The organism is Amycolatopsis sp. NPDC043887, from assembly GCF_056435665.1.
On the sequence record NZ_JBWKEB010000014.1, the window covers coordinates 1 to 56,691 of the forward strand.

At 68.5% G+C, this 56,691-nt stretch carries 54 protein-coding genes (1 of these 54 only partly in view); 26 read left to right on the forward strand and 28 right to left on the reverse strand.

Annotated elements, in window-relative coordinates:
- Positions 1-282: 282 nt before the first annotated feature.
- From AC069H_RS31520 to AC069H_RS31530, 3 genes are read right to left on the reverse strand one after another with little or no spacing between them, the layout of a single operon-like run.
- A complete protein-coding gene (locus AC069H_RS31520) occupies positions 283-705 on the reverse strand; it encodes a hypothetical protein (RefSeq protein ID WP_340687094.1) in 423 nt (140 codons plus the stop codon).
- A gap of 47 nt (positions 706-752) precedes the next feature.
- The gene (locus AC069H_RS31525; protein WP_478226239.1) at positions 753-1,139 is read right to left on the reverse strand and encodes a roadblock/LC7 domain-containing protein; all 387 of its coding nucleotides are present in this window, start codon (positions 1,137-1,139) and stop codon (positions 753-755) included.
- A complete protein-coding gene (locus tag AC069H_RS31530) occupies positions 1,129-2,082 on the reverse strand; it encodes a hypothetical protein (RefSeq protein WP_478234740.1) in 954 nt (317 codons plus the stop codon). Before AC069H_RS31530 ends, AC069H_RS31525 begins: the two co-directional genes overlap by 11 nt.
- Before the next feature lie 507 nt (positions 2,083-2,589).
- Here AC069H_RS31530 and AC069H_RS31535 point away from each other — a divergent pair.
- The gene (locus tag AC069H_RS31535) at positions 2,590-3,039 is read left to right on the forward strand and encodes a pyridoxamine 5'-phosphate oxidase family protein (protein WP_340687091.1); all 450 of its coding nucleotides are present in this window, start codon (positions 2,590-2,592) and stop codon (positions 3,037-3,039) included.
- 38 nt (positions 3,040-3,077) lie between these two features.
- A complete protein-coding gene (locus AC069H_RS31540; protein WP_478226237.1) occupies positions 3,078-3,824 on the forward strand; it encodes a potassium channel family protein in 747 nt (248 codons plus the stop codon).
- Here AC069H_RS31540 and AC069H_RS31545 read toward each other — a convergent pair.
- The 4 genes from AC069H_RS31545 to AC069H_RS31560 form a co-directional block, all read right to left on the reverse strand.
- Complete coding sequence (locus AC069H_RS31545) at positions 3,781-5,667, reverse strand: acyl-CoA dehydrogenase family protein (RefSeq protein WP_478234741.1); 1,887 nt, start codon at positions 5,665-5,667, stop codon at positions 3,781-3,783. The genes AC069H_RS31540 and AC069H_RS31545 overlap by 44 nt on opposite strands.
- A gap of 65 nt (positions 5,668-5,732) precedes the next feature.
- Positions 5,733-7,088 carry a glycoside hydrolase family 28 protein gene (locus AC069H_RS31550; RefSeq protein WP_478226235.1) on the reverse strand — a complete coding sequence of 452 codons (1,356 nt, stop codon included), beginning with the start codon at positions 7,086-7,088 and terminating at the stop codon, positions 5,733-5,735.
- A 69-nt stretch (positions 7,089-7,157) separates the two neighbouring features.
- Entirely contained in the window at positions 7,158-7,718 is a 561-nt protein-coding gene (locus AC069H_RS31555; RefSeq protein ID WP_192744116.1) for a hypothetical protein, read from the reverse strand.
- Positions 7,719-7,839: 121 nt separating this feature from the next.
- A complete protein-coding gene (locus AC069H_RS31560; RefSeq protein WP_478234742.1) occupies positions 7,840-9,846 on the reverse strand; it encodes a thioredoxin domain-containing protein in 2,007 nt (668 codons plus the stop codon).
- 63 nt (positions 9,847-9,909) lie between these two features.
- On the opposite strand from AC069H_RS31560, the gene AC069H_RS31565 reads away from it, so the two are divergent.
- The gene (locus AC069H_RS31565) at positions 9,910-11,277 is read left to right on the forward strand and encodes a 3' terminal RNA ribose 2'-O-methyltransferase Hen1 (RefSeq protein ID WP_478234743.1); all 1,368 of its coding nucleotides are present in this window, start codon (positions 9,910-9,912) and stop codon (positions 11,275-11,277) included.
- A complete protein-coding gene (locus tag AC069H_RS31570; RefSeq protein WP_478234744.1) occupies positions 11,274-13,766 on the forward strand; it encodes a polynucleotide kinase-phosphatase in 2,493 nt (830 codons plus the stop codon). Before AC069H_RS31565 ends, AC069H_RS31570 begins: the two co-directional genes overlap by 4 nt.
- A 58-nt stretch (positions 13,767-13,824) precedes the next feature.
- Here the strand turns inward: AC069H_RS31570 and AC069H_RS31575 are convergent, their stop codons facing one another.
- Positions 13,825-14,100, reverse strand: coding sequence for a hypothetical protein (locus tag AC069H_RS31575; protein ID WP_478234745.1), 276 nt, complete (start codon positions 14,098-14,100; stop codon positions 13,825-13,827).
- Positions 14,101-14,994: a mycothiol conjugate amidase Mca gene (gene mca / locus AC069H_RS31580; RefSeq protein WP_478226231.1), complete on the reverse strand. Its 894-nt coding sequence runs from the start codon at positions 14,992-14,994 to the stop codon at positions 14,101-14,103.
- 145 nt (positions 14,995-15,139) lie between these two features.
- Here mca and AC069H_RS31585 point away from each other — a divergent pair, with 145 nt between their 5' ends.
- From AC069H_RS31585 to AC069H_RS31595, 3 genes are all read left to right on the forward strand, one after another.
- Positions 15,140-15,595: a DUF4307 domain-containing protein gene (locus AC069H_RS31585; protein WP_478226230.1), complete on the forward strand. Its 456-nt coding sequence runs from the start codon at positions 15,140-15,142 to the stop codon at positions 15,593-15,595.
- A gap of 199 nt (positions 15,596-15,794) precedes the next feature.
- Complete coding sequence (gene greA, locus AC069H_RS31590) at positions 15,795-16,295, forward strand: transcription elongation factor GreA (RefSeq protein ID WP_016337198.1); 501 nt, start codon at positions 15,795-15,797, stop codon at positions 16,293-16,295.
- A gap of 172 nt (positions 16,296-16,467) precedes the next feature.
- Positions 16,468-17,271 (forward strand): MBL fold metallo-hydrolase, encoded by an 804-nt coding sequence (locus AC069H_RS31595; RefSeq protein WP_478226229.1) that lies wholly within the window; start codon positions 16,468-16,470, stop codon positions 17,269-17,271.
- On the opposite strand, the gene AC069H_RS31600 is transcribed toward AC069H_RS31595, so the two are convergent.
- Entirely contained in the window at positions 17,268-17,741 is a 474-nt protein-coding gene (locus AC069H_RS31600) for an Lrp/AsnC family transcriptional regulator (RefSeq protein ID WP_478234746.1), read from the reverse strand. The two genes, AC069H_RS31595 and AC069H_RS31600, sit on opposite strands and share 4 nt — an antisense overlap.
- 122 nt (positions 17,742-17,863) lie before the next feature.
- On the opposite strand from AC069H_RS31600, the gene hppD reads away from it, so the two are divergent.
- From hppD to AC069H_RS31635, 7 genes are all read left to right on the forward strand, one after another.
- The gene (hppD, locus tag AC069H_RS31605; protein ID WP_478226227.1) at positions 17,864-19,063 is read left to right on the forward strand and encodes a 4-hydroxyphenylpyruvate dioxygenase; all 1,200 of its coding nucleotides are present in this window, start codon (positions 17,864-17,866) and stop codon (positions 19,061-19,063) included.
- Positions 19,064-19,275: 212 nt separating this feature from the next.
- Entirely contained in the window at positions 19,276-19,839 is a 564-nt protein-coding gene (locus tag AC069H_RS31610) for a YbaB/EbfC family nucleoid-associated protein (RefSeq protein WP_478226226.1), read from the forward strand.
- Positions 19,840-19,871: 32 nt separating this feature from the next.
- On the forward strand, positions 19,872-20,186 hold the full coding sequence (locus AC069H_RS31615) for a type VII secretion target (RefSeq protein ID WP_378435661.1): 315 nt from the start codon (positions 19,872-19,874) through the stop codon (positions 20,184-20,186).
- Positions 20,186-24,055 carry a hypothetical protein gene (locus AC069H_RS31620; protein ID WP_478234747.1) on the forward strand — a complete coding sequence of 1,290 codons (3,870 nt, stop codon included), beginning with the start codon at positions 20,186-20,188 and terminating at the stop codon, positions 24,053-24,055. Before AC069H_RS31615 ends, AC069H_RS31620 begins: the two co-directional genes overlap by 1 nt.
- Positions 24,056-24,061: 6 nt before the next feature.
- Positions 24,062-24,919, forward strand: coding sequence for an immunity 49 family protein (locus AC069H_RS31625; RefSeq protein WP_478234748.1), 858 nt, complete (start codon positions 24,062-24,064; stop codon positions 24,917-24,919).
- Positions 24,920-24,953: 34 nt separating this feature from the next.
- Complete coding sequence (locus AC069H_RS31630; protein WP_478234749.1) at positions 24,954-25,820, forward strand: ferredoxin; 867 nt, start codon at positions 24,954-24,956, stop codon at positions 25,818-25,820.
- 119 nt (positions 25,821-25,939) lie between these two features.
- The gene (locus tag AC069H_RS31635) at positions 25,940-26,218 is read left to right on the forward strand and encodes a hypothetical protein (RefSeq protein ID WP_478226222.1); all 279 of its coding nucleotides are present in this window, start codon (positions 25,940-25,942) and stop codon (positions 26,216-26,218) included.
- A 325-nt stretch (positions 26,219-26,543) separates the two neighbouring features.
- On the opposite strand, the gene AC069H_RS31640 is transcribed toward AC069H_RS31635, so the two are convergent.
- The 5 genes from AC069H_RS31640 to AC069H_RS31660 all read right to left on the reverse strand — a co-directional run bounded on the left by AC069H_RS31640 (position 26,544) and on the right by AC069H_RS31660 (position 32,086).
- Positions 26,544-27,701 carry a cystathionine gamma-synthase gene (locus tag AC069H_RS31640; protein ID WP_340687078.1) on the reverse strand — a complete coding sequence of 386 codons (1,158 nt, stop codon included), beginning with the start codon at positions 27,699-27,701 and terminating at the stop codon, positions 26,544-26,546.
- Positions 27,702-27,752: 51 nt separating this feature from the next.
- A complete protein-coding gene (locus AC069H_RS31645) occupies positions 27,753-28,325 on the reverse strand; it encodes a hypothetical protein (protein ID WP_478234750.1) in 573 nt (190 codons plus the stop codon).
- A 43-nt stretch (positions 28,326-28,368) separates the two neighbouring features.
- Positions 28,369-28,929 (reverse strand): hypothetical protein, encoded by a 561-nt coding sequence (locus tag AC069H_RS31650; RefSeq protein WP_478226220.1) that lies wholly within the window; start codon positions 28,927-28,929, stop codon positions 28,369-28,371.
- Between the two features lie 152 nt (positions 28,930-29,081).
- Positions 29,082-30,482, reverse strand: coding sequence for a hypothetical protein (locus AC069H_RS31655; protein ID WP_478234751.1), 1,401 nt, complete (start codon positions 30,480-30,482; stop codon positions 29,082-29,084).
- Positions 30,483-30,715: 233 nt separating this feature from the next.
- Positions 30,716-32,086, reverse strand: coding sequence for a cystathionine beta-synthase (locus AC069H_RS31660; RefSeq protein ID WP_478234752.1), 1,371 nt, complete (start codon positions 32,084-32,086; stop codon positions 30,716-30,718).
- 179 nt (positions 32,087-32,265) lie between these two features.
- On the opposite strand from AC069H_RS31660, the gene AC069H_RS31665 reads away from it, so the two are divergent.
- Complete coding sequence (locus tag AC069H_RS31665; protein ID WP_478234753.1) at positions 32,266-33,486, forward strand: acetyl-CoA C-acetyltransferase; 1,221 nt, start codon at positions 32,266-32,268, stop codon at positions 33,484-33,486.
- A gap of 95 nt (positions 33,487-33,581) precedes the next feature.
- Here the strand turns inward: AC069H_RS31665 and AC069H_RS31670 are convergent, their stop codons facing one another.
- The 4 genes from AC069H_RS31670 to AC069H_RS31685 form a co-directional block, all read right to left on the reverse strand.
- A complete protein-coding gene (locus tag AC069H_RS31670; protein ID WP_478234754.1) occupies positions 33,582-35,114 on the reverse strand; it encodes a DHA2 family efflux MFS transporter permease subunit in 1,533 nt (510 codons plus the stop codon).
- 230 nt (positions 35,115-35,344) lie between these two features.
- On the reverse strand, positions 35,345-36,613 hold the full coding sequence (locus tag AC069H_RS31675; protein ID WP_478234755.1) for a YeeE/YedE family protein: 1,269 nt from the start codon (positions 36,611-36,613) through the stop codon (positions 35,345-35,347).
- A gap of 138 nt (positions 36,614-36,751) precedes the next feature.
- Positions 36,752-37,285: an LppU/SCO3897 family protein gene (locus AC069H_RS31680; protein WP_478234756.1), complete on the reverse strand. Its 534-nt coding sequence runs from the start codon at positions 37,283-37,285 to the stop codon at positions 36,752-36,754.
- Between the two features lie 72 nt (positions 37,286-37,357).
- A complete protein-coding gene (locus AC069H_RS31685) occupies positions 37,358-38,194 on the reverse strand; it encodes a Bax inhibitor-1/YccA family protein (RefSeq protein WP_340687070.1) in 837 nt (278 codons plus the stop codon).
- A 314-nt stretch (positions 38,195-38,508) separates the two neighbouring features.
- On the opposite strand from AC069H_RS31685, the gene AC069H_RS31690 reads away from it, so the two are divergent.
- From AC069H_RS31690 to AC069H_RS31705, 4 genes are all read left to right on the forward strand, one after another.
- Positions 38,509-39,978, forward strand: coding sequence for a SpaA isopeptide-forming pilin-related protein (locus AC069H_RS31690; protein ID WP_478234757.1), 1,470 nt, complete (start codon positions 38,509-38,511; stop codon positions 39,976-39,978).
- Positions 39,979-39,989: 11 nt separating this feature from the next.
- Complete coding sequence (locus AC069H_RS31695) at positions 39,990-40,673, forward strand: class F sortase (protein WP_478234758.1); 684 nt, start codon at positions 39,990-39,992, stop codon at positions 40,671-40,673.
- A gap of 99 nt (positions 40,674-40,772) precedes the next feature.
- A complete protein-coding gene (locus tag AC069H_RS31700; protein WP_478234759.1) occupies positions 40,773-42,764 on the forward strand; it encodes an SDR family oxidoreductase in 1,992 nt (663 codons plus the stop codon).
- 118 nt (positions 42,765-42,882) lie between these two features.
- Positions 42,883-44,001, forward strand: a complete 1,119-nt coding sequence (locus tag AC069H_RS31705) for a cell division protein DivIVA (RefSeq protein WP_478234760.1) — start codon at positions 42,883-42,885, stop codon at positions 43,999-44,001.
- 84 nt (positions 44,002-44,085) lie between these two features.
- Here AC069H_RS31705 and AC069H_RS31710 read toward each other — a convergent pair whose 3' ends face one another.
- Together AC069H_RS31710 and AC069H_RS31715 are read right to left on the reverse strand one after the other, a co-directional pair.
- Positions 44,086-45,411 (reverse strand): amidase, encoded by a 1,326-nt coding sequence (locus AC069H_RS31710; RefSeq protein WP_478234761.1) that lies wholly within the window; start codon positions 45,409-45,411, stop codon positions 44,086-44,088.
- A 28-nt stretch (positions 45,412-45,439) separates the two neighbouring features.
- The gene (locus tag AC069H_RS31715) at positions 45,440-46,534 is read right to left on the reverse strand and encodes an alkene reductase (RefSeq protein ID WP_478234762.1); all 1,095 of its coding nucleotides are present in this window, start codon (positions 46,532-46,534) and stop codon (positions 45,440-45,442) included.
- Here AC069H_RS31715 and AC069H_RS31720 point away from each other — a divergent pair.
- Positions 46,533-47,015 carry a MerR family transcriptional regulator gene (locus AC069H_RS31720; protein ID WP_478234763.1) on the forward strand — a complete coding sequence of 161 codons (483 nt, stop codon included), beginning with the start codon at positions 46,533-46,535 and terminating at the stop codon, positions 47,013-47,015. The genes AC069H_RS31715 and AC069H_RS31720 overlap by 2 nt on opposite strands.
- 6 nt (positions 47,016-47,021) lie before the next feature.
- On the opposite strand, the gene AC069H_RS31725 is transcribed toward AC069H_RS31720, so the two are convergent.
- Genes AC069H_RS31725 through AC069H_RS31735 form a run of 3 tightly spaced genes read right to left on the reverse strand, consistent with a single transcriptional unit; the run spans position 47,022 to position 48,465 of the window.
- The gene (locus AC069H_RS31725; protein WP_478226404.1) at positions 47,022-47,597 is read right to left on the reverse strand and encodes a TIGR03086 family metal-binding protein; all 576 of its coding nucleotides are present in this window, start codon (positions 47,595-47,597) and stop codon (positions 47,022-47,024) included.
- Positions 47,598-47,602: 5 nt separating this feature from the next.
- The gene (locus AC069H_RS31730) at positions 47,603-48,085 is read right to left on the reverse strand and encodes an SRPBCC family protein (protein WP_478234764.1); all 483 of its coding nucleotides are present in this window, start codon (positions 48,083-48,085) and stop codon (positions 47,603-47,605) included.
- 29 nt (positions 48,086-48,114) lie between these two features.
- Positions 48,115-48,465, reverse strand: a complete 351-nt coding sequence (locus AC069H_RS31735) for an ArsR/SmtB family transcription factor (RefSeq protein ID WP_340687061.1) — start codon at positions 48,463-48,465, stop codon at positions 48,115-48,117.
- A gap of 289 nt (positions 48,466-48,754) precedes the next feature.
- Between AC069H_RS31735 and AC069H_RS31740 the strand changes: the two genes are divergently transcribed.
- The 4 genes from AC069H_RS31740 to AC069H_RS31755 all read left to right on the forward strand — a co-directional run bounded on the left by AC069H_RS31740 (position 48,755) and on the right by AC069H_RS31755 (position 53,150).
- Complete coding sequence (locus AC069H_RS31740; protein ID WP_478234765.1) at positions 48,755-49,996, forward strand: glycoside hydrolase family 3 N-terminal domain-containing protein; 1,242 nt, start codon at positions 48,755-48,757, stop codon at positions 49,994-49,996.
- 161 nt (positions 49,997-50,157) lie between these two features.
- Positions 50,158-51,096, forward strand: coding sequence for a CE1 family esterase (locus AC069H_RS31745; RefSeq protein ID WP_478234766.1), 939 nt, complete (start codon positions 50,158-50,160; stop codon positions 51,094-51,096).
- Between the two features lie 108 nt (positions 51,097-51,204).
- Positions 51,205-51,909 (forward strand): TetR/AcrR family transcriptional regulator, encoded by a 705-nt coding sequence (locus tag AC069H_RS31750; protein WP_478226204.1) that lies wholly within the window; start codon positions 51,205-51,207, stop codon positions 51,907-51,909.
- A gap of 35 nt (positions 51,910-51,944) precedes the next feature.
- On the forward strand, positions 51,945-53,150 hold the full coding sequence (locus AC069H_RS31755; RefSeq protein ID WP_478234767.1) for a cytochrome P450: 1,206 nt from the start codon (positions 51,945-51,947) through the stop codon (positions 53,148-53,150).
- Here AC069H_RS31755 and AC069H_RS31760 read toward each other — a convergent pair.
- Complete coding sequence (locus AC069H_RS31760) at positions 53,147-53,788, reverse strand: histidine phosphatase family protein (RefSeq protein ID WP_478226202.1); 642 nt, start codon at positions 53,786-53,788, stop codon at positions 53,147-53,149. The genes AC069H_RS31755 and AC069H_RS31760 overlap by 4 nt on opposite strands.
- Before the next feature lie 97 nt (positions 53,789-53,885).
- Positions 53,886-54,683 carry a TIGR03084 family metal-binding protein gene (locus AC069H_RS31765; protein WP_126736495.1) on the reverse strand — a complete coding sequence of 266 codons (798 nt, stop codon included), beginning with the start codon at positions 54,681-54,683 and terminating at the stop codon, positions 53,886-53,888.
- A 129-nt stretch (positions 54,684-54,812) separates the two neighbouring features.
- Here AC069H_RS31765 and AC069H_RS31770 point away from each other — a divergent pair, with 129 nt between their 5' ends.
- Positions 54,813-55,259, forward strand: coding sequence for a heavy metal-responsive transcriptional regulator (locus tag AC069H_RS31770; protein WP_034305512.1), 447 nt, complete (start codon positions 54,813-54,815; stop codon positions 55,257-55,259).
- A 174-nt stretch (positions 55,260-55,433) separates the two neighbouring features.
- Here AC069H_RS31770 and AC069H_RS31775 read toward each other — a convergent pair whose 3' ends face one another.
- On the reverse strand, positions 55,434-55,904 hold the full coding sequence (locus AC069H_RS31775) for an acyl-CoA dehydrogenase family protein (protein ID WP_478234768.1): 471 nt from the start codon (positions 55,902-55,904) through the stop codon (positions 55,434-55,436).
- 9 nt (positions 55,905-55,913) lie between these two features.
- Here AC069H_RS31775 and AC069H_RS31780 point away from each other — a divergent pair, with 9 nt between their 5' ends.
- The gene (locus AC069H_RS31780) at positions 55,914-56,159 is read left to right on the forward strand and encodes a hypothetical protein (RefSeq protein WP_478234769.1); all 246 of its coding nucleotides are present in this window, start codon (positions 55,914-55,916) and stop codon (positions 56,157-56,159) included.
- Positions 56,160-56,524: 365 nt separating this feature from the next.
- Here AC069H_RS31780 and AC069H_RS31785 read toward each other — a convergent pair whose 3' ends face one another.
- On the reverse strand, positions 56,525-56,691 hold the 3' end of the coding sequence (locus tag AC069H_RS31785) for a DUF4190 domain-containing protein (protein ID WP_125674380.1). It continues 385 nt past the right edge of the window; only the last 167 of its 552 coding nucleotides appear in the window; its start codon lies beyond the right edge, outside the window — the gene reads right to left on this strand; it ends in the stop codon at positions 56,525-56,527.

Genomic DNA, 56,691 nt, shown 5'->3' on the forward strand with positions numbered 1-56,691 from the left:
AACTTCAACGGCCCCTGAGGCGACCGATCCCCGCGGATCTCGAACATCACAACCCCTGAACAAGTCAGGTGTTGCAACCACCGCTAGAACCCAAGAGGAAGGGGGGCTTCACGTACCGGACAACTCGGTCAAGCGAGCATTAATCGGATAATTCGGCTTTCCAGGTATCCTTTGTGGACGGCTGGGAAACCTCGTTGCGGCGCTCAAGTTCCTGGCATGGACCCTCACGGGCGAGGGAAGGCATCCTTGCCGACACCAGCGCGGGCCCCGGCAGGCGGCCGGTCACAACGCCTGGTTTTTGATCACCCGCCGGGTACCCGCGAAGAGCATCCCGATGTTCACCGACTTCGGGCAGACCACGACGGCCACGACGTCGGCGTTGTGGTTGTTCCTGATGAACAGGTGCGTCAGGTTGGCGCTGTTGACGAGGATCTCCTGGAAGTAGTGCTCGGCGCTGCTGACGCCTCGGCGCTCCTTGAAGATGTTCTCGATCATCACGACCGTGCGGCCTTGGAACAGATCCAAGGTCGCGCCGGCGAGGAGGTCGAGGACCTCCGACGGATGGCTGTCGGTGGTTTCGACGGCCAACAACATGCCGGTCGCCAGATCCACCACTCCGGAGGCGAGGCAGTCGGGCACCTCCTGGCGCAACTGCTTGACCATCAAGGTCATCTGGTCCGACATATTCTGGCCGTTACCCAGCATGTCCGTTCTCCTTTTCGGTGTTCGTCCGTGACTTCGGGTGGAGGAGTTCAGCAGGCGTTCGCGATGACGGCCGCGAGAATCGAGCGGACGCGCTCGATCGTGAGCAGGGAAGCCCGGTGCAACCGGGTGATGTCGAGGCCCTCGTCGCCGAGGACGACCATCAACGACGTGCTGTCGATGGAGTAGACGGCCAGGTAACCGCCGCTGCTACGGACCACCGCGTGCCGGAACGCGCCTTGGGCGACCGCGGAGGTGATGGTCAGCGAGAGGCCCAGCTGAGCGGCGCCGAGTGCGGACACCGCGCCGGGATCGATCCGGTCCTCGGCGTCGGCCGCGATGGGCAGGCCGTCCACACCGGCGATCAGGGCTCCGGTCACCCCGCTCACTTGCCTTCTCAAGTCGTTCAGCTCGTCGACCAGCGTTTCACGATCCACCTGGTGTTCCCTTCTGCTGCGAGGTCTCGTCCGAGTTCGTGCGGTTCGTGGAAGGCCCGGCCCGGACGCGGTTGAGCAGCCTGGGCAGTACCTGCCAGCCGGCCGCCCGTGACGGCTTGAGCAGTTCCGACACACCGCTCGCCCCCGGGCTGCGCAGGGGAAGGCCTTTCATGTCACCGCCGGGAACCGACTGGGCTCCGGCTGCGGGCATCCGGGGACGCAGCGGCTTCCGCGAGCCCCCGCCGGGATCCTCGGGAGACTCGACGGCGATCTCGACCAGACCGTCACCGATCATCCGGGAGATCTCGATCGTCACGGGAAAGACGTTGCGCCCCAACACGAACGCGATGTCGCGGGCGGAGCGGCGGCCGTTGGCGCCGGCGAGGATGTCGCGCCGGGCCGCGGTCGACGCGACTCCCGACGAGGCCACCCCGGCCACTGGCACGATCCGGTCGCGATGCGGCGAGACCGCCACCGGCAATGACGCGAGAGCGTCAAGGCGACGCCTGGTCTCGTCGAGCAGCCAGTCGAGCTCGATCGCCGGAGTGACCGGGAGCAGCACGTCGAACCGGTTGTAGTCGATGACGTATTCCTCGATGTCACCCGTCACGATGACGAAAGCGCCGTCCTGCGCGGCCATGGTGGCGACCAGCTGCAGTTCCGTGTTCCCGATCCCGGCGCGAGCGAGAAGCTCGTCCCGCGGCGTCGGACCGCCTGGCCCCGCCCGCAACGCGGCGGACCAGTCCTCCTCGCTGATCCGCCCGGACCGCAGCAGCACGGAGTCCACCCCTGGAGCACCAGGGGTGTCGACGGCGATCACCGCGCCCTCGCGCAGGTGGATCACCCCGCCGGGCCTGCCGGTCAGAGACAACGCGCCGGACACCCCGTCGTCGCAACATACGGTCAGCGCCCGCGCGAGCAGTTCGAAGGAAGACCGGGGCATAAGCGCCACTCACTACTTTCTCTTCAGGCGTGCGGAATGGAAACGCGATACGACAGGTGATCGTCGCGCCGCCCTCGCGGAAGTGGCCGACTCTATGACATCGGAACAAGGATTCCCAGGACGTTCCCCCATTTCTCGCAACGTTCGAAAATTCTCGACACCCCTTGGGGCGCAATCGAAATCGGAAGGATTATCACAGACAACGGTGAGTTGGGGACAAAATCACCGGCATGCCGTTCACGCGCAGGTCACGAAGGGTAAGGGCGATTGGAAATGTCCATACCACCGGGGGCTTTTATATCTTTCGCACGGCACGCGCATCCGCTGTGGAATATCCATGGCGGATTCTGGCCAAATTCATTTCTCGCCAGATCACGCCCGGCGCGGGCCGCGGGCCGCTTCTCGCCCCACGCCGACGGTCTGACCAGGACGGACACACGCGTGTTCCCTCTGGCACAAGAAAGTGCCTTCTTCCGCGCCCCCGCCGCGTAAGCCATGATCACCACCATGGCCAAGAACGCACCGCCCCGCCGCCTCGATGACGCGGCCCTCAGCGACTTCCTCGCCGAACACACCTTCGGCGCCCTCGCGACCGTCAAACGTGACGGCCGCCCGCATCTCTCCACCGTCGTCTACACGTGGGACCCCGAGACGCGCGAGATCCGGATCAGCACGACCGAGGACCGCCTCAAGGTCAAGCAGCTCCGCAACAACCCCACCGCCTCCCTCTACGTCTCCAGCGCCGACCACTGGAAATTCGCTGTCGTGGAAGGAAAAGCGGAACTCTCCGAAGTCACCCGGACACCCGGCGACACCGCCGGTCTCGAATACCTGGCGGCGCAACGGCAAAAGCCCGACGACGAGGCTGAGTTCCTCGAGACCATCGCGGCCGAACGAAGGCTCTACATCACCCTCAAAACCGACAAACTCTATGGAACGGCCCTCGACATCGCTTAACGTACGCACCTGGGAAAGGCCAGGTGAGGAGACGTTCGATGTGGGAAAAACGGATGGAGTGGCCGCTCAACACCGCCGCCGTACTGTTCCTGGCCGCGTACGCCTGGCCGATCCTCCAGCCCTCGCTCGGGCACACCGGGCGGGTCTGGTGCGAGGTCGTCACCTGGCTCGCGTGGGCGGTCTTCGCCCTGGACTACGGCGTCCGCCTCAAGCACGCCGAGGACAAGCGCGCCTTCCTGAAGCACAATCTCTTCGACCTGCTGATCATCGTGCTCCCGCTGATCCGGCAGCTGCGTCTGCTCCGGCTGGTCACGGTGCTCAACGTCCTCAACCGCAACGCCGGCCTGTCGTTACGCGGCCGCGTCGTGGTCTACACGGTGGGCGCGACGGCGCTCATCGTGTTCTGTTCGGCGGTCGCCGTGCTCGACGCCGAACGTGCCGCGCCGGACGCGCCGATCACCGATTTCCCGGACGCGGTGTGGTGGTCGATCACGACGATCACCACGGTCGGCTACGGCGACCGCTATCCCGTCAGCGGCACCGGCCGGCTCGTCGCGGTCGGGCTGATGGTGGCCGGGATCGCCCTGCTCGGTGTGGTCACCGCGACGCTCGCGTCGTGGCTGATCCGCCGGGTGACCGAGGCCGACGAGAACGCGCAGGCCGTGACCCGCGAGCATCTCGACGAGCTGACCCGTGAGGTCAAGGCGTTGCGGGCCGAGCTCGCCGAACAGCGTGCGGTGGTCAGTCCCGCAGCATCGGAGCCGCTAGGTACTGCTCGGGGATAGCGAAGGCGTCCACGAGGGTCCGCGCGTGCGGGCGCAGGTCGGCGCACAGCGCGTTCACCGCGGCGGTGACGGCCTTCGAACGCCCGGAGGTCAGGCGCCCGTGTTCGAGGAACCAGCCACGGTCCGCCTCGATGTTCGCGAGCGCGTAGAGATCGCAGACCCGCTCCAGCAGCTCACGGGCTTCCGCGTCGGCGCAGCGCTCGATGGCGTCGACGAACGCTTCCAGCACCACCCGGTCGACGTGCGCGCGCCCGGCGCGCAGCACGTGATCCTGCCCGTCATTGAAGACACCGAAGGGGTCCGAACCCGCCTTACGCAGGCGCTGCGCGACGCCGCCGAGTACGTGCTCTTCGCGGTCTTCGAACAGCTTCAGGTGCCATTCGCGCGAGTAGAGGACGTCGCCGTCATCCGCTTCGGTGAGCCGCTCGACCACCTTGCGCGCGGACGTCCGTTCGATCACGGCCTCGACGAGCTGCTCCGCCACGAACCGCGCGGTCGCGAGCGGGCTGAGGTCCTCGAAATGATCCTTGTAGCTGGTCAACAACCCTTTCGCGACCAGTTGCAGCAGCACGGTGTTGTCACCTTCGAAGGTGGTGAAGACGTCCGTGTCCGCTTTCAGCCCGGCGAGCAGGTTCTCCGAGAGATAGCCGGAGCCGCCGCATGCCTCACGGGCGGCCTGGATGGTCGCGGTCGCGTGCCAGGTCGAGACGGCCTTGATGCCGGCGGCGCGTGATTCCAGCTCTCGCTGCTCTTCCTCCGGCGAGTCCTCGGCGAGGTCGTTCAGCTTCGAGACGAGTGCTTCCTGCGCGAAGTGCAGTGCGTACGACGTCGCCAGCGCGGGCAGCAGTTTCCGCTGGTGGGCGCGGTAGTCGAGGATGACGACCTCCTCGCCGCCTGGCCGCGCGAACTGCCGCCGCTGCTCGCCGTACCGGATGGCCAGTGCGAGCGCGCGCTTCGTCGCGCTGCCGGCGCTGCCCGCGACACTGACCCGGCCGCGGATGAGGGTTCCGAGCATCGTGAAGAACCGGCGGCCGTCGCTTTCGATCGGACTGCTGTACGTGCCGTCTTCGGCGACGTCACCGAACCGGTTGAGCAACGCCTCGCGGGGAACCCTCACCTGGGTGAAGGTGAGCCGCCCGTTGTCGACGCCGTTGAGACCCGCCTTGCGGCCGCAGTCCTCGATCTCGACACCGCTCACGTTCTCGCCCCGGATCGGCACCACGAACGCGTGCACGCCGCGTGACTCGCCACCGGTGATCAGCTGCGCGAACACCACCGCGAGTTCGCCGTCGCGGGCGGCGTTGCCGATGTACTCCTTCATCGCGCCCCGGTCCGGCGTGTGCACGACGAACTCGCGCGTCGCCGGATCGTAGGTCGCGGTGGTGCGCAGGTGCTGGACGTCCGAGCCATGACCGTGCTCGGTCATCGCGAAACAGCCCAGCAGCTCCAGATCCTTGATCTTCCGCAGGTAGCGCTCGTGGTGGCGTTCGGTGCCGAGCAGCTGCACCGCGCCACCGAACAGGCCCCATTGCACACCGGCCTTCACCATCAGTGAGAGGTCGCCGAAGCCCAGCATCTCGAACGACGTCAACGCGCCGCCGACGTCGCCGCCACCGCCGTACGCCGGGTCGAAACCGAGCCCCGGGCGGTCGGTTTCGGCGAGCTTGCGCAGCCATTCGAGCACCTGGGCGCGATGGGCTTCGGTGTCGATGTCGACCGGGTCTTTGAAGTCCTCCGCCGCCATCTGCGCGCGCACCGCGCGGCGGAGCCCGGCCCACCGTCCATCGAGGACGGTGGTCAGCGCGTCCGAGTCGATCTTCGCGGGAAGTCCTGGTGTGTCCACGGTTCCTCCGATGCGGTGCGGTCTTCACCAAGCCTGCCGCACCGCATCGGGAAGCGCAGCACGAATCAGACCGGTTTCCCGTTGATCGTCGTGTTCTCGAACCGCAGGTCATCGACGTGTTTCAGGACGTTTTCCGTGTTCGCGACACCGTCGAAGCGGCACTCGCTCACCCGCAATCCCCGAACGTGTGAGTTGGGCAACCCCCGGACGTTGAACGCCGCTTGCCCGCATCTCGTGCTCGCGGAGTGGCTGATGGTGAACGGCCCGAACCGAGGGACGTACGCGCCGGTCTGTCCGTTGTAGTCCGGCAGGACGTACACGACCGAGCGGACGAACGTGCCGGAGACGCTGTCGAGGTTGACGTTCTCGGTGAACCCGCCGCGCAAGGTGTTCGACTTGACGTACAGCCCGTATTTCGTCTCGCCGGTGACGGAAAGCTTGTACGCGTAGACGTTCCGGATGCCGCCGGTCTGTTCGCTGCCGCAGGTGATCGCGCCCCAGTTGCCGTCCATCACGCAGTTCGCGACGACGATGTTCTGGCACGGCACGCCGATCCTGCGGCCGTCGGCGTCCCGACCCGACTTCAGCGCGACGTTGTCGTCGTGCGCGCCGAGGTGGGAGTTCACGATCACGACGTGGTCGCAGGACTCCGGATCGCAGGCGTCGGTGTTGGAATGCGCGGTGCTCGCGTCCGTGCGGACACCGTCGATCGTGACGTTCCGGCAGAGCGTGGGGTGCAGCTGCCAGAACATCGGGTTCTTCAGCGTGACGCCTTCGATGAGCACGGTGTCGCACGAGTACGGCTCGACGAACGTGGAGCGCATCGCGTGCCCGGAACCGGGAACGATCCGCCGCTCCGGCGGGATTCCCTTGGCCACCAGCGATTCCAGGTATTCGCGGTCCTTGCCCTTGTTCCAGGACGCCGTGCCCGCCGCGTCGAGGGTGCCCTTCCCGGTCACCGCGATGTTGGCTTCCTTGTACGCGTAGATCATCGGCGACCGGTTCACGCACTCGATGCCCTCGTAGCGGGTGAGCACGTTCGGGAACTTCGAGGCGTCGGAACCGAAAGCGAGCACCGCGCCCGCCGCGAGATGCAGGTCCACGTTGCTCTTGAGATACACCGCACCGGTGACGAAGGTGCCCTTCGGCACGACGACGTGTCCGCCACCGCGCGCGTTGGCCGTCTCGATCGCCTTCCTGATCGCGGCGGTGTTGTCGGTCTTCCCATCGCCCTTGGCGCCGAAATCGAGCACCGAGAACGTCCGGTCCGGGAAGACCGGCCGTTTCGTCCGCGCGACGATGTCGTCGGCCGCGGGCCAGGGAAGGGCCGGGGCCGCCGAGGCGGTGGGCGCGAGCAGTGGGCTCGCGGCCACCACGAGACCGCCCTTGATCAGCCAACGCCGGGAGAATCTGCCGTCCATGACGCCTTCTTTCACAAGAGGACTTCGGTGAAGACGGCGGAATCCCGACTCTACGGGCGGACCCCGGCCTCAGGAAAGATCCGGTCCCTGTGAGCGGAGATCGTCGACCTTGGTCATCGCCTCTCGAAGCTCGGCCAGCCAGGCGTCCGCGTGTTCCCCGACCAGCCGGACCGCCCAGGCGAGCGCCTCCGACCGCGACCGGGCGACGCCTGCGTCGACGAGGGTGTCGAGCACCAGTCGTTCCGGCTGCCGCAGCCTGGTCATGACCGGCGCCGAATGCGTGGTGAACAGGTGCCGTGTGCCGCCGAGGCTCGCGCCCCAGGCGACCTTGCGCTGATAGCGGTGCTCGGCCTGGCGCGCGATCTCGATCCGCTCGTCGCGGGTCTCCTCGCGGAACCGGCTGATCCGGCCGTCCTCGGCCGCCGCGCGGGCGGCGTCGTCGGCGTACTCGCCGGTGAGCGGCTGGAGTTCGCCGACGATGACGATCTCTTCGCGATCCACCGTGACCTCGGGGTCGCCGGTGAACCAGCCCTCCGGGAGCCTGCCGCCGAACCACGCGGCCGCGTCGTCCGCCGACGGGATGTCCGCCTGCTGCCAGCCGCCCCGGCCTTTCCAGCCTCCACGTCCCATTTGCCTCGCCGTCCTGAAGTAGGTGTGCATGCTCGCCTCCGCGATTACATGATTACAACGCTACCGACGCTACGCGCGTATCAGGGGAGAGTCAGGTGTGTTCTCCCCCGGCGAAAAGGGTTCAGCCGAGCTGAGAGCGCAGTTCCTCGGCGGTCGTGACGGGCCGTTCGCACACGTACCCACGGCATACGTACGCGGCGGCGGCACCGTCGACCAGCGGCCGATCGGCCAGCAGCGGTACTCCGTCCGCGTCCGGCGTGCCGCTCACGACGACGGCGCCGTCCGGCGACGAAGCGAGGGCGGCGGCCAGCAGATCCGCGCGTGAAGCGGCATCGGGACCGACGATCGCCACCTGCACCGGGCCGGCAGCGGCGGCTTCGGCGACCGTGAGCCAGTGCCCGGCGAACCGCGGCGCGTGGGCGGCGAGCCGTCCCGCCCGGGCCAGCGCCTGCTCGGCCGCCTCGCGGTAGCGGCCCACCCGGTCGTGCCCGGCCAGCACGGACGCGGTCAGCAACGCGTTCGCCAGCGCCGAAGCCCCCGACGGGCTCGCGTTGTCGGTCGGGTCGGAAGGCCGCTGCACCAGGACTTCCGCGTCGTCGGCCGTGTCGTAGTAGGCCCCCGTCGCGTCCGGCACGCCGAAGTGGGCCAAGGCGAGGTCCAGCAAGGTGATGGCGTCGGCGAGCCACCGCGGTTCCCCGGTCGCCTGGTGAAGTTCGAGCAGCCCCTCGGCGAGGCACGCGTAGTCTTCCAGCACCCCGGCCGTCGTGCCGACGACGCCGTCGCGGGAAGTCCGGCGCAGGCGTCCGGCCACGAAATGGGTGTCCATCAGGAAAGCCGCCGCGCGAGCCGCCGCTTCGATCCACTGTGGACGATCGAGCCGCGCGCCCGCTTTGGCGAGCGCGCCGATCGCGAGCCCGTTCCACGCGGCGATCACCTTGTCGTCGCGGGCGGGCTGGGGTCGCTCGTTTCGCGCGGTCAGCAGCACGCGGCGAACTCGCTCATAACGCATTTCGTCCTCTGGATGCGGCTCGCGCAGCCGCAGTGTCGAAGCGCCATGCTCGAAATTGCCCCGCTCGGTCACCTGGAACAGCTCGGCCGCCCAGGCGCCGTCCTCCTCGCCGAGCACTTCGGCCAGTTGCGCGGGAGTCCAGACGTAGGTCAGCCCCTCGACGCCATCGGTGTCCGCGTCGAGCGACGCGGCGAAACCGCCTTCGGCCGTCCCGAGGTCGCGCAGCAGGAACTCCGCGGTCTCCTCGACCGTCCGCCGCGCGTACTCATGCCCGGTCACCCCATGGAACTGCGCGTAGAATCGCAGCAGCAAACCGTTGTCGTACAACATCTTCTCGAAGTGCGGCACTTCCCAGCGCGCGTCGACCGAGTAGCGCGCGAACCCTCCGGCGAGCTGATCGCCAAGGCCGCCCGTCGTCATCATTTCGGCCGTGTGCTCGACCATGTCGAGGCCGGAACCGGTGCGCTCGTGGTGACGCAGCAGGAAGTTCAAGGCCATTGTCGGCGGGAACTTCGGCGCTCCCCCGAATCCGCCGTTCCCGGTGTCGTACTCCTTGCGCAGCGTGGCGACCGCGGAATCCAGCGCAGCACCGTCCACAACGGACCCAGGCAGTGGCCCGCTCTTCTCCGTGAGGTGGGCGATGATCTGCCGGGCACCGGAACGCAACTCGTCCGGCCGCTCGCCCCAGGCCTCGGCGACCGCGACGAGCAGCTGCGAGAACGACGGCATCCCCGGCCGCGGTGACGGCGGATAGTAAGTGCCGCAATGGAACGGTTCACCCTCCGGCGTCAGGAAACACGTCATCGGCCAGCCGCCCTGGCCGGTCATCGCCTGCGTGGCCGCCATGTACACCGAGTCGATGTCCGGGCGCTCCTCGCGGTCCACCTTGATGTTGACGAAGTTCGCGTTCATCAGCGTGGCGGTGGCCTCGTCCTCGAAGGACTCGTGCGCCATGACGTGACACCAGTGGCAAGCCGCGTAGCCGACCGAAAGCAGGATCGGCACGTTCCGCCGTTTCGCCTCGGCCAGCGCTTCCTCACCCCACGGCCACCAGTCCACCGGGTTGCCGGCATGCTGCAGCAGGTACGGACTGGTCGCGGCCTTCAGGCGGTTCGACATGTCACCAGGGTCGCACGCGGAAAAGCGGGCGCGCAGAACGGCCTTCTGCGCGACACTCATCCGGTGCTCTTGACCATGACGACCACTCGGAACCCCGCCACCGACCTGGGCTTTCTCCTGCACAAGCATCCGGAGAAGGCGCAGTCCTTCACGCTCTCGGCCGGAACGGCGCATGTCTTCTACCCCGAGGCGTCCGACGAGCGCTGCACCGTCGCGCTGCTGGTCGAGATCGACCCGGTCGAGCTCGTGCGCGGGGGCGGCACGTCGCTGACCCAGTACGTCAACGACCGGCCGTACGCGGGCGGCTCGTATCTGGCGGTGGCGCTGCGGGCGGTCTTCACGACGGCGCTGGCGGGCCGGTGCGCGAACCGGCCGGAGCTGGCCGACGAGCGGCTCCCGCTCGAGATCCGCGTGCCGTCGCTGACCGCGCGCGGCGGCGCCGAGGTCGTCCACAAGCTGTTCGAACCCCTCGGCTGGCAGGTCGAAACGAAGGCCATCCCGCTCGATCCCGAATTCCCGCAGTGGGGCGATTCCCGCTACGTCGATCTCCAGCTGACCGGCACCCAGCGCGTCGTCGACGCGTTGCGGCACCTGTACGTCCTGCTGCCCGCGCTCGACGGCGACAAGCACTACTGGATCGGCCAGGACGAAGCGGACAAGCTGCTGCGAGTCGGCGAAGGCTGGCTCGCCGGGCATCCGGAACGCGACCTGATCACCAACAGGTACCTCGAACGACGTCGCCCGATCGTCTCGTACGCGCTCGCCCGACTCGCCGAGGCGGACGACGTGCCGGCCGAAGCCGAGGCCCTGGTCACCGAGCTGCCGGACCGGCCAGAGCCGCTGGCCGTCCAGCGCCAGGGCAGTGTGCTCGCGGCACTCCGGGCGGCGGGCGCGCGGCGTGTGCTCGACCTCGGCTGCGGTGGTGGCGCGCTGCTGCGGGTGCTGCAGAAGGAGCCGTCGTTCACCGAGATCGTCGGCGTCGATGTGTCCGCGAGCGCGCTCGACATCGCCGAAAAGCGGCTGAAGGACAAGACGCGGATCACCCTGAAGCAGTCCGCGCTGACGTACGCGGATCCGTCGCTGGCCGGATACGACGCGGCCGTGTTGATGGAGGTGATCGAGCACGTCGACGAGGAGCGCCTGCCCGCGCTGGAGCACGCCGTGTTCGGTGTCGCCGCGCCGCGGACCGTGCTCGTCACGACGCCGAACGCCGAGTACAACCGGCACTTCGAATTCCTCGGAGAAGGCCGGTTCCGGCACGCCGACCACCGTTTCGAATGGACACGCGAGCAGTTCCGCTCATGGGCCGAAGGCGTCGCGGCACGACACGGCTACGACGTCCGCCACCTGCCGGTGGGACAGGAGTCCCAGGAATCAGGACCGCCGACCCAAATGGCGGTCTTCACGTCTCGAAAGGAGGCCGTGGCATGAAACTGACCATCCCCGACATGTCCCTCGTCGTGCTCGTCGGCGCCTCCGGCTCCGGCAAGTCGACCTTCGCGCGGACGCATTTCGCGCCGACGCAGGTGTTGTCCAGCGACTACTTCCGAGGTCTGGTGGCCGACGACGAGAACGACCAGAGCGCGTCGGCCGCCGCCTTCGACGTGCTCCACTACGTCGCGGCGAAGCGGCTCGAAGCGGGCCGGATCACCGTCATCGACGCGACGAACGTCCAGCGCGCGTCCCGGGCGAGCCTGCTGAAGCTGGCGAAGGAGCACGACGTCCTCCCGACGGCGATCGTGCTGGATCTGCCCGTGAAGGTCTGCCACGAACGCAACGCGGCCAGGCCCGACCGCGACTTCGGCGAGCACGTCGTCCGGCGTCAGCGCGGCGAGCTGCATCGTTCGCTGAAGTCGTTGGAGCGCGAGGGTTTCCGTCGCGTGCACGTGTTGCGGAGCGAAGCCGAGGTCGCCGAAGCGGAGATCGTCGTCGAGCCGCTGCGCAACGACCGCCGCGAGCTGACCGGGCCGTTCGACGTGATCGGCGACGTCCACGGCTGCCGGGAGGAACTGGACGAACTGCTCACCGAACTGGGTTACGTCGACGGCGTGCACCCGGAAGGCCGGACCGCGGTGTTCGTCGGCGACCTCGTCGACCGCGGCCCCGACACGCCGGGGGTGCTTCGCCGGGTGATGGCGATGGCCGAGGCGGGCAGCGCGCTGGTCGTCTGCGGGAACCACGAGCAGAAACTGGTCCGCGCGCTGAACGGGCGCAACGTCAAGACGACGCACGGTCTCGCGGAGTCGCTGGAACAGCTTGCCGCACAGGACGAGGACTTCCGCGCGAAGGCGCACGCTTTCTGCGAAGGCCTTATCGCGCACTACGTCCTCGACGGCGGCGACCTTGTCGTCGCGCACGCGGGCCTGCCCGAGAAGTTCCACGGGCGCGCGTCCGGCCGGGTCCGGAGCACCGCGCTGTACGGCGACACCACCGGTGAGACCGACGAATACGGCCTGCCGGTGCGGCTGCCGTGGGCGCGCGACTACCGCGGCAAGGCGATGGTCCTCTATGGACACACGCCGACGCTGGAACCGGAGTGGATCAACGGGACCATGTGTCTCGACACGGGCTGCGTCTTCGGCGGCGAGCTGACCGCTTTGCGTTACCCGGAGCGGGAGGTCGTCTCGGTGAAGGCCAAGAAGGTCTGGTACGAGCCGTCACGCCCGCTCGAACCGGCGCGGCCGCTGGGCGGACGCGAACCGGCGGTGCTGGAACTGGGCGACGTCACCGGGAAGCGGATCATCGAGACGCGGCACCACGGCCGGGTCGGGGTTTCCGCCGAACAGTCGGCGGCGGCGCTCGAGGTGATGAGCCGCTTCGCCGTCGACCCGCGCTGGCTGCCGTACCTGCCGCCGACCATGGCGCCGTGTTCGACGTCCGCCACGGACGGCTACCTCGAACATCCCGAGGAGGCTTTCGCCGAGTTCCGCGCGGCGGGTGTCGACCACGTCCTGTGCGAAGAGAAGCACATGGGCTCGCGGGCCGTCGTGCTCGTGTGCCGTGACGACGACGTGGCGCCCGCGCGGTTCGGGATCCAAGGTCCGGGCGCGGTGTACACCCGCACCGGGCGGCCGTTCTTCACCCCGGACCAGAACGCGCGGCTGCTCGCCGGTGTGCGGGAAGCGGCGTCGGAACTGTTCGAGGAGCTGGACACCGGCTGGCTGCTGCTCGACACGGAACTGCTGCCGTGGAGCGCGAAAGCGGGGTCGCTGATCTCGGGTCAGTACGCGGCCGTCGGCGCGGCGGCCCAAGCCGTGCTGCCCGCCGCCGTCGCCTCGCTGGACGCGGCCGCGGCTCGTGGGGTGGACGTGTCGGACCTGATGGAGCGGACACGGGTGCGCGAGTCCACTGTGGACGCGTACCGGCGGGCGTACCGGCGCTACTGCTGGCCGACCGACGACCTCGACGGCGTCCGGCTGGCGCCGTTCCAGATCCTGGCGTCGGAGGGGCACGCGTACCACGACCGGCCGCACGACTGGCATCTTTCGCTGCTGGACCGGCTCACCGGCGACCTGTTCACGCGCACGCGGACTCTGGTCGTGGACACCACTGACCCGGCGTCGGTGGCTCGCGGCGTCGAGTGGTGGCTGGACCTGACCGGCGCGGGCGGCGAGGGCATGGTCGTCAAACCGGCGGCGAACCTGACGCGCGGCGCGCGCGGGCTGGTGCAGCCGGGAGTGAAGGTGCGCGGGCGGGAGTACCTGCGGATCATCTACGGGCCGGACTACACGTTGCCGGAGAACCTGGAGCGGCTGCGTAAACGCGGGCTGAACCGGAAGCGGGCCCTGGCGTCACGCGAATACGCGCTGGGGCTGGAGGCACTGGAGCGGCTGGCGCGCGGGGAACCGCTGTGGCGGGTGCACGAGTGCGTGTTCGCCGTGCTGGCACTGGAGTCGGATCCGGTCGACCCGCGCCTCTGACGCGCTTTCGCTCGTGAGTGGTAAGGACGGTTAGAACCGTCCTTACCACTCACGAGCGTCAGTCGGATTTGGCGGTCGGTTTCTCAGGAGCCTCCTCCGCCGGAGCGGCAGGCTCGTCGAAGCTCTCCGGAACCCGCTTCAGGTGCTTGGTCATCGACCGCACCAGCAGCGCGACGGCGATCAGGAACAGGATCAGGATCAGGAAACCCACCGGCGACGACTTGCCGAAGTCCTCACCTTGGCCGCCGTTGTCGCCGTTGCCGGGCTGCTGCGCCAGGAACTGCGACGACACCGTCACCGGAACGACGGCGAACGCCGGCACCACGAAACTCATCTAGCCCTCCTTCAAGCCGGCGAACAGATCGTCCTCCGGCAGGGTGCTGTCCACCAGTGAGCGGACCAGCTCGTACTCCTCGGTCGGCCAGACCTCGCGCTGCAGGTCGCGGGGGACGGCGAACCAGCGGCTGTTCGGGTCGATCTGGGTGGCGTGCGCCTTGAGGGCCTCGTCACGCTGCTCGAAGTAGTCGCCGCATTCGACGCGGGTGGTCACCCGCTCCATGACGTCGGCCTTCTCCGGGTCCCACGACTTGAGCCACTCCTCGTACGGCGACTCCAGGCCGCGCGCGAGCAGGCCCTCGTGGAACACGGTCATCCTGGCGCGCGAGAACCCATGCACGTAGTACAGCTTCATCGGCTGCCACGGCTCGCCCGCGTCCGGGTACCGCTCCGCCTCGCCCGCAGCGTCGAAGGCCGCGACCGAGATCTCGTGCGTGCGGATGTGGTCGGGGTGCGGATACCCGCCGTTCTCGTCGTAGGTGACGATCACGTGCGGGCGGAACTCGCGGATGACCTTCACCAGGGCGCCGGTGGACTCTTCGAGCGGGATGACCGCGAACGACCCCTCGGGGACCGGGGGAAGCGGGTCGCCCTCGGGCAGGCCCGAGTCGATGAACCCGAGCCACGTGTGGCTCACGCCGAGGATCTTGGCCGCGCGGGCCATCTCCTCCCGGCGGATCTCGGTCATGTTGGCCAGTACGTCGGGACGGTCCATGGCCGGGTTCAGCACACTGCCCGCTTCGCCGCCGGTACAGGTCACGACCATGACCTCGTGCCCTTCGGCGGCGTACCTGGCCATGGTGGCGGCACCCTTGCTCGACTCGTCGTCGGGGTGCGCGTGCACCGCCATCAGGCGGAGGCGTGACTTCGGCGGTTCATCGGCTGACACCATGCTCCGAACGTCCCCTTCTCGTTCCCTATTCCCCTCCAGACCCTGCCTGACGGCCTGCCCGGCCGGGCGCGGATACTCGAGGGGAACCACTCGCATACGACCCCATTGTCCCTGCGAGCACGACGAGACCTACCGGAGGCCCGGGTTGAGCACGGGACAGGATGCTCCCAGCGCGGAAAGCACCCGGACGGACGTGCCCGAGGACCGCTACGGCAAGACTCGCGCCGCGAAGCCCGCGCGCTGGCGGCGCCTGGTGTTCGGCCTGGTCGCGCTGCTGGTCAGCGGCGGAATCACCTATGTCGCGTACACGAACTTCGGCAGCGCGCCCATCGAGGGCGAGCGCGTCTCGTTCGACGAGAAGCCGGGCGACGCGATGGAGATCACCATCAACGTGACCAGGGACGATGTGAACCGGCCTGGCGTGTGCGTGGTCCGGGTCCGCGACAAGGCGGGGGCCGAAAGCGGCCGTAAAGAGGTCTTGATTCAGCCCGGTTCGAAGAACAGCAGGGTGACAACCACCATCAAGAGCATCGGAAGGCCGGTCACGGCTGATATCTTCGGGTGCTCATACGACGTACCACGGTACCTGTCAAGGCCATAGCGGCCAACGGGGTGAAACCGGCGCCCAACGCCGAGGCGCGACCGAATTCCACCGGCGGCGATGCCTCGCGCCGTGTTACTCTGATCTACCGGCACGGCCCAAGACGGGCCGTGTTTTTCCTTTATCTCAGCCAGGCCGGCGCGCCATGCCGGTCCGGTGGCCGGCTTGTACACCCAAGCCTGGCAGGCCCTACTAGGAGATGGTGACCGTGAGCGACACAAAGGTGACCTGGCTGACCCAGGATGCCTACGACAGGCTCAAGCAGGAACTCGACCACTACATCGAGCTCCGCCCGGTCATCGCTGCGAAGATCAACGACAGCCGGGAAGAGGGCGACCTCAAGGAGAACGGCGGTTACCACGCCGCCCGTGAAGAGCAGGGCCAGCACGAGGCCCGCATCCGCCACCTCCAGGAGCTCCTCCGCTCGGCCAAGGTGGGCGAGCCGCCCGCCAACGACGGCAGCGCGGGACCGGGCAAGGTCCTCACCGTGCGTTACGACGGTGACGACGAAGACGAGAACTTCCTCTTGGCGACCCGTGAAGAGGGCACCGAGGGCGACCTGGACGTCTACTCGCCGGAGTCCCCGCTCGGCAAGGCGCTGCTCGGCGCCAAAGAGGGCGAGACCCGCGAGTACGAGCTGCCCAACGGCAGCATCCAGAAGGTGACGCTCGTCAAGGCCGTGCCGTACACCGGCAAGTGAGCCTCCGCGCGCTGCTTTTGAGCCGAAGGCCCAGGGAACTCGATGAAGGGGCGCCCTCCGCACACAACGCGAGTTGGATGCGGGCGGCGCCTCTTCGGCGTCACCCGGCCCGATATGGCCGGGCACGCATATGAGCCGTTAGCGTGACCTCCGGAGAATTCTGGAGGGAATCATGAGCGAGCTACCGATCTGCGTCGCCTGCGGCATGCAGTACGCGGAACCCAGGTCCGACTGCCCGATCTGCGAGGACGAACGTCAGTACATCCCGCAGGCCGGACAACGGTGGACCGATCTGAACACCGTCCGCGCGAGCGGGACGTACACGGCTCGCGTCGAGGAGCAGGGACCCGGCCTCATCGGGGTCGGATCCACACCCAACTTCGCCATCGGCGAGCGGGCTCTGCTGGTCAAGGCCGGATCCGGCAACTTCCTGTGGGACTGCGCGGGCTACATCGACGACGATCTGGTCGCGAAGGTCCGCGAACTCGGCGGGATCACCGGCATCGCGATCAGCCACCCGCACTACTACACCACCATGGTCGAGTGGGCCCACGCCTTCGACGTGCCGGTCTACCTGCACGAGGGCGACCAGCAGTGGATCGGCAGGCCGGATCCGGCGATCAAGCTGTGGAGCGGCGCGACCCTCGACGTCGCCCCCGACCTGCGGCTGATCAACCTCGGCGTGCATTTCGCCGGCGGGACCGTGCTGCACTGGCCGGACGGCGAGAACGGCCGCGGCGCGGTGCTCTCGGGCGACATCCTGCAGGTCATCCCCGACCGCCGTTTCGTCGGCATGATGTACAGCTATCCGAACCTGATCCCGGAACGTCCCGAGGTCGTCCGGCGCGCCGCCGAGATGCTCGAACCGTACGAGTTCGAGGCGATCTACGGCGCTTGGTGGGACGCGATCATCCGCACCGACGGTCACGAGGCGGTCCAGCGGTCGGCGAAGCGGTACCTGAGCCAGGTGGGCTAGCTCCTCGCCAGCCGTTCCAGCAGCGGCCGTACGCGCGGCGGAACCGGCGTCGACAACGCGATCGACGTCGACGTCCGCCGCACGTACGGCGCGCCGACCACCTCGTCCACCACACGCTGCAGGTCGTCGTTGTTGCGCGCCACCATCCGCACGAAGAGGTCGCCCTGGCCGGTCGTCGCGTAGACCTCGCACACCTCGTCGATCGCGGCCAGCGCCTCCGCGACCGCGGCCCGGCGGCCCTGCGCGATCTCCAGGACGGCGAACGCGGTGAGGCCGTACCCCATAGCCGCGAGGTCGAGTTCGGGCGGGAACCCGCCGAGGATCCCGCGTTCGGTCAGCCGGTCCAGCCTCGCCTGCACGGTGCCCCGCGCGACGCCGAGACGGCGGGCGCATTCGAGTACACCGAGCCGGGGCGAGTCGGTGAGCAAGAGCAGTAGCCGCGCGTCCAGCGCGTCGAGTGCTTCCGACATCGGCCTTACCTCCTACGCAGGTTGTCCACTTTGACTGCGACATCCGGCCTTTGACTGGACATAGTGCGCAGTGAAATCTTTGACCGTTGCGCATTTTGTCACGCGCTCGGATGCTTCAGGGCATGACGCACACAGTGGAACCCCAGGGTGCTCTTGACGACGTTAGCTACGACCAGCTGCGTCAGCTCGTCGGCCTCGTCGATCACGACTCTTCGACCGACCCCTTCCCGGTGAAGTCGATGGACGCGGTGGTGTTCATCGCGGGCAACGCCACGCAGACCGCGTGGTTCTACCAGGTCGCTTTCGGCATGCGGCTCGTCGCGTACTCCGGCCCCGAGACCGGGAACTTCGAGCGCAAGTCGTTCGTGCTGAAGTCGGGCTCTGCCCGCTTCGTGATCACCGGCGGCGTCAAGCCCGGCTCCCCGCTGCTCGACCACCACCGCCGCCACGGCGACGGCGTCATCGACCTCGCGCTCGAGGTCGCCGACGTCGACCGGTGCATCGAACACGCCCGCTCGCAGGGCGCCACCGTCCTCGAGGAGCCGCACGACGTCTCGGACGAGCACGGCACCGTGCGCATCGCCGCGATCGCGACCTACGGCGAGACCCGCCACACGCTGATCGACCGGTCGAAGTACACCGGCGTCTACCTGCCCGGCTACGAGCCGCGCGAGAGTAGCGTCGTCCGCCCGGAAGGCGCGCCGAAGCGGCTGTTCCAGGCCGTCGACCACTGCGTCGGCAACGTCGAACTCGGCAAGATGGACTACTGGGTCGACTGGTACCACCGCGTCATGGGCTTCGTGAACATGGCGGAGTTCGTCGGCGACGACATCGCGACCGAGTATTCGGCACTGATGAGCAAGGTGGTCTCCAACGGCAACCACCGCGTCAAGTTCCCCCTCAACGAGCCGGCGATCGCCAAGAAGAAGTCGCAGATCGACGAGTACCTCGAGTTCTACGGCGGCGCGGGCTGCCAGCACATCGCGCTGGCCACCAACGACATCGTCGCGACGGTGACCGCGATGCGCGCCGCGGGCGTCGAGTTCCTCGACACCCCGGACTCCTACTACGACGACCCGGAGCTGCGCGCGCGGATCGGCGAGGTCCGGGTGCCGATCGAGACGCTCAAGGCGCACCGCATCCTGGTCGACCGCGATGAGGACGGCTATCTGCTGCAGATCTTCACCAAGCCGATCGGCGACCGCCCGACCGTGTTCTACGAGCTCATCGAGCGGCACGGTTCGCTCGGCTTCGGCAAGGGCAACTTCAAGGCCCTGTTCGAGGCCATCGAGCGTGAGCAGGAGCGCCGCGGCAATCTCTGACTCCGGCAGTTCGCAGGGCGTGAAAGGGCTCTTCATCGCACTTCGTGCGGTGAAGAGCCCTTTCACTGCGTGATGGGGCCGACTTTGTCGTGCCTGAGTGGTACATCGGATGAGCACTAGGCTGTTCGACGCAACTTCGAGCACACCGGAACCGGTGGCGTCTTCGGACCGTCAGTGTGAAGACGTCAGCATGCAGCTTTGGAAGGGTCCCGATGCCGGACAACGTCGACGCCAGCGAACGAATGGTGGACAACTGGACGAAGCAGATCCAGGAGACCGCCGCGCGCTATCAGGCGATGGCCGCACGCATGCAGGGCCAGACCGTGACCGAGCGGTCGAAGGACAACACCATCGAGGTCACGATCGACTCGAAGGGCCTGCTCACGAACCTGGTCATCTCCGAAGCCGCGAGCGGCAAACGGATGGCGGAGGTCTCGTCGCAGGTCATGCGCCTCGTCCAGCTCGCGCAGTCCCGGATCCCGGAGCTGCTGCAGGCGGCGATGGCCGAGACGGTCGGAACCACCGACGAGACGGCGAACCGGGTGATCGCGGAAGCGCAGAGCACCTTCCCGGAAGCCCCGCCGGAGGAGAACCTCGCACCGCCGGAACCGGAGCGGCACCACCGCTTCGGCCCGGAGGAAGAAGAGCCGCCGTCCTCGCAGGCGAGTCCGCCCCAGAATCCGCCCCAGAATCCGCCTCAGCCGAAGCCGATCCCGCGCCGCCGCCGCACGCAGGACGACGATGACGACGACTTCGGCGGCAGCATCCTTTCGTAGACGTCCATCCGGCCTGGTAGAGGGGAGAAACCATGGCAGGCAAGGGGTATGAGCTCGGCGCCGACCTCGACGCGCACGCCAAGCAGATCGACGGCATCGCCGACGGCCTGCGCACGGCGGTCGACGCCGCGCAGCAGGTGAGCATGCCGACCGACGCGTACGGCATCATCTGCCAGCCGTTCCGGATGATGCTCGACCCGGTCGAGGAGTTCGGCATCAACGCGCTGACCAAGGCCGTCGAGGCCGCGACGACGGTGGCGAACAACGTGCGGTCCGCGTCGAACGCCTACCAGACGCAGGACGAGAACTTCGCCGCCGAATTCAAGAACGTGCAGGTGCCTGACTGATGCCCGAGGGAAACCCGCTCGTCGCGAACGCACCGACCGATGGCGACGGCCCCGGACCGCTGACGGCCGGGAACAGCGAGTACGGCTACGCGGCGGGCATCGGCGTCGCCGAGTCGGCCATGGACGCCTTCAACGGCATCTCGAACGGTGACTGGATCGGTGGCGGGCTCGGCGTGCTGAGCCTCGCCGGCGAGATGGCCAGCGCCGCGATCGACCCGTTCGGCTACCTGATGTCGTCGGTGGCGTCGTTCCTGATGGAACACATGCAGCCGCTGAAGGACATGCTGGACGCCGTCGCCGGCGATCCGCCGGTCATCCAGTCGTACTCCGAAACCTGGGGCAACGTCGCCAAGAAACTGGAAGACACCCAGGTCGAGTTCTCGAACGCGGTCAAGAACGGCACTTCCGGCTGGACGGGCGACGCGGCCGACCAGTACCGCAAGCAGGCCGCGGAACAGGCCGAGGCGATCAGCGGCGCGGCGACGGTCGCGGGCGCGATCAGCACCGTCGTGATGATCTTCGGCGAGATCGTCGCGTTCGTCCGCGAGTTCATCCGCCAGCTGATCGCGGACGCGGTCGGCAAGCTCATCGCGTGGGTCATGGAGACGGTGTTCTCCCTCGGCTTCGGCACGCCCGTGGTGGTCGCGCAGGCCGTCACCGCGATCGCCAAGTGGGCCGCGAAGATCGCCGACAAGCTCAAGGAACTCTGCGACGCGATGCGGCGGGTCTCACCGCTGCTGGGCAAGCTGGCCGACGTCTTCGAGAAGATCATCAAGATCTTCGGCAAGATCGCGGGCAAGGTCACCGGCCTGGACGTGATCAACACCAAGAACATCAAGCCGGGCGGGTTCATCCAGCGCGGTGGCAGCGGCGGCGGATCCGGTGGGACCGGCGGTGGCGGCTCGGGCTCCGGCGACGGCCCGGACGGCGACGGTTCCGGCAGCGGCGACGGGTCCGGCAACGGCGACGGGTCCGGCAACGGCGACGGGTCCGGCAACGGCGACGGGTCCGGCAGCGGCTCCAACAGCGACAACTCCGGGGGCGACTCCGGCGACACCAACAGCGGCCCGAACGGCGGCTCCGGCGGAGACACCAGCGGTTCAGGTGATTCCGGCTCGAACGGCGGGTCCAGCGGAGACACCCCGTCGAACACCACCCGCGGTGGTGACGGTGGCGGCTCGTCCACCCGCTCCGACGGCGGCTCCCCCAACCGTAGCGGCGACGGACCGTCCACTTCGGACGGAAACTCCGCCGGCGGTGATGGTTCCCCCAGCACAGCCCGTTCCGACACGTCGGCACCGCACACCCGGTCCGACGGTGACTCTCCCGGCGACTCCGCCACCCCGAACCGCGCGTCCGACGACGGCTCGCCCAGCCCGAACCGCGCGGACACCGGCGGCTCGCCCGCCCCGAACACGCGGGCGGACAGCGGCGCCTCCCCGAGCCACACACCCGACAGCTCCCCCACCCCACACACCCGCGCCGACACCGGCGGCACCCCCAGCCACACACCCGACAGCTCCCCCACCCCACACACCCGCGCCGACACCGGCGGCACCCCCAGCCACACAGGCGACGGCGGCGGCTCGCCCCGGACGCACGGCGGCGACGGCGGCGGTTCGCCCACCCCTCGGTCCGACCCGTCACCGGGCCACCACGGCGGCAACGACGGCGGCGGCCCCACCCGGCCGACCGACAGCGGAACGACGACCAGCGGCACCGCGCCCACGGCACCCCGCCTCGGCGACGCCGGCCCGTCACACGCGCCTTCTCAGCGCGGCGGTCCCGGTGGCGACGCTTCGCACGGTGTCCCGCCGCAGGGCCAGCCGATCGCCGGCGGCATGCCGCCGCAAGGCGCTCCGGGTGGCGCCCCCGGCGGCACCCCGGGTTCGCCCGGCGGCAGGCCGCAGGGTGGCGGCTGGACGGGAACGCCCGGTTCGCCGCGCACCCCGGACACGAACGCCCCGCGCACCCCTGACACCCACACCGGCCCCAGCCGCGGACCCGGCCAGACCGGTCCCGATGGACGGCCGAACCAGCCGCATCAGCCGCAGCCGGTCGCTCGTGGCAACGACTTCGGCCCCGGCGCCCAGCCGCACACCGGCTCACCGAGCACCCACGGCCCGGGCAACCGGCCCGGCGGCACGGGCCCCGGCAACACCGGTCCGGGCGGCCGCGGCCCCGGTGGCCACTCCGGGCCGCCGCATTCGCCGGACGGGCACGGACCCGACGGGCACGGACCGCGCCCGGACCCGAACGGGCATCCCGACAGCACGCCGCACGACCGTGGCCCGGACGGCGAGCCGGATCGTCCGTTGACGCCCGACGAGGTCAACCAGCGGCATTCGGAGAGCACCCCCGCGGGTAGCTCGTACCACCGCGGCGACTCGGACATGGGCGACCTGCCGCACCGGGTCAAGCCGGATCCGGACGGCCGCTACACCGTCGACGTACACGTCACGCCGGACGGGCACGCCCGGATCGGCAACCGCACCTACACCCCGGAAGAGTTCGCGGACATCCTGCGGCGCAACGGGGATTACGACGGTCGCCCGATCCGCCTGATCGGCTGTGACGCCGGCTCGAACGACTTCGCGCGCCGTCTGTCGCGGGAACTCGACACCGAGGTGATGGCGCCGAGCAAGCCGGCTTGGACCGACTCGAACGGGCGCGTCTTCTCGTCCGACTACGAGATCGGCCCCGACGGCCGTCCCCGGCCCAAGATCCCGCCGAACGGCGAATGGGACGTCCACAGCCCCGACGGCACCGCCCGCCGGGCGAGCGACGACGGCTTCACCCCGGACACCTCGCACGCGGACAAGCAGGACGTGGACGCCGACAGCGCCCGCGACCGCGGCCGTCGTGAGATTCCGGACGAAGAGGTCGATATCGAGCGCCGGGACCGGGTACCTCGCGCCACCATGCAGGAAAAGATCAACGACCCGGACTACCGCGCCAAGTACTACGACGGACCGCACAAGGACGGTTCGTACACGCGTAAGAACGCGGACCAGCCCGACGCCACCGACGAACGCGTGCCGAAGATTCAAGAGAACCCGTCCAAGCCGGATGGTGAAAAGTTCTCGCCGAAGTCGGACGATTTCGAGGAATCGCGTTACCACAGGGATCGCGAAGTCGAACACCCAGCCTCGGCGAAACAAAAAGAGGACGCGCAGAAACTCATCGACGAACGCGCGAAGGCGAACGAGCGCGCCAAGACCGCGGAATCCGACTATCAGGACGCGAAAGAAAAGGGAACGCTCACCGAAGAGATCGAGAAGGAACGCAGCGACGCCCACCGTGTACGGACCGACAAGGGCGAAGAACTCGGCGAGCACGCCGGTGAAGACGCGATCCGGGACAAGTATCCGGACAAGGACTACGAGCGCACACCGCTGCCGACCGATCGGCACGGGGACAACACCCACCGGGACGGCCAAAAGCCCGGCTCGGGCCGGTTCGACCAGATTTACGAGGTCAAGAACAAGCACACGGGTGAGACCCATATCGTCATCGTCGAGGCGAAGGGGCCCAACGCCGGGCTCGGCGTCCGCGAGGGAGCCGGGAAACTCCGCTACGAACAGGGCCACCCGGAGTACGTCAAAAGCATCACCAAGAACATGGAGAACAACGGCACGCCCGCGGAAAAGGCGCTCGCCATGGATATCGACCGCGCCCAGCGCAGAGGCACTCTGGAGTACTCGGTCGCAAGGGCCCGAGTACGCGAGGAAGACGTGCTCGACCCCGCCGGGAAGCCGATTCCCGACCCCGATAACCCGGGTAAGAACCTGAAACGACCGGTGTACGGTGGCTATAACCTGAAGGAATTCGACCTGACGCCACGTCCGCCCAAGAACCGCAGGGAGTGACACCTCGTGCGCACTATCGCCCGGCATGACGTCGATGCGCCCAACGCAGAGGAGACCGTCGAGCTTCTCGTGGCCCGCGCCCATGAGGTACGCGAGGACATCGAAGAGATTCCGCTCGGCCCGGGCTTCGCGATGTCGCGATCCCTGTCCGAGTTCGGCAACCGCTGCGCGAACGACCCGAGGGCCGCCTGGGCCGACACCTGGTACGCACTGGTCCGGGCAATGCAGTCGTCAGCCGCTCTCTTCCAGGCCGCGAGCAGTACGGATGGCGACGTCGAGTTCCGGTTCGGCGACGAGACGATCCGGCGGCAGGCGACCGGCCCTACCACCGACACCAACGCCGCGAACTGGCTGACCGCCCTGTATCTGGCCATGATCTGCCGCGAGCGCCCGCGGATCGACCTGCTGGCCGGTATTCCCATCGACCTGCTCCGCGAATCCGGCCACGAGTACGACGAGTTCCTCTATTCCTGGGTACACGCCCTCCAGAGCTATTGGCGCGGCGAAGAGAACCTGATCGACACGGTGCTGGAGGCGATGAGCGGCACCGACCCCGAGCGGCTGGAACGCTTCGAAGCCGCTCCCGTCCTTCAGCTCTATTATCCGCCGATGGAGATGTTCTACCTCCTGACCCAACGCGAGGACGCCAAGTTCAACGACTCGCTCGCCAACGCGCTGGAACTGCACAAGCGATACTGGACCGCCGACGAAGAGCGCTTGCGGGATCCCGAGGGCTTCGTCGCGCTGGGGCCGCTTGCCATCGCCTGTCTCGCCCACGACGCCGGGGTGACCATCGAGGTCGAATCGGATTACCTGCCGATTCACCTGCTGGACGGCACCCGGGTCGGCGAGATGTCGACGTAAGCCGCCGCCACGAAGGTGTTGAAAGGATGAGGGGATGAGCCAGCCACAGGGGCCGTTGAACCAGCAGCAGCAACAGCAGCTCGTCTGGCAGATCGGCCATGCCCTCGCGACGCCGCTGCCGCCCGGCTGGCAGCAGATGCGCGTCGAGTACCGGGCGGCGGGCAGGCACGTCGAGGTCGACCTGCTCGTCACCGGTCAGGACGGTCTGCCGCGTCCGGTGCAGCCGAGTCCGGAAGCCGTGCAACTGCTCGGGAACCTGCGGGCGGGCATGTACCAGCCCGGCCGCGGGACGTGGCTGAGCGCGATCCTGGTCTACGGTTCGGCGACCGTGCTCAGCACGGACTTCCTCGCGGACGTGGAGCCGCCGTGGCGGCAGGCGCCGCCTCCGATCGGCTTCCAGGACGAACTGCGGTTCTTCCCCCGCGCCGAGCAGAGCATCCCGCCGTGGCTGCGGCAGCGCGCCGGGCTCGACATCGCACCGGCGGGCGAGCCTTCGGTGGCGACTCCGCTCGCCGAGACCCCGGAGGCGCTGAAGTCGCCGCGGGTCTACGACGGTCTCGACGAGTCCGGGCGCCCGATGGTGAACCGTGAGCAGCTTTCCCCGGCTGAGCGGGACCGTGTGCTGGAGTACCTCGACGGTGCCCCGGTCGTGCTGGCGTCACGGAGTTACGACGCCGACGCCTTCGATCCCGACAGGGAACCGTTGGTGCCGCTGAACTTCCGCACGGACGGCCGGTGGTACTGGCCGGGCGCGGTCGCCTACTACCTGCGTGAGCACGACGTGGCGCCCGATCCCGAGCTGCTCGGTCACATCCGGGCGCTGCGGTTCACCCTGCCCGAGGTCGGAGAGCCCGAACGCGAACTCGCGGTCGCCGCGATCACCGGTCAACCGTCCACTTAGGACCCGGTGCTGCGCGGGTGATTCGAGGCCGGATCATGCCACCTGACGGATACGTCACGTGACAGGTTCACGGTCCGGGTACTCTTGACGGCGGCGGCGAAGGCGACCAGGGAGCGCACATGGCACGGGGGAACATCGGCAGGGTCCGGGCGACCCGTTCCGCCGGGATGCTCCCGGTCGTGCTGGCTCTCACCTCGGCCGCGCTGCTGACCGGCGCCGCCGTCTACACGGTCGACCGCGCCGGTTGCGTGGATCCGGGCCAGTACATCCGGCACGACAACCACATCGAACTCGTCGGCGGCTGCGTCGACGGCTCCGAGCTGCCGGCCGCCCCAAAGGGGACTTCCCACGAGGCCGACGCGAAGAGCGGCGTCACTCCCAGCAACTACCGCCCATAGCCGGGCGCTTCCACCCACCACACCGCGCTGACCAGCGCGAACAGAGCAAGGGACCTTTGCTACCGCTTGCTTAGCTTGGCTAAGCGAGCGGTAGCAAAGGTCCCTTGCTCCCACGCGCGCAGCGGCCCGGCTCGGCCCACGGGTCACTGTGTGGGTTTTGGGACATCTGACGTCCCAAAACCCACACGGTCGGTCAGCGTCGCTACGCGGGGTGAGGGGTGTGGGGAAATAAGGACACTCAACGTCTCTATTCCCGCACACCCTCCTGCCCTCCGGGGAGAGCGGTAGCAAAGGTCCCTTGCTCACTCCCTGAGCTCGGCGGCGGTCAGCCCAGGGCCTTGGCCAGATCGTCGACCAGGTCGCTGCCGTCCTCGATGCCGACGGACAGCCGCAGCAGGTTGTCCGGCACCTCCAGGGTGGACCCGGCGGTGCTCGCGTGGGTCATCCGCCCCGGGTGCTCGATGAGCGATTCGATCCCGCCCAGCGACTCGGCGAGGATGAACAGCTTCGTCTTCGACGCGACGTCGAGCGCGGCCTGCTCGCCGTCGATGTGGGTGAACGAGATCATCCCGCCGAAGCGCCGCATCTGCTTCGAGGCGACCTCGTGGCCGGGGTGCTCCGGCAGGCCCGGGTAGTAGACACGATCGACCTTCGGGTGCTTCAGCAGCATCCGGGCGATCAGTTCGGCGTTGTCACTGTGCCGCTCCATCCGCAGCGCGAGCGTCTTGACCCCGCGCAGGGTCAGCCACGCGTCGAACGGGCCGGGTACCGCGCCCGCCGCGTTGCGCAGGTAGAACAGCTGCTCGCGCAACTCGTCCTCGTTCGTCAGGATCGCACCACCGACGACGTCGGAGTGCCCGCCGAGGTACTTGGTCGTCGAGTGCAGGACGACGTCGGCGCCCAGCGAAAGCGGGTTCTGCAGGTACGGGGTGGCGAAGGTGTTGTCGACGACCAGGCGGGCGCCGGCGCCGTGCGCGACCTCGGCCAGCGCGGCGATGTCGGCGATCCCCAGCATGGGGTTCGTCGGCGACTCGCACCAGATCAGCTTCGTCTCCGGCCGGATCGCCGCGCGGACCTCGTCGATGTTCCCCAGGTCGGCGACCGTGTGCTCGACGCCCCACAGGCTGAGCACCTTGTCGATCAGCCGGAACGTGCCGCCGTACGCGTCGTTGCCGAGCACGAGGTGGTCTCCGGGCCGGAGGGTCGCCCGCAGCAGGACGTCACTGGCCGCCATACCCGACGCGTAGGCCAGACCGTGCCGCGCGCCTTCGAGCGCCGCCAGCGCGACCTCCAGCGCGGTGCGCGTCGGGTTCGCGGTGCGGGAGTACTCGTAGTCGCCTTCGCGCGTGCCGCCGACGCCGTCCTGCGCGTAAGTCGAGGTCTGATAGATCGGCACGATGACCGCGCCGGTCCGGGGATCAGGGGTCTGCCCGGCGTGGATCGCGCGCGTCTCGAAGCCCAGCAGAGAGTAATCGTCGGCCATACGGTCAAGGGTACGACCACCCGTGCGGGATCCCATCGTCTGGGATCGAACTCACCACTGCCCGGGTGGCTGTCCCTGCTGCTGGGCACCGGGAGCCGGCGGGTATCCGAAGTTCGGCGGCTGCACGGCGCCGTCGGTCTTCGGCTTGGCCGCCAGCCAGCGCGCCGTCGGCGGGACCAGCGCCAGCACGAGGGTCGCGATCGCCGGGATCAGGACCACGAAGAGGAGCCAGCCGAAGCCGAAGTGCAGGCTCACCCCGCCGTACGAGAAGTAGAAATGCCCGATCGCCCGGAGCAGGAAGGTCAGCGCCACGAACCCGATCGAGGACGCGGCTCCGATCACGGTGAGCACCCGTCCGGCCCGCTTGCGCAGGAGCAGCATGATCCCGCCGCCCAAGAGCAAAGCCGTGCTGACGAGGTCCAGCGCCGCCCCGACCACCAGGAACGAAATGACGTAGTGGGACAGCTCGATGACGTGGGACGCCAGCCCGGCGAGGAACCAGAGCCCGCCGAGAATCGCGAGGATCCCGGCGATGATCGCGGTCGCACCGCTCGGCTGCCGCATCGGCGGCGGGTAGGCACCGGGTGCCGGATAGCCCTGCGGTGGGTATTGCTGGAAGGTCATGTCTCCCCCTGTCGAATTCCTGGGCCGTGAAGTACGCCGGATCTCACCATCCGCCCTGCTGGGGGAACTGGTTCTGCGGCCGGTACGGCTGCACCGGCGCGGGCCGCCAGCGCAGGTACCTGAAGGTCGGCGGGAGCACAGCCAGCAGGAGCGCGAGCAGCCCGAACACGACCATGGCCAGGCGGAGGACGCCGTCGAAGGTCGCGAACCGGAGCAGGATGTCGAGGTGGATCCGGTACGGCACGCGGAAAGCGATCGGTTCCAGCACGACGGCCAGGATGGCGAGCAGCGAGCCGAGGATCAGCAGGATGGCGCCGATCAGCGACCGGAAGAACGTCGTCAACGCGCCCATCAGCAGGAACAACGCGGCGAGCAGGTACAGCACCAGCTCGACGAGCGCGAAGCCCGGCAGGTTCGAGAGGCTGAACCCCGACGGGAGCTCGATGAAGTAGCGGATCGGGATGAAGCCCGACGCGAGGGCACCGACGAGGCCCAGCACCGCGGCGATGATCGCCGTCGCCCCGGAGGGCCGGGCCTGCGGAGCGGGATATCCGAAAACCGGCGGTCCGGGCTGCTGGGCGGGATATCCGTACGGACCGGTCACGTCGCTCCCGTCGGCCAGGTGTGGGTTGACGGCGCTCACCCTAGCCCGCGGGACCTGGCCGCGGCAGGCGAATCGGGATACCCCCGGCTAAACGGAAACACCCCCGGCGAGTGCCGAGGGTGTTCCGAACGAAACCGTTCAGTGGTGGTGAATCACCACTGCTGCGGGGGCTGACCGGGCTGCTGGCCCGGCTGGCCGAAACCGCCGCTGGGCGGACCCTGCTGGCCGGGCTGCTGCCCGAAACCGCCGGGCTGCTGCGGAGGCTGACCGAAGCCGCCCTGCTGCTGGCCCGGCTGGGCGAACCCACCGCTGGGCGGACCCTGCTGGCCGGGCTGCTGCCCGAAGCCACCGGGCTGCTGCCCCGGCTGCGGGAAACCACCCGAAGACGGCTGACCGAAGCCACCCTGCGGCTGTCCGTACGGACCAGGCTGACCCGGCTGACCGGGCTGGCCGAAGCCACCCTGCGGCGGACCGCCGAAACCGCCGGGCTGGCCGCTCTGCGGGGCACCCAGCACCGAACCGCCGCCACCGAGACCCACGAACTGCGCGGTCGCCGGGATCAGGCCCAGCACACCGACGATCAGGATCACGATGCCGAGGAGCAGGTGCAGCAGGCCACCGCCGATACCGGCGCCTTCCCTGGCGGAAGGCGGCAGCTTCTCCAGGAAGTCCGACGACGGGGTCGAACCGACGAGCAGGAGGACGCCGAACAGCACCAGAAGCGCGCCACCGGCGGCGGCGACGATCGGCGCGATCTTCTTCACCGTGCCCGGGAGCTTGCCCGCGAGGGCGAGCCCGACACCACCGGCGAGCGAAACGAGCGATCCGACCAGAAGCATGATCACGTAGAACCACGTGGCGCCCGGACCGGCCACGCCCGCCTCGTCGAGGAACTTGTCGATCTGTTCCTGGTTCGGGGCGCTGTCGAAGACCTTCGAGTAGTCGCTCGCGTCACCGAAGTAGACGAACGACACGATCAAGGCGATCAGGCCGAGCAACGCCACGACACCGCCGGCGATGAACCCGAACATCGGGTTCCCGCCGCCACCGCCCGCGGCGGCGGGGCTGTAGCCCTGCGGCGGTCCGCCGAAACCGGGCTGCTGGCCGAAGCCGCCCTGCGGCGGTCCGCCGAAGCCCTGCTGCGGCTGGCCGAAACCAGGCTGCTGCTGGCCCTGCGAGGGGTCGAAGCCGCCCTGCTGGGGCTGGCCGAAGCCCTGCGGCTGACCGAAGCCGCCACCCTGGGCGCCGTAGGCACCGGCGGACGGGTTGTCGGCCGCGCTCGGCGGCGGGGCGTACGGGATGGCGGGCGGCTGCGAACCCGGCGGCACGAGCTGGGTGGACTCGGCGGTGGGGCTTTCCCCGCCGCCGCTCACCGGCTGCACGACCTGGGTCGCGTTCGCGTCGTTGGAACCCGGCTGGACCGGCTGCACGACCTGCGTGGGCTCCGGCGTGTCGCCGAACCCGCCTCCCTGGGGCTGCTGCTCATAGGAGGGCTGCTGCCCGTACTGCGGTTGCCCGTAGTCGGGCTGGGCGGGCTGGCCGGGCTGCACCACCTGGGTCGGTTCCGGGGAACCGAACGGGTTGTCTTGCTGCGGCTGAGGGCCACTCGGGGGTCCCTGCGGTGGCTGGGCGCCACCCCAAGGCTGATTCGGTGGCTGCGGAGCACTCATTTGGGTCTTGAACCCCCTTGACGAGGACATAAAAGTTCAACTCACCGGACACGCTATCGGATAGCCGGTCGGGCCGCTCGTAACGCCCCGGCCCGACCATCCGATGAAATGCCTCTTTACCGTCCCGCGAGAAACGCGAGCAGGTCGTGCCGGGTGACGACCCCCGCCGGCTTGCCGTCGACCAGCACCAGCGCGCCGTCCGCGCCCGAGAGCGCGTTCATCGCCACGCTCACCTGTTCACCGGCGCCGATGGTCGGCAGCGGCGGCGACATGTGCTGCTCGAGCCGGTCGGCCAGCTGGGCCTTGCCGGTGAAGAGCGCCTCGAGGAGATCGCGTTCGTTGACCGCGCCGACGACTTCGGCCGCCATGACCGGCGGTTCCGCGCTGACCACGGGCATCTGGCTGACGCCGAACTCGGAAAGGATCGCCACCGCTTCGGCGACGGTCTCGTTCGGGTGACTGTGCACCAGGCTGGGGAGCGAGCCGCTCTTCTTCGTCAGGACGTCGCCGACGGTCCGGCCGCTGGAGTCCGGCGGCAGGAAACCGTAGGAGGACATCCAGCTGTCGTTGAACACCTTGGTGAGGTAGCCGCGGCCGCCGTCGGGCAGGAGCACGACGACGACGTCGTCCGGGCCGAGGCCCTCGGCGAGCTTGAGCGCCGCGGCGACGGCCATGCCGCACGAGCCGCCGACGAGCAGCCCCTCTTCGAGCGCGAGGCGGCGGGTGATGTCGAAGGAGTCCGCGTCCGACACCGCGATGATCCGGTCGGCGATGTTCCGGTCGTAGGTGTCCGGCCAGAAGTCCTCGCCGACGCCCTCGACCAGGTACGGCCGCCCGGATCCGCCGGAGTACACCGAGCCTTCGGGGTCCGCGCCGATGACCTGGACGCGGCCGTCGCTGACCTCCTTGAGGTACATGCCGGTGCCCGAGATCGTGCCGCCGGTGCCGACGCCCGCGACGAAGTGCGTGATCTTGCCCTCGGTCTGGCGCCAGAGTTCCGGGCCGGTCGAGTGGTAGTGGCTGGCGGGGTTCTCCGGGTTGGCGTACTGGTTCGGCTTCCAGGCGCCCTCGATCTCACGCACGAGGCGGTCGGAGACGTTGTAGTACGAGTCCGGGTGCTCCGGCGCGACCGCGGTCGGGCAGACCACGACGCGGGCGCCGTAGGCCTTGAGCACGTTGCGCTTGTCCTCGCTGACCTTGTCCGGGCAGACGAACACGCACTTGTACCCCTTGCGCTGCGCCACCATGGCCAGCCCGACGCCGGTGTTGCCGGACGTCGGCTCGACGATGGTGCCGCCGGGCTTCAGCTCGCCGGACCGCTCCGCGGCTTCGATCATCCGCAGCGCGATGCGGTCCTTGACGCTGCCGCCGGGGTTGACGTACTCGACCTTGGCCAGGATGAGCGGCTGGAGCCCCTCGGCCAGTGCGTTCAGCTTGACCAGAGGGGTGTTGCCCACGAGGTCCACGATGTGCTCGACGTATTCCACACTCACAGCCTAAACGCCGCAGGTCGCGATGTGCCCACTCGAACTCCGGCGTAAGGCGGTGTCGTCGGAAAGAGTGGCGTGGATCGCGTTCGCCTTTGACCCGCACCTTCCTCCGGTGGAGGATGCGAGGTGAGCAACCGCTTAGCGCGTCTGGATCGAAAACAAGGGAGTGTCGTTCCATGCCCGAAGCCGTCATCGTCTCCACCGCCCGATCCCCGATCGGCCGCGCCGGCAAGGGATCGCTGGTGAGCATCCGCCCGGACGACCTCGCCGCGCAGATGGTCCGCGCCGCGCTCGACAAGGTCCCCGAACTCGACCCGACGCAGATCGAAGACCTCATGCTGGGCTGTGGTCTCCCCGGCGGCGAGCAGGGCTTCAACATGGGCCGCGCCGTCGCCGTCGAACTCGGCTACGACCACCTGCCCGGCTGCACGATCACCCGGTACTGCTCCTCCAGCCTCCAGACCACCCGCATGGCGCTGCACGCGATCAAGGCCGGCGAAGGCGACGTGTTCATCTCCGCCGGCGTCGAGACCGTGTCGCGCTTCGCCAACGGAAGCTCCGACTCCTGGCCGAACACGCACAACCCGCTGTTCGCCGACGCCGAGGCCCGCACCGCGCAGGTGGCGGCCGAGGGCGCCGACAGCTGGACGGACCCGCGCGAGAACGGCGCCCTGCCGGACGTCTACATCGCGATGGGCCAGACCGCCGAAAACCTGGCGCGGCTGAAGAACGTTTCGCGTGAGGAGATGGACGAGTTCGGCGTCCGCTCGCAGAACCTCGCCGAGAAGGCCATCGCGGACGGCTTCTGGGCCAAGGACATCACGCCGGTCACCCTGCCGGACGGCACCGTGGTCTCGAAGGACGACGGCCCGCGCGCCGGCGTCACCCTCGAAGGCGTCTCCGGCCTCAAGCCGGTCTTCCGCCCCGACGGCCGGATCACCGCGGGCAACTGCTGCCCGCTCAACGACGGCGCGGCCGCGGTGATCATCATGTCCGACACCAAGGCGAAGGAACTCGGCCTCACGCCGCTCGCCCGGGTCGTCTCCACCGGCGTTTCCGGGTTGTCGCCGGAGATCATGGGCTACGGCCCGGTCGAAGCGTCGAAGCAGGCCCTCGCCCGCGCCGGGATGTCCATCGGTGACATCGACCTCGTCGAGATCAACGAGGCGTTCGCCGCGCAGGTCATCCCGTCCTACAAGGACCTCGGGATCGACCTCGACAAGCTGAACGTCAACGGCGGCGCGATCGCCGTCGGCCACCCGTTCGGCATGACCGGCGCCCGGATCACCTCGACGCTGATCAACTCGCTGCGCCACCACGACAAGCAGTTCGGGCTCGAGACGATGTGCGTCGGCGGCGGCCAGGGCATGGCGATGGTCCTGGAGCGCCTCTCCTGACCCGCTGACCTGCGGAAAGAGAGCAAGGGACCTTTGCTCGCGTTCGTTAGTGCACTAACCGACGCGAGCAAAGGTCCCTTGCTCCCTTTTCGGGCCTAGTGGGTCATGATCGGCGGGACCGCGGCGACCTCGCCGTCCGCGCCCTCCGGAAGCGCGGGCTTGGTCTTCGGCAAGAACGCCGCCGGGATCAGGCACAGCGCGAGCAGGATCATCGACCACAGGAACGTCGTCGAGAACGCGTCCGCGGTCAGCCCCGAAGCCGCTTCGCGCGTCACCGGGTTCATCACCGCGGCCGTCGCGGCCAGCTGCCCCTGCGCCGTCGGCACACCGAACTTCCCGGCGAGCAGCGCCGCCAGGATGATCGACAGCACCGCCGAACCGATCGCCCCGGCGGTCTGCTGCAGGATGTTCGTCGCCGTCGACGCCTTCGCCATGTCCTCCGACTTGAGCGTCTGCAACGCGGCCGAGGTGATCGGCATCATCGTCGCGCCCATGCCGAGCCCCATCACGAACAGCGCCGAAAGCAGCAGCCAGTACGGCGTCGCCGCGGTGATCTGGGTGAAGGCGATCAGGCCGGCGAGCATCAGCACGAGACCGGGCAGCACGATCTTCCGCGCGCCGATCTTGTCCGCGAACCGGCCCGCGATCGGCATGGTCAGCATCGCGCCGACACCCTGCGGGGCGAGTAGCAGACCGGCGTTCATCGCCGATTCGCCGCGCGCCAGCACGAAATACGTCGGCAGGAGCAGCATCGCGCCGAAGAACGCGACGCAGAAGAAGGTCATCGTCACCATGGCGACGGAGAACGACCGGTTCTTGAACAGTTTCAGGTCGAGCAGCGGGTTCGCCACGCGGTTCGCCCGGACCACGAACGCCACCAGCAACGCGATCCCGGCCAGCGCGGGCAGCCAGACGTCCACCGCGCCGACACCGCCCGCCGCCGGGATGTTCGAAACACCGAAGATCAGCGCCGCCAGGCCGGGCGAGACCATCATCATGCCGAGGAAATCGAAGCGTTCACTGGGCTCCGGCCGGTCCTTCGGCAGCAGGCGCCACGCCATGGCCATGGTGATCAGGCCGATCGGCACGTTGATGTAGAAGATCCAGCGCCAGCTCACCGCGTCGACCAGCCAGCCGCCGAGGATCGGGCCGCCGATCGGGCCGAGCAGCATCGGCACCCCGAGCACGCCCATCACGCGCCCGATCCGGTGCGGTCCGGCGGCCCTGGTCAGGATCGTCATGCCGGCGGGCATCAGCATGCCGCCGCCGAAGCCCTGCAGGACCCGGAAGACGATCAGCGATTCGACGTCCCAGGCCATGCCGGCGAGCATCGACCCGATCAGGAACAGCCCGATCGCGGTCATGTAGAGCCGTTTGGTGCCGAACCGGTCCGAAGCCCAGCCGGTGATCGGGATGACCGTCGCCAGGGCGAGCATGTAGCCGGTCGCGATCCACTGGATGGTGTCGAACGAGGTCTGGAACTCGATGGTCAGTTTCTGGAGCGCGACGTTGACGACCGTCGTGTCGAGGATCGCCATGATCGCGCCGAGGATGACGACGCCGGCGATCTTGAGCACGCCGGCGTCGAGTTTGTCGCCGCCCGGTGCGGCCGGGCTTTGCGTTGACATGAAAAATCCGTCCCTGATGCTCAGTGTCCCCCGGGACGCGACAACCCCCCGCGGTCGCGACTACGGAATCGACGCCCGGCCTCGCGCCGAGCTCCCCAAACGAGCTTGTGCATTAATGCGCAAGCTCAGTACGTAGCCGAGGGTAGCCGAACACGGGTTTTACCTGCCAACCTTTTCCCCGCATGCAGGCCTAAAGGACAGACCCGCATACGTCTTGTCACGAAGAGTGATCAGCAGACGCTGTCCGTGGGAGCCGGGTTGCCGAGCCCGAACAGCGGTCGCAGCTTCAGCCCGATCCAGGTGCCGCCGAGCGCGAAGACGCCCCACAGCCAGCCGTGCAGGCTGCCGACCGAGATGCCGCCGAGGTAGGCACCGATGTTGCACCCGCCCGCCATCCGCGCGCCGACGCCCATCAGGATCCCGCCGAGCACCGCGGCGACCGCGGTCCGCCACGGGATCGAACTGTGGATCTTCCACGCGCCCGCCGCCGCGGCCGCGACACCCGCGCCGATCATGATGCCGATGTCGGTGAGGCTGTTCTTGTCCTTCCAGATCGGCCCCGCCAGCGACGCCGCGTTCGCCTTGATCCGCCAGAACTCCCAGGTCTCGGGGTGCAGGCCGAACACCTGCAGGATCTTGGCGCCCCACAGGCTGAACGCGCTCGTGACACCCCAGATCCCGCCGGAGACCAGGAAGACCGCGCCCGCCAGCACCCCGAGCACGACGGCGCCGACGAGGATCGGCCAGGAGCCGCGGTAGATCCGGGCGAAACCGCGCGCGGTCGGCACGACGTCGACCGGCGGCGGGTTGCGGCGCTTCTGCACGAACCGGGTCCCCAGCACGATCGCGGCGAGGACGACGACGGTGATCGCCCACGAACCGAACCAGCCGACATGGTCGGCGAGCAGGATGCCCTTGAATTCGGGCCAGCCCGACAGCAGCGGATACGCCCACGTGTAGAGGACGGACCCGGTGATGAAACCACCGAGGGTCAGCACGATCGCCGACTGCCCGGAGCCGACCGCGAACAGCGTTCCCGAAGCGCACGCGCCACCCAGTTGCATGCCGATGGCGAAGATCGTCGCGCCGACGAACAGCGCGAGCCCAAGCCCACCCGCGGTCGGATTCGGCGAGCTGCCGAAGAGCCCGGATCCGGTGCCCGCGATCAGCGCGATCAACGTCGCCGCCGTGCCGAGCAGCAGCGTGTGCGCCCGCAGGCCCTGGCCGTTCCCGACCGCGATCAGCTGGCGCCAGGCCGAAGTGAACCCGAAACGTGAGTGGAAGAGCGCGAGGCCGAGCAGCAGGCCGAGGATGAGCAAGACACCGAATTTAGCGCCGTGCGCGGCCCAGACGTACCAGGTCAGCCCGACCGCGAGGGCACCCGCGACCGCCAGCGGCACGACCTTGACCGGCTCCTCCGGTCGCGGGACCGGGGCGGCGCAGGAGGTCGGGAAGTCGAGGAGTTTCTTCTCGCCGGCTTGGGTTTCGGTCGTCGCCACCAGGACTCCACGTCGATCGGCGGGGTTGGGGACGAGCAACGTTAGGACCGGTGGCGGCCCGGTCGCAGCGCGTCCCACTCTGTGCGACGAACGGCGGCGCGCGCAGGGCCGGATGGCGGCGGTAGCAAAGGTCCCTTGCTACTTGGTGCTCTTCACGCAGACCGTCGAGGGCGGTGTCGAGTAGCTCTTGAGGTGAGTCGCGTCCGTGTCGTCACAGGTCGCGACACTGTCGACCACCTTCAGGACCTCCGCGTCCCGCGCGGGATCCGAGCAGGGCACCTTCTGGTAGGCCACGCTGTCGGCCAGGAAGTTCTCGAGGCAGTCGCCCTGGTTGGCGTTGATCATCATGCAGAGCTTGTACGAGGCGAAGGTCTTGTCGACGGTGAGCTGGTCATACTCGCCCGCGGGGCAAGCGCCACCCGCGTCGGTCTTCGCGCCGGCCTTCGCGTTGGCCTCGGCCGAACCGCAATCCGCCTTGACCGGATCCTCGCCGATGTCACCGAAAGTGGTGACCGCGTAGCAGTCCCCCACCCGGACGTCGTCGGTGTTCGAGAGGTAGCCGACGATCCACGACGACGCGCTCAGCACCACGATCGCGACCGGCACCAAGAGGCCGACCCAGAACCACTTGGAACGCTTCGGCCTGGCGGGTTCGCCACTGTGCTCGGTCATGGGGTCAGCGTATTCGCGGCGACGAAAAAGGGCGCCCCGATCGCTCGGAGCGCCCTTTCGCGAAAGCCCGGATCAGTCGTTTTGGAAGTACGACAGCAACCGCAGGATCTCGAGGTACAGCCAGACCAGGGTGGTCATGAGACCGAAGGCGGCGAACCACGCCCACTTCGACGGCATGCCTTCGCGGATCATCCGGTCGGCCTGGTCGAAGTCGAGCAGGAAGCTGAACGCCGCGACACCGATCACCACGAGGCTGAAGATGATCGCGATCGGCCCGCCGTCACGCAGCGGGTTGAAGCCGAAGAAGCTGGTGATGAGGTTGACCAGCATCAGGATCGCGACACCGACGACGGCGCCGATGATCCACTTCGTCAGCTTCGGGGTGACCTTGACCGCGCCGGTCTTGTAGACGACCAGCATCGCGATGAAGACACCCGCGGTACCGATGATCGCCTGCAGCGCGATACCGGGGTACAGCGCCTCGAAAAGACCGCTGATCGCACCGAGGAAGACACCCTCGGCGGCCGAGTACGCCAGCGTGAGCGGACCGCTCGGCTTCTGCTTGAAGATGATCACGAGCGAGATCACGAGGCCGACGATCATGCCGCCGACGAGCGCGCCGATCACGCCGCCGCTGATACCGGTGATCCGGCCCGCGGCGTCCACGGGCAGCTGGCTGATCGCCCAGATCGCGGTGAGCACACCGGTCACCAGCGCGGTGCCGAGGCTCAGCGCCGTCTTGATGACGACGTCGTCGACGGTCATCGGACGGTCGTCGGCACCGGCGGAGGTCTGCGGAGGGCCGTAGCCGGGCACGCCGCCCTGGGGTTGGTTGAAGCCTACGTTGGGTCCGTACTGCGCCGCGCCACGCGGCAGGTTCCGGAACGCCGGGTTGCTACTGGATCGCACCTGATCCTCCTGGATCTACTGGCACCTGCATCGGGTTCAACGACCGCGTGGGCCGCCCGGTTCCCGTCGAAGTAAAGACGACTTTACTCACAATCGGCGCGACGCCCATCCCCCACACCGTATGCGGTGGAGATCACCGACCGTTCACCGATACCCCACCTGATGCCGTATTGCCAAAACCGCTGATCACCCGCCACCCTCCACGTTACGTGTTCGGATTGTCACCGAAGGCGTGTCGGGGAACCTATCGATCGTGTGACCTGCGCCGGCGTAAATGCGCCGGGGCGGAGCACGGCCAAAGGAGTCAACACACCATGGGGTGGACCACACGCCCGAGCGTGCGTTCGCGCGCCTTGACCAGCCTGATCGCGACGTGCCTGCTAGGCGCTTTGTCCGCCACCGTCGCGGTGACACCGGCCTCGGCCGCCGACAACGAAGGCATCGGCTTCGGGGTTACACCCGGCCAGCCCTACAAGGACGTGAAACCGAAGAAGGACTGGCTCGGTTCCTACGTCGTCAACGGCAAGCACGTCTTCTGCGTGAGCTTCCAGCAGAAGGCGCCGGACACGAACGAGGAGTACAAGCCCGGCGACGAGCTGCTGGACAAGTGGGGACAGAAGCTGCCCGCGGACATCGCGGCCAACATCTCCTACCTGCTGCTTCGCTACGGTGGCACGCAGGACAACGCCGAAGCCGCCGCACTCGCTCACCTGCTCCATTCCTGGACGGCCAAGCCGCGATCCGACGCCGACACCGACCCGGAGCTGCCTTCCAACAAGATCGGCTACAAGATCCAAGATCATCTCGACAAGCTGAAGGCCCAGTTCCCCGAAGGCGCCACGGCCGTCGAGAAGCTGACCAAGGACGCCGAAGCGAACCGCGGCCCGTGGACCACCGCGATCACGCCGCCGAAGGAAGACCAGCACATCGGCACCGCCGGCGAGTGGACGATCAGCGTCAAGAACGCCAAGGGCAAGGGCGTCTCCGGCGTGCCCGTGCAGCTCACGCCGTCGAACGCGACCGTCGACAGCGGCGAGAGCACCAAGCCCGCGTCGACATCCAACGCCAAGGCCGAGAAGGCCACGACGGTGAAGACGGGCGAGGACGGCACCGTCACGGTCAAGGTGACGCCGACCGGTGACCAGCCGAAGCTGGCCAGCTCGCTGTCCGCCCCGGCGGACCGGCCGTACGTGCAGTTCCCCGTCAAGACCGGCGTGCAGAAGGTCGTCTCGACCGGCGGCGAGAAGGAACTGAAGGCCCAAGGTGTCGCGGTCGTTTCGAAGCCGGGCAAGGTCCAGGTGACGAAGGTCGACGCGAAGACCGACAAGGGCGTGGCGGGCGCCGTGCTGCGGATCACCGCGAAGGACAAGACGACGGCCGCGGTCGGCCACGACGGCAAACCCCTCAACGGCGCCGACGGCAAACCCGCCGTCGTCACCACCGAAGGCGAGAACGGCACCGTCACCGTGGAGAACCTGCGGACCCCGCAGGAGATCTGCGTGGTCGAGGTCAGCGCGCCGCCGGGTTACACCAACGCGTTCGACCCGAAGAATCCGCCGTCCGCCTGCGGTGAGGTCAAACCGGGTGAGACGCTGGCGCTCAAGGTCGCCAACACGCCCAACGAGGTACCGCGCACCATCCCCGCCGGCGACCGGCCGGTGGCGATGATGCAGGGCACCGTCGAGAATTCGGCGTCGACCGCCGGCATCCTCGGCGTCGGCGCGCTCGCGCTGCTCGGTTCGCTGATGGTGGGCGTGGCCGCGCGGCGGTCTTCGCGACGCTAAGAGGTTCTGGGATGTCAGTACGACGCGGGTTCGCGCTGGGAGCCGTCACGGTCCTGTGCGCGGACCTCGTCGCGGCCTTGCTCATCTGGCCGCCGACGACAGTGGTGACGGGGACGGCCCAGGCCGTCTCCGTCTCGGTCGCGGGCGGCGCTCCGGCCGCGCCCGCGCAACAGGAGGTCCCGCCTCCGCCGGACGTCGTCCCCACGACTCCGACGGCCACTCCGCCGGTGTCGAAGGAGCCCGAAGCCCCGAAACCGCAGCGGCCGGGGACGATCCGGCTGCCCGCGGGCGGTGCCGCGAAACTCGTGCGCAAGGAACTCGGGCCGGGCGCGGAGCTTCCCGTGCCGGAGAATCTCGGCGAGGTGACCTGGTGGGGCGCCGAGCTGAGCGCGGCCACCGGCGCGAGCGTGTTCGCGGGCCACGTGAACTGGAAGGGCGCGACGGGTCCGTTCGCCGAGCTGTGGACCGAGCGGATCGGCGGCACGGTCACAGTGGTCGACAAGGCGGGCAAGTCCTGGCAGTACAAGGTCTCCCAGCTGATCACGCTGAAGAAGAACGAACTGCCGCAGCGGGCGGACGAGCTGTTCGGCCAGTCCGGTCCACATCGGATAGTCCTCGTCACCTGTGGCGGCCGCTGGGTCGGCGGGGAGACCGGCTACGCCGAGAACCGGGTCGTCATCGCCGACCCCGCCTAGTTACCCGTGAGTAACTTCACTGGTGTCGTGGTGGTCCTCGCCGTCCTGATGCAGCAGAATGCCGGGGGACGCGGGCGAGCACGGTGAAGGGTGAGGCGAATGGCGACTTTTCTGGTGACCGGGGCGACCGGGCTGATCGGGCGCCAATTCACCCGGCTGCTGCTCACCAGGGACGACGTCGACGAGGTCGCGCTCGTCGTCCGGGCGTCCTCGCGGGACAAACTCGCCAAACTCGTGAACGCCTGGCCGCATCCGGAACGCGTCACCCTCGTCACCGGTGACCTCGGCGAGCCACTGCTCGGCGTCTCCGGGGAGGACCGTGAGCGGCTTCGCGGCGTCGATCACATCGTCCACCTCGCCGCCCTGTACGACCTCACCGCCGACGACGAAGCCAGCATCAAGGCCAACGTCGAGGGCACCGCGCAGGTGATCGCGCTCGCCGCCGATCTGAACGCGGGCTGCCTGCACCACGTGTCCTCGGTCGCCGTCGCCGGTGACCACGAGGGCATGTTCACCGAAGAGATGTTCGACGTCGGCCAGCGGCTCGTCACGCCGTACCACCGCACGAAGTTCGAGGCGGAGCGCCTCGTGCGCGAGCAGCAGGACGTGCCGTGGCGGGTGTACCGGCCCGCAGTCGTCGTCGGGAACTCCGAGACCGGCGAAATGGACAAGATCGACGGCCCGTACTACCTGTTCCCCGCGATCAGCAGGCTCGCCGGGCTGCCCGACGTGCCGATCGTCGGCCCCGACCTCGGCGACACCAATGTCGTCCCGGTCGACTACGTCGCCGAATCGCTGAACGCCCTGATCACCACGAAGGGGCTCGACGGGCGCGCGTTCCACCTGGTCAACCCGGAACCGCAGCCGGTCGTCTCGGTCTACAACGCGTTCGCGAAGGCGGCGGGTGCGCCGACCATCTCCGTACAGCTCAACGAACGCGTGTCCAAGGGCATCGTCAACCTGGTGAAACTGAGCGAGCACATCCCCGGCTTCACGATCGCGCGTGACGCCGTGCTGGAGCGGCTCGGGATCCCGCCGGTGCTGCTGGAGACCATGGCGTTCCCGTCGGTGTTCTCGTCGGCGTCGACGCGCAAGGCACTCATCGGTTCGGGCGTCGAGGTGCCCCGGATCGAGGACTACGCGCCCACCCTGTGGCGCTACTGGCGAGAGCACCTGGACCCGTTCCGCGCCCGCAAGCACGGCCCGCGCGGCGAACTGGACGGCCGTCGCGTGATCATCACCGGCGCGTCTTCGGGCATCGGCCGGGCGACCGCGATCAAGGTCGCCGCCGCGGGCGGGGTGCCGCTGCTCGTGGCACGGCGGCAGCACGAGCTCGAAGAAGTGCGGGACGAGATCATCGCCGCGGGCGGCACCGCGTCGGTGTACCCGGCCGACCTGACCGACGAGGAATCGGTGCACAAGGCCGTCGACGCGATGCTCGCCGAGCACGGCCGGATCGACATGCTCGTGAACAACGCCGGCCGGTCGATCCGGCGGTCGATCAAACTGTCGTACGACCGGTTCCACGACTACGAGCGCGCGATGGCGATCAATTACTTCGGCGCGGTGCGGCTGATCCTCGCGGTGCTGCCGCATATGTCCGAGCGGAAGTTCGGGCATATCGTCAACGTCTCGTCGATCGGCGTCCAGGGAATCGCGCCGCGCTTTTCGGCGTATGCGGCGTCGAAGGCCGCATTGGACTATTTCTCCCGGATCGCCGCGACCGAGACCCACGGCGATGGAATCACCTTCACGACCATCCACATGCCACTCGTGCGTACGCCGATGATCCGGCCGACGAAGATCTACGACGCGTTTCCGACCAAATCCCCGGATCAGGCGGCGGACATGGTGATGAAGGCGCTGAGGGAGCGTCCGAAGCACATCGGCACGCCCGCCGGGCAGGCGATCGGGCTCGCGTACACGCTCACACCGGGACTCACGGATGCCGTGGCCTACCAAGGATTCCGGGTGTTCCCGGATTCCGCGGCCGCGGGCGGCGAAGGCGGGCTCAAGATCGGGAAGGGCGAGCAGCATCTGTCTCGTGCGGCGATGGCGCTCGCCCGGCTCAGCCGCGGCTTCCATTGGTGACACTGCGCACACGGGTGGCGGCCGTTCAGGTGAGGGATCGCAGCTGAGAGCCGACACACGTCGGTGAATCACGAAGCCTGACAACGGCGACACCGGGTACGCAGGTACCGTCGTGGCCATGGTTCCCGAGCGAGACAACGGCCTGTTGCCCCTGCGGCGCGAATACACCCAGGCCTGGCACGGCTTCGACCGGAACGAAGTGCGCCAGTATCTGGATCATCTCGAAGCCCAGCTGCACCGCGTGATCACCGACCGCGACGCCGCGATCGCGCAGGCGACATCGGCCACGCGCGAACTCGAAACCGTCCGCCACGAGGTGGCGAAGCTGAACGCCAGGATCGAGGAGCTGAAGAAGCCGCCGGAGCGGCTCGAAGACCTCGACGAGCGGATGCAGCGCACCGTCACGCTCGCACAGGCGCGCGCGGAAGAGATCACGAAGCGTGCCGAGGTCGCCGCCGAGAAGCACTGGGCGTCGTCGAGCGAAGCTTCGAAGAAGCTCCGTGAGCGCTACACGCGGCTCGTCGCCGAGCTGGACAAGCAGGCGGACGCGCTGCACTCAGAGCACGAATCGGCGCTCGCCGAGACGCGGGCCGAGGTCCAGCGGCTGACCGTCGAGGCCGCCCAGCGCCGGGAACTGCTGGACAACGAGGCCGAGCGCAAGCGCCGGAAGATCGAGCGCGAGTTCGATCAGACGATCGCGGCTCAGCGCGCCGCGCACGAGAAGCACATCGCCGACCAGCAGACGGCCAGCAAGAATCAGGCCGAGCGCCGGATCGCCGAGGCCACCGCGGAGGCGAAGCGCCGCATCGACGAGGCAACGGCCGAAGCCAAGCGCCGGCTCGACGAGGCCACGACGACCGCCGCCCAGCGCACGACGGCCGCCCAGCGGAAGGTCGAGCGGCTGGCGGAGATCCGCGAGCAGGCCCGCAAGAGCCTGATGCAGGCCGACGAGGTCCTGAAGGGCAGCGAGGCGATGCTCGCGGCACTGCCCGAGGAGTCGGTGATCCCGCACGCTTCGAAGCTCGTCGGTGGCGACAGCAAGGCCGAGGAGAAGAAGCCGGCGGGCAAGCCCGCCGAGCCGCCCGCCTCGAAGGCCGCCGCTCCGGCCACCGCCAAACCTTCTCCCAAGCCCGCTCCTTCGGCGCCTGCCGCCGCTGCGCCGAAGAACGGACAGAACGAGCAGAACGGCCCGAAGTCGAACGGGCAGAAGCCGTCACCCGCCAAAACCGGCTCCTGAACAGCACGAAGTAGCAAGGGACCTTTGCTGTCACTCTCTTTTGGAGAGTGACAGCAAAGGTCCCTTGCTCCCTTCTGTGAACGGTCAGGAGGCGGTGGTGCGCGGCCAGGGATTGGCCGCTTCGAGCTGGGCGGCGAGGCCCAGGAGGAGCGCTTCCCCGCCGGGCGCGGCGACGAGCTGGACGCAGGCCGGGATGCCCGAAGGATGCACCCCGACCGGCACGGACATCGCCGGATAGCCCGCGAGATTCCACAGGCCCGCGAAGCCCGCCACACGCACGGATGGCACCACGTTGGCGATCCACCGGCTTTCGTGCCAGGTGCGGGCCTTGAGCGGGAGCGTCGCGATCATGGGCGTGACCAGGACATCGTGGTCGGTGAAGAACTCTTCGGCACGCTCCAGCCAGCGCTCCCGGGTGCTCTCCCGGACGCGTTCGGCCATCAGCCGCCCGAGCCGGACGTGGGTGCGTGTCCGGGGCTGGAGCGCGGCGAGATCGAACTCGGCCGCTTGTTCGGCAGGGCCCGCGACCCAGCGCACCAGGAGGCCACCGATCGCTCCGGCGCTGTACCGGGGCGTGCCGGGCGCGACGGTGTGCCCTGCCGCACGGAACAGCTCTCCGGCCTGGGCGACGGCACAGTTGAACGCGCGGGGCAGCGGCGCCCTCGTCAGCGGGACCTGGGTCGACAAAGCGATGCGGGACCGCTTCGGGGTGACGAGGTCCGTCAGCCCCGGCTCTTCGGCGAGGACCGACATCAGCACGGCGGCGTCGGCCACGGTGGTCGTCATCGGACCGTGCGTGGACAGGCCGAACCAGCCGTTCTCCCCCGGTACACGGACCACGCCCTTACCCGGTTTGAGACCGACGATCCCGCACATCGCGGACGGGAGCCGAATCGACCCCAGCCCGTCCGTGCCGTGCGCGATAGGCACCAACCCGGCCGCGACGGCCGCGGCGCTTCCGCCCGACGAACCACCAGCGGCATAGGACGGATTGCGCGGATTGCGCGCTGTCCCGTCCGGATCGTCGCTCGACGGCCAGATGCACAACTCCGGCACCCGGGTCAGGCCGACGATCACCGCTCCGGCCGCGCGTAGGCGCCGCGCTATCTCACCGTCCTCTGTGGACAGCGTCGACGAACCCGCACGCGACCCCCACGAGGCGTATTCGCCTTCGATCGGCGCGACGTCCTTGACCGCGACCGGCACCCCGGCCAAGGGCAGATCCGCCAGGTCCGGACGTTCGGCGACAGCGGCTGCCTCGGTGAGTGCCTCCTCGGCCCGCACCCGGCGGAACGCACCGATCACCCCGTCCGCCGCCGCGATCCGGGCCAGCGCCTCACGGGTCACCTCGACCGGATCGAGTTCCTTGGCACGCACAGCCGCCGCGATTTCCACTGCCGTCTTGACCATCCCCGCACTGTAGAGCGGGCGGCGAAGATCAGCTGCGCGCCGAACAGGCGAACTTCGCCGAGTCCGGTTCGAACGCCGGGAAGTCGGTGTAGCCATCGAGCCTGGCGCCGTAGTAGACGGCGTGGTCCGCCCGAGCCAGCGGAGCACGGAGAGCGAAACGGGCGGGCAGATCCGGGTTCGCGATGAACAACCTGCCGAAAGCGACCACGTCGGCCAGCCCGGACTCGATCAAGGACTCACCCTCGTCCCGGGTGGTCGGCTCCTCGGACCGCAGATTCGCGATGAGCGTTCCTGGCCACAAGGGCCGCAGATGCGACAGCACCTCGGCGTCAGGAGTGTCGATGACGTGCAGGTACGCGAGCTCGTACCGGCGAAGTTCCGCCACGAGCCGTGAGTACACCTCCTTCCAGTCGCCTTCCACGATGTCGTTCTCCGGGTTTCCCGGCGAGATCCGCAGGGCGACCCTGGCCGCGCCGATCTGCTGGACCACGGCCGCCACCACCTCGAGCGGGAAGCAGAGCCGGGCGGCGACCGAGCCGCCGTAACGGTCCTCCCTGCGGTTGGTGTTGTCGGCGAGGAACTCCTGGATGAGGTAGCCGTTGGCACCGTGGAGCTCCACGCCATCGAATCCCGCCTCGATGGCTCGCCGGGCCGCCGAAGCGAAGTCCTGGACCACCTCACCGATCTCCTCCTCGCCGAGCGCACGAGGTTCGACCGTGTCCGTCCAGCCTCCGGCCGAGAAGATCCGCCCGGCCTGCTGGACCGCCGACGGCGCCACCGGCGTCCGGCCCATCACTCCGGGGTGAGTGACCCTCCCCGCGTGCCAGAGCTGCGCGAAGATGCGGCCGCCCTTCTCGTGCACGGCCGCCGTCACCGCGCGCCATGCCTCGGCCTGTTGCTCTGTCGCCAGCCCTGGAATACCGGGGCCGCTCTTGCCGGTCCGGTTCACCCAGACACCTTCACTCACGATCAAACCGGCGCTCGCGCGCTGCGCGTAGTACTCGGCCGTCAGTGGATGCGGTAGGCCGGTGACATCGTCCGCGCGCCCCCTGGTCATCGGGGCCATCGCCATGCGGTTCGTCAACTGGAGCGCGGTACCGCGGAATGCTTCGAGCAGCCTCATGAACGCGAAGCTAAACCCTGACGCCGACGTCACGGTCAACCTCGGTTCCCGCGGCTACTGTGGACTCATGCGGATCGGTGAACTGGCGAAGCGAACCGGGGTGAGCGTCCGCTCGTTGCGGTACTACGAAACGGAAGGCCTGCTGACTCCCGCTCGATGCGGCAACGGCTACCGGGCCTTCACCGAAGAAGACGTCGCCAGGGTCCTGCAGATCCAGCTCTTCTATTCGGCCGGGTTGTGCAGCGGCAAAATCGCGGAACTCCTTCCGTGCGTTTCCGGGGACCACACGCATTTGGTGCCCTCGCCGGAGATGACCGGCGAACTGGAGATCGCCAGGACTCGGATCCAGAACCAGATCTCCTTGCTCACCACCTCTCTGTCGGTTCTGGAACGTGTCCTGGCCGCGGCCAAGGGAACCGATACCGCCGAGGTACCTGTTCCTTCCCGGCCCGTCCGGCGACACCGCGGGATCCATGTCTGATCCGTGTCAGGCGTTCGGGTCCCGGCCCATCAGGCCGAGCAGCCTGTCCTGCAGGGGCGCGTCTTCGGGCACTTTCACTTCGGGACCGAAGACGACGATGCCGGGCCCGAACGCTCCGGGAATCCTCATCTGATCGGGGATCGCCTGCGCCGCCGGCCACATCCGGGCGATCTCCTCCGGATCGATCGTGTCGTCCTGCCCGGTGGCCCGGGCCAGATCCCAGCCGTGGATCACCATGTCGGCACTGACGACCTGGTCGATGTGCTGTTCCGCGGTCATCTTCCCAGTCGGTGTCTCGTGTTCCGTGGCCGCGAGTACGGGATCGGCGAGGACGGCTTCGACATCGGCCCGCGCGGCACGGAAGGCGCCCAGCGGGTCGTCCAGGAGCGATGGCGCCGGCCCGAGGTCACGCCCGAAGGGGCGAAGCATCGCGCCGTGCATGTCGACGATGTGCCCGACGACATCCCTGGCGTTCCACTCTTCACACGGAGATCCGCTCTCCCACTGCCCGGCTTGGACGGCGGCGACCTTGCTCTCGAAGGCGTCGGCCCTGACGCGATATCGGTCCGCGATGGCGGTCATCGTGTTCACGCCCCCACCGGAGCGGCCAGGAACTCGGCCAGCTTGTCGAAGCCCTCGCCGATGCCCCGTTCCATCCCGGATTCGAGAACGGCGTCCCGGACCCGCTTCGAGCCGTACCGCACTACCTGGGTCAGCGTGGTGACCCCTTCGTGTTCGACCAGCGTCAGAGTCGCCAAGGCCTGGCCTTCCGACGCCTCACAGTCCTCGTTCGTCTCGAGGGAGACGAGCCTTTCCGGACGGTCGATCTCCTGGTAGACGCCCTGCAGCACCATGTCCGTCCCGCCGTGGCGCAGCCGGTAGCGCCACCTGCCGCCGACCCGCAGGTCGATCTCGCATTCGACGACCTCGCAGCCGTGCGGACCGAACCAGCGGCGCACCAGTTCCGGTTTGGTCCACGCGTCGAACACCAGCGTCCTCGGCGCGTCGAAGGACCTCGTCATGACGATCTCGAGATCGCCGGATTTCGTCACGCTGAGAGTTCGTCCCATCGTGCTGTTCCTTTCCGCTCGTGCGGTGGTCAATCGGTCTCTGGACGGCGTTCCGGGTGCCGCATCTCCCCGTCGAGGACGAGATCCAGCTCCGAGAAGGCCTCGTCCCAGTAGCGGCGGTAGCCGCCGAGCCATTCGTTCGCGTTCTTCAGCGGCTGAGCCACCAGCCGGCAGGGGCGGCGCTGGGCATCACGCCCCCTTGCCACCAGCCCCGCCCGCTCCAGCACCTTCAGATGCTTGGAGATGGCGGGCTGGCTCATCGCGAAGGGTTCGGCCAGCTCCGTCACCGTGGCCTCGCCGTGCGCGAGCCGCGCGAGGATCGCGCGGCGGGTGGGGTCGGCGAGTGCCGCGAAGGTGACATCGAGCAGATCCTGTGCCACGGTCGCCCGCCTTCCTGTTCCTGGGTTCGAGCAGGTCTCACGAGTTCGAGTTCTCACGATCACCTCCCCCCGTCGCCTACCCGAGGAGGAGATGGATAACCTTGCGGTTCCATAACCATGCGGTAATCTACGGCGGAGCGGATCCAGTTGTCAAGCACGAACACCGGCTTGACCAGAGAGAACACGATCCGGAAGGAGGTGAAGCCGAACGCCCTACCCGACGCGGTCACGCATCAAAGGGCACGCGAGCGCGTACGAAAGGGCAACTGGGGTTACCGTCGACACCGGCATGGACGACGAACGAAACGAGCCGATGAACTCCGGGCGACCGAAGACGACGAAGCGGTGGGCGGCCGTCATCCTGGGAGCCGCCACCGTCCTGGCCACCAGCGTGCAGTGCGGTACGGCGAACGACGGGGCCGGATCCGCGCAGCCAGCGGGAACCGTACCTCCGCCGCGCGGCAGTGCCGCTTCAAGCCAGCCCGCCTCCAGCAAGCCCACGCCCTCGCCGTCACCGAGGGCGGAGCAGGCGCCCGTTCCAGGCTGCGAAGCCGTCATCGCCGGGATGAGCCCCCGGCAGCGGCTGGCCCAGCTGGTGGTGGTCGGCGTGAACGCCGGCGACCCGCAGGCGGCGGTGAAGCTGGTGCGCGACCAGCAGGTCGGCGGGATCTTCCTCGGCGGCAACGAGACGGCCCTGTTGCGGAACCGCGCACTGGACGACGTCCAGCGCGCCGCGAAGGTCCCGGTGTCGGTCGCGATCGACGAAGAAGGCGGCCGTGTCCAGCGGATCGACGCCCTCGACGGCGACATGCCGAGCGCCCGGAAGATGGCCTCGACACTGACGCCGGCGCAGGTACGGGCGAAGGCGGCCGAGCGAGGACGGCAGATGCGAGCCCGCGGTGTCACCGTCGACTACGCGCCCGACGCCGACATCACCGACCAGCCGGACCGCGACATCGTCGGCGACCGATCGTTCGGCGCGGACCCGGAAACCGCGCGCAAGTACGTCCTGGCGTTCGCGCAGGGCCTGCGGGACGCGGGGGTGCAGCCGGTGCTGAAGCATTTCCCCGGGCACGGGCACGCCACGGGGGATTCCCACAAGGGACTGGTACGAACGCCGCCGCTCGCCTCGCTGCGCAAGGTCGACCTGGTGCCGTACCGCGACATCGGCGAGTACGGCGAGATCGGCGTCATGGTCGGACACCTGGACGTGCCCGATCTGACCGGCGGCACCCCGTCGACCCTGTCGGCACCGGCGTACCGGCTGCTGCGGAAGGACTACGCGTTCAACGGCCCGGTGATCACCGACGATCTCGGGGCGATGAAGGCGATCACGGCGCAGTACCCGCTCCAGACGGCCGTGCTCAAGGCCCTGCAGGCGGGAGCGGATCAAGCGTTGTGGTCCTCCGGCGGCAACGTCGGGACGGTGCTGACCACCCTGGAGCAAGCGCTCGCGTCCGGCGACCTCCCGGCCGCCCGGGTCGACGAGGCCTTGACCCGCGTGCTCGCGGCGAAACGCGCCTGCGGCTGACCTGCGACCGGCTGGACACCCCTGGATCCTCGGCGAGCCCGATCGGCACGCCCGCCAGAGGTGACGGAAAGCGGTCCGAAAACTCAATGAACACAATGCTGACCGGGCCCGCGGCAGGAGTGACCCTGACCACGCCCTGCCGCCCGATCAAGGAGGATCGCGTGCCTGGTCCCACGAAGTACCTGCGTCGTCTCGCGCTGGCTGCCGCCGCCGCTGCCGGACTGAGCCTGTTCGCCGCCCCGACGGCGTCGGCCGCACCGTCGCCGATCGATCACCCGGTGCGGACGACCGGCTGCCAGCGTCCGTCCCCGGTTCCCGCCGGGACGACGACGCTGCGGACGCTGACGTCCGGCGGCCTGCTCCGCGAGTACACGGTGCACGTTCCGGCTCAGTACCGGCCGTCCCGGCCGTACCCGCTGGTGTTGTCCTTCCACGGCCACAAACGCACGTCGAAATACCAGGAGGAGCTATCCGGATTTTCCGCGTATGACGCGATTTCCGTCTATCCGCAAGGACTTCCGGGAACGGACGGCGAATCGGCATGGACCGGCGCGCCGTACTCGGCCGCAGCCGACGACGTGCTCTTCACCAGCGATCTGCTGAACACGCTCCAGCGTGAACTGTGTGTCGACTCCCGCCGGATCTACGCGACGGGCAAGTCGAACGGCGGCGGGTTCGTCGGTGTCCTCGCTTGCCGGATGCCGGGCCGGATCGCGGCGTTCGCACCCGTCGCGGGCGCGTTCTACCCGCAGGGCGGCGAATGCCACCCGTCGCGTCCCGCCCCGATTCTCGATTTCCACGGCACGGCCGACGCGACGATCCCCTACGCCGGGAATCCCGCCAAGGGCCTGCCGGCGCTGCCGGACTGGCTCGCCGCGTGGGCGGACCGGAACGGCTGCTTCCCGCATCCGATCCGGTATTCGCCGGAAACCGACGTCACCGTTCAGCGCTGGCTCGGTTGCTCGCTGCAGCACTACCGGGTCGAAGGTGCCGGGCACGTCTGGCCGAGCACCGCGCCGAACAACGACTCCGTCACTCCGACCGTCATCGACGCGACTCCGGTCATCTGGAAGTTCCTGCTCGCCCACCGTCTGCGTTAAGAAACTCGTCGATTCCCTTGCCGGACCGGCACCCCCGGGGCTACCGTCTAACTGACCGGATGACCAGATGAGCAAATCTGGTCACGAAGTCAGAGATGGGGAGCGCACGTGGCAGAACGTCCGGACCGCACCGCCGGTCGCGCCGATCGCATCCTCGACGCGGCCGGCGTCCTGCTGACGCGGCTGGGCTATCGCAAGGTGACCATCGAGGACATCGCGAGTCAGGCGGGCATCGGGAAGGGCACGATCTACCTGCACTGGCCCACCAAGGAAACCCTCTTCCACGCGTTGCTCCTGCGTGAATCCCTCCGGGCCGCCGAGAATCTCCTTGCCCGGCTGGACGAAGATCCGGCGGAAGTCGTCCCACACCGGTTCCATCGGGCGGTCTTCCTCCATACCCAGCGGAACCCGTTGCTCGGCGCGCTCATCACCGGCAACACCGAACTGCTGGGCCGGTTGAAGAAACATCCTTTGCAGGATCAGGACGCGGTCGTGAGCGAGCGCTACCTGAAGACGATGACGGACCGCGGCCTGCTGCGCGACGACATCCCGAACCTGCTCTTTTCCCTGCGCGCCTCGTCGCTGGGGTTCTACCTGATGGACAGCTTCATCGCCGACGGCGCCGACCTCGACTCCGAGGAGAAGGCCGACGCTCTCGCGCACATCATCCGGACGGCGTTCGAGCCGCCGGAGCCGCCGTCCCCGGCGAACGTGGCCGCCACCGCGGCCGAAGTGATCCAGGCGTTCCAGGATCTGATCTCGTCCTATCGCGCCTGGATCTACCGGAAGGACGGCCCCGAGGAGCCCGCTTGATCCGGGCTCTCCACCACTGAAGAAGGGGGCAAGCCATGACCACGATCGCCGAAAACTGGGGCGTCCACGAAGGCCAGTTCTGGCTTCGAGAGGAGTTCCCGGCCGAGCCGGTCCGTTTCGATTCCGAGACGGGCATGTGGAACGTCTACGGCCACGCAGAGGCGCTGAAGACCCTGAGTGACCCCAAGGTGTTCTCCTCCGACACCACCCGGCTGATCCCCGAGGAGCTCTCACCGGACAAGGACCTGTTCGTCGAGGGCAATCTGCTCGTGATGGACCCGCCGGATCACAAGAAGCTGCGCACGCTGGTGAGCCACGCCTTCACGCCGAAGGTCGTCGCGGATCTCGAACCGCGGATCGCCGCGCTGACGAACGAACTCCTCGACACCGTCGACGGCGCGGACTCGATGGAACTGGTGACCCATCTGGCCTACCCGCTGCCGGTGATCGTCATCGCCGAACTGCTCGGCATCCCGGCGAGCGATCGCGACCTGTTCAAGGAATGGGTCGACACGTTGCTGCGGAACAGCCAGCAGCGGTCACTGATCAAGCAGACCGAGGAGGACAAGAAGGCCGCCGAGGAAACGGCCGCACAGGTGAAGAACCTGGTGAACTACCTTGCCGAGCATGTCGACGACCGGCGGCGGAACCCGCGCGAAGACCTGCTGACCAAACTCGTCGAAGCCGAGGTCGACGGCGCGAAACTCACGCAGAACGAAGTCGTCAACTTCGCGAACGTGCTGCTGCTCGCCGGGCACATCACCACCACGATGCTGCTCGGGAACACGGTGCTGTGCCTGGATTCCCATCCGGAGGAGTACCGGCGTGTCCGCGAGGACCGGGCACTGCTGCCCGCCGCCATCGAGGAATCGTTGCGTTTCCTCAGCCCGTTCGCCCTCGTCGCCCGCGCCACGACGACCGAGGTCGAACTGGGCGGCCAGACGATCCCGCCGGACAGCATGCTCGGCATCTGGGTCGCGGCGGCGAACCGGGATCCGCGTACGTTCACGGATCCCGGCACCTTCGATCCGGCGAGGGCGCACAACCCGCACCTGGCCTTCGGCCGCGGGATCCATTTCTGCATCGGCGCCCCGCTCGCCAGGCTGGAAGGGAAGACGGCGCTCAACATCCTGCTGGACCGCTTCCCTGATCTGCGCACCGATCCGGCCGCTCCGCCGTCGTTCATCCCGAGCCCGAACATGACCGGGGTGAACAAGCTCCAGCTGTTGCTGAAGCCCTAGCGGTCCGCGTACCGGGACGCGAGCGGGACCACCACTCGCGGAACCCGCTTCCCGGGTGTGTACCGCAGTTCGGTGATGTTGCCGTTCGGCACGAGGTAGGTGTCGGCGAACGTGCGGAATCCGCGCATGGCCTCGCTGTCCGGCGTGGTGATCCCGGTCAGCAACGACCACATGACCGCGCGGATGAAGAGCCCGTGCGTGAAGACCGCGATCGGCCCGGGTTCGCTGTCTCCCAGCCGCGCCAGGAAATCCTGGGTCCGGGTGAAGAGCGCCGCGAAGGATTCCGCGCCGTTCACCGCGTGGTGCGGATCGGCACGGGACCAGTAGGCCTCCGTGTACGGCTTACGGGTGACGGTGGTGGTGACCTGTCCATGGAGTTCGCCGAGAAAGGTGAACTCCTGGACAGGCCACTCCTCACGCTCCGCACCGGGGAACCGCTCGATCGTCGGCTGGGCGGTCTGCCGTGCCCGCAGGAACGGCGACGTCACGATCAACCGAGGCGGTTCGGACAGCGAGTCCGCGATTTCGAGGGCTTGCCGTCTGCCGAGTTCGGTCAGCGCCGAAGCCCCCGGCTCCCCGCCGGGAAGGCCCGCGTTGGACTCGCTTTCCCCATGCCTGATCAGCCACACTCGTGTCACGATCGCCTCCTAGACCCCGTGTGCATCGACGATCGCACCGAGTGCGAGTTGATCGCGACTTCCAGGATGCCCCATCACCGCGGAAATGACGGGACTCTCAACGGCCGAACTGTCCCGGCGAGCGCCCCTCGCCCGCCGGACCGCGGTACGCCTGCGCGATGTCCAGCCACTGGTCGGCCAGCGCGCCCTCGGCACGGACGTCGAGATCGTCGCGGTGACGGCGCCGCGTGACCAGGAGGCAGAAGTCCTCCGCGCTCCCGGTGATCCGCTCCGGCGAGTCCTCGGGGCCGAACGTCCACAACTGCCCGGACGGCGAGGTGATCTCGAACCGGAACTCCTGCTCGGGCGGGGTCAGGCCGCGCGCCTCGTAGCCGAAGTCCCGCACCCGGACCGCGAAGCCGACGAGGTACGCGAGCCGGTCCGTCCGCTCCGGCCGCACACCCAGCGCGTCCGCGACGTCCTGGCCGTGCGCGAACAGCTCCATCATCCCGGCGCAGGCGAGGATGGCCGGCGGCAGCGGGTTGACCAGCCACGGGACGACCTGGTCCGCCGGGACCGCGGCGAGCGCCTTGATACCGGCGTCGCGTTCGGCGCGCCAGCGGCTCAGCAGGACCTCGTTGGGGTCGCCGAGGTAGTCGTCGAGGGCCGCGTTGACGGCGGCGTCGAACCCGCGCGCCATCGACGATTTCGCGAGTTCGGCGAAGGCCCGGGGCTCGGCCGCGGACAACCCTGCGATCTTGAAGATGAACGCGAGATGCGCGATCTGGTGTTTGACCGACCAGCCCGTCGCGGGCGTCGGCAGATCCCATCCCGCGTCGTCGAGGCCGGCCACCAGGGCGTCGACCTGTTCACCCTCCGTGGTGAGGTCCCTGATCACGTTCCGGAAGTCAGTCACCATGCCGTCCTCTCGCCGTTTCCACCCTCTCGAATGATGCGGACGCGCCTGGCCGTCGTCTTCTCTTCGTGAGCGCCATCGGAATCCGGACTTGATTCTGGAGCCGAGTCCAAGTTCTACCCTCGCATCATGCGAACCGAAGCGACGAAGGCGCTGACGGCGTTGACCATGTCCGAGGTGACCTCCCGCGCCGGCGTGCGGCCGGACACCGTGCGTTACTACGAGCGCATCGGCCTTCTGCCCACACCCGCGCGGACGACCGGTGCCCACCGGCGCTACGACGAGGGCGTCATCGAGAGGTTGCGGTTCATCCGCGGCACCCAGCGGCTCGGGCTGACGCTGACGGAGATCGGTGACCTGCTGAGCGTGCGTGACACCGGCGTATGCCCGTGCGAACCCGCCGAAACCATGCTGGAACGCCATCTCGCCGAGATCGAGGCGGAGATGGCGCGGCTCGGCGAGCTGCGCGCCGAACTCACTTCCATGCTGTCCGGGATGTCCGGCGAGAACTGCGCCGATCCGGTTCCCGGCGCCTGGTGCCCGCCCGGCTGCGACCCCGAGGGAGGAGGTGGATGACCATGCGGAACGACGACTGGTGCGATTGCGACTGCTGCGGCAGCGGCTGCTGCTGACCCGCTTCGGCGGGACCGGCCGGGCTTGACGTCACCCGGCCGGCCATCCGAGGTCAGTCCTGCGGCAGGAGCACCGTCTTCCCGATCCGGTCTCTGCAGACTTCGGCCGAGTAGGCCATCAGGCCGCCCGCCTGCGTGTCCGGAACAGCCGCTGGATCGGCGAAGTGCGCAGGAAGCCCGAACCGCCACCGGCTTTCAGCGCCAGCTGCGCGACTTCGCGGGCGATGTCGTTCGCGAGCACCTTCGCCGTCATGGTCGCGGGCAGGAACTCCGGTGAATTCCGGTCCGCCAGCCACGCCATGTTCCGCGAGTACACGCGCGCGGCTTCGAGACGGGCGTGGACGTCCGCGGCTTCGAACTGGAGCCATTGCATTTCGGCGAGTGGCTGCCCGGTCGCGGGGATGACGTGGCTTCGGGCGTGCGAGACCAGAGCTTCCTCCACCGCGTCGGCGATCCCCAGTGACAGGAACGCGAGGCCTGCCGCGATGTGGTTCGGGCGACGCTCGGCCGAGGGCGGGCACCTGCGGTCCTCCCGCAGGAGGGTCCCTTCGAAGGAGACGAGCTGGCTTCGGCTGGCGCGCAGGCCCATCGTGTCCAGATGGACACGAAGGTCATCGTGTCGTCCGGCGAGACGCCGAAGAACGTGGGCTCGCCGCCGACGAGCGCGTTGACCAGGAAATGGTCGGCGGCATCACAACCGGAAACGAACCGCTTGGCGCCGGTGAGCCGGTATCCGCCGTCGGCGGGCTCGGCGCTCTGCTGCGGCATCAGGAACATGTTGCCGCTGCTCGGTTCCGAAAGCGCGTTGGCGAACCGCTTGCCGCCGATGAGTTCTTCGGCATAGAAGCGCCCCACGTCGGGAGCGGACAACTGGGCCAGCCCGACCGCGGCACCGATGTGCATCACCCAGACGCACGCGGTGGACGAACAGGCGGCGCTGAGAATACGGACGATCTCGCCGTAGCTCCGATAGCTGAGGTCCTCGCCGCCGAACTCCGCGGGCAACGTCGCCCTGTCGCGTGCAAGGCGTGAAGGTTGGCGATGGGCAGCTCGGCCGTTTCGTCGAGCTCGGCGGCGTTCGCGGCGAAGTCCCTCGCCAGTTCGGTGACGGTTTCGATCCAGTGACGTTCGTGGGCGCATCATGCCGGAAGCGCGAAGGCCTCCTCGCCACCCCGAGAATGGCGAAGGAGGCCTTTCACGGTCCGGCCGTCACACTCCGGTGCAGGCGGCCATGGCGAATTCGCCCGAAGCGGTCTTGGTCGAAACGACCGCGCCGTCGACGGTGATCTTGCAGGTGACGGATCCACCGGTCTCGCCCGTGGTCACCGTGAGCGTCCCGCCCTTGTAGACGCCCTTGTTCTCGACTTCCTTGTTCC

What these genes read in the sequence shown, in the direction of transcription:
- AC069H_RS31755 (WP_478234767.1), top strand. Translation starts at nt 51,945, where the DNA reads ATGACCACGATCGCCGAAAACTGGGGCGTCCACGAAGGCCAGTTCTGG.
- AC069H_RS31770 (WP_034305512.1), top strand. Translation starts at nt 54,813, where the DNA reads ATGCGAACCGAAGCGACGAAGGCGCTGACGGCGTTGACCATGTCCGAG.
- AC069H_RS31520 (WP_340687094.1), bottom strand. Translation starts at nt 705, where the DNA reads ATGCTGGGTAACGGCCAGAATATGTCGGACCAGATGACCTTGATGGTC.
- greA (WP_016337198.1), top strand. Translation starts at nt 15,795, where the DNA reads ATGGTGACCGTGAGCGACACAAAGGTGACCTGGCTGACCCAGGATGCC.
- AC069H_RS31555 (WP_192744116.1), bottom strand. Translation starts at nt 7,718, where the DNA reads ATGGGACGTGGAGGCTGGAAAGGCCGGGGCGGCTGGCAGCAGGCGGAC.
- hppD (WP_478226227.1), top strand. Translation starts at nt 17,864, where the DNA reads ATGACGCACACAGTGGAACCCCAGGGTGCTCTTGACGACGTTAGCTAC.
- AC069H_RS31680 (WP_478234756.1), bottom strand. Translation starts at nt 37,285, where the DNA reads ATGACCGAGCACAGTGGCGAACCCGCCAGGCCGAAGCGTTCCAAGTGG.
- AC069H_RS31645 (WP_478234750.1), bottom strand. Translation starts at nt 28,325, where the DNA reads ATGACCTTCCAGCAATACCCACCGCAGGGCTATCCGGCACCCGGTGCC.
- AC069H_RS31595 (WP_478226229.1), top strand. Translation starts at nt 16,468, where the DNA reads ATGAGCGAGCTACCGATCTGCGTCGCCTGCGGCATGCAGTACGCGGAA.
- AC069H_RS31615 (WP_378435661.1), top strand. Translation starts at nt 19,872, where the DNA reads ATGGCAGGCAAGGGGTATGAGCTCGGCGCCGACCTCGACGCGCACGCC.
- AC069H_RS31535 (WP_340687091.1), top strand. Translation starts at nt 2,590, where the DNA reads ATGGCCAAGAACGCACCGCCCCGCCGCCTCGATGACGCGGCCCTCAGC.
- AC069H_RS31710 (WP_478234761.1), bottom strand. Translation starts at nt 45,411, where the DNA reads ATGGTCAAGACGGCAGTGGAAATCGCGGCGGCTGTGCGTGCCAAGGAA.
- AC069H_RS31575 (WP_478234745.1), bottom strand. Translation starts at nt 14,100, where the DNA reads ATGAGTTTCGTGGTGCCGGCGTTCGCCGTCGTTCCGGTGACGGTGTCG.
- AC069H_RS31700 (WP_478234759.1), top strand. Translation starts at nt 40,773, where the DNA reads ATGGCGACTTTTCTGGTGACCGGGGCGACCGGGCTGATCGGGCGCCAA.
- AC069H_RS31725 (WP_478226404.1), bottom strand. Translation starts at nt 47,597, where the DNA reads ATGACCGCCATCGCGGACCGATATCGCGTCAGGGCCGACGCCTTCGAG.
- AC069H_RS31720 (WP_478234763.1), top strand. Translation starts at nt 46,533, where the DNA reads ATGAACGCGAAGCTAAACCCTGACGCCGACGTCACGGTCAACCTCGGT.
- mca (WP_478226231.1), bottom strand. Translation starts at nt 14,994, where the DNA reads ATGGTGTCAGCCGATGAACCGCCGAAGTCACGCCTCCGCCTGATGGCG.
- AC069H_RS31600 (WP_478234746.1), bottom strand. Translation starts at nt 17,741, where the DNA reads ATGTCGGAAGCACTCGACGCGCTGGACGCGCGGCTACTGCTCTTGCTC.
- AC069H_RS31780 (WP_478234769.1), top strand. Translation starts at nt 55,914, where the DNA reads ATGGACACGAAGGTCATCGTGTCGTCCGGCGAGACGCCGAAGAACGTG.
- AC069H_RS31670 (WP_478234754.1), bottom strand. Translation starts at nt 35,114, where the DNA reads ATGTCAACGCAAAGCCCGGCCGCACCGGGCGGCGACAAACTCGACGCC.
- AC069H_RS31665 (WP_478234753.1), top strand. Translation starts at nt 32,266, where the DNA reads ATGCCCGAAGCCGTCATCGTCTCCACCGCCCGATCCCCGATCGGCCGC.
- AC069H_RS31690 (WP_478234757.1), top strand. Translation starts at nt 38,509, where the DNA reads ATGGGGTGGACCACACGCCCGAGCGTGCGTTCGCGCGCCTTGACCAGC.
- AC069H_RS31775 (WP_478234768.1), bottom strand. Translation starts at nt 55,904, where the DNA reads ATGGGCCTGCGCGCCAGCCGAAGCCAGCTCGTCTCCTTCGAAGGGACC.
- AC069H_RS31740 (WP_478234765.1), top strand. Translation starts at nt 48,755, where the DNA reads ATGGACGACGAACGAAACGAGCCGATGAACTCCGGGCGACCGAAGACG.
- AC069H_RS31730 (WP_478234764.1), bottom strand. Translation starts at nt 48,085, where the DNA reads ATGGGACGAACTCTCAGCGTGACGAAATCCGGCGATCTCGAGATCGTC.
- AC069H_RS31620 (WP_478234747.1), top strand. Translation starts at nt 20,186, where the DNA reads ATGCCCGAGGGAAACCCGCTCGTCGCGAACGCACCGACCGATGGCGAC.
- AC069H_RS31560 (WP_478234742.1), bottom strand. Translation starts at nt 9,846, where the DNA reads ATGTCGAACCGCCTGAAGGCCGCGACCAGTCCGTACCTGCTGCAGCAT.
- AC069H_RS31610 (WP_478226226.1), top strand. Translation starts at nt 19,276, where the DNA reads ATGCCGGACAACGTCGACGCCAGCGAACGAATGGTGGACAACTGGACG.
- AC069H_RS31715 (WP_478234762.1), bottom strand. Translation starts at nt 46,534, where the DNA reads ATGAGGCTGCTCGAAGCATTCCGCGGTACCGCGCTCCAGTTGACGAAC.
- AC069H_RS31630 (WP_478234749.1), top strand. Translation starts at nt 24,954, where the DNA reads ATGAGCCAGCCACAGGGGCCGTTGAACCAGCAGCAGCAACAGCAGCTC.
- AC069H_RS31695 (WP_478234758.1), top strand. Translation starts at nt 39,990, where the DNA reads ATGTCAGTACGACGCGGGTTCGCGCTGGGAGCCGTCACGGTCCTGTGC.
- AC069H_RS31635 (WP_478226222.1), top strand. Translation starts at nt 25,940, where the DNA reads ATGGCACGGGGGAACATCGGCAGGGTCCGGGCGACCCGTTCCGCCGGG.
- AC069H_RS31705 (WP_478234760.1), top strand. Translation starts at nt 42,883, where the DNA reads ATGGTTCCCGAGCGAGACAACGGCCTGTTGCCCCTGCGGCGCGAATAC.
- AC069H_RS31570 (WP_478234744.1), top strand. Translation starts at nt 11,274, where the DNA reads ATGAAACTGACCATCCCCGACATGTCCCTCGTCGTGCTCGTCGGCGCC.
- AC069H_RS31540 (WP_478226237.1), top strand. Translation starts at nt 3,078, where the DNA reads ATGTGGGAAAAACGGATGGAGTGGCCGCTCAACACCGCCGCCGTACTG.
- AC069H_RS31530 (WP_478234740.1), bottom strand. Translation starts at nt 2,082, where the DNA reads ATGCCCCGGTCTTCCTTCGAACTGCTCGCGCGGGCGCTGACCGTATGT.
- AC069H_RS31640 (WP_340687078.1), bottom strand. Translation starts at nt 27,701, where the DNA reads ATGGCCGACGATTACTCTCTGCTGGGCTTCGAGACGCGCGCGATCCAC.
- AC069H_RS31550 (WP_478226235.1), bottom strand. Translation starts at nt 7,088, where the DNA reads ATGGACGGCAGATTCTCCCGGCGTTGGCTGATCAAGGGCGGTCTCGTG.